Genomic DNA, 49,053 nt, shown 5'->3' on the forward strand with positions numbered 1-49,053 from the left:
CTGGGCTGCATCCCGCACGCCCAGGTACGCATCTTTCAGCCTTCCAGCCTCGACGCGCGCCTTTTGCAGCTCGGCCACCTGGGCCTTCGTCGGCGGGCCAGCCTGGCCCAACGACTCAGCCAGGCCCTTTACCCGCGCCTGCGCCTCACCCCATGCCGCCTTCGCCCCCTCCACGCCCTCGCGCATGGCACCGTACGTGCGCAGCATGGCCGCCCGGCTGAGCGCCAGGCTGGCCAACAAGCTGGCCGGGTCACCGGTCAGCCGAAACGAGAGCTCAGAATTACGTGTGGCCATGGCGTGGGCGGGGGTGGTTATTTCTTCTTGGCGGCCTCTTGCATTGCTTGCTCAAAAGTCCGCCACGGGTAACGCCAGGCATCGGTATGCCCAGCCAGGCGGATCAAGCTGGAGACTGCGCGCTCGAGGGCTCCGACTGGATCGCCGGAATCACGCTCAGCAGCCCGGCGCGCAGCGCGAAAAAATCCTCGTTGAGCTCCCGGGCGGCAGCAACAACTTCACGCAGCTGGCTCGGCGCCAGCCCCTCCACCTGCTCGGCAGCCAGGCTGCTCATGCGCTGCACGTCCTGCAAGCTCACGTCGCGCAGCAACATCACGTCGATTACATCCACCGAATCAGAGGCCTTCTGCACATCCGCCAGCCAGGCCCGGATCTCACCCACAGTCAGCTCGCGCACAGTCACAGCGAGGGGGGCCTCGCCCCCCTCACCGATCACCACTGTGCGGGTCACGGCCAGGCCGCTCACGCCGGCACGCCCAGGTACGTCATCCGGCCAAACTGGCCGAACTCCCCGTCCTCGGTCTTGCTCGTGTCAGCCAGCAGGCTGATCGTGACCTTGGGCTTGGCCACCTCATTGCCGATCAGATCCGTCTTGTCTGCGGCACTAAACTTCGCGCGCCAGAACTCATACAAATAGCGCGCGTTGTTGGCCTTCGAGATCCCCTCGAAGCGCAGCACATACTCGTCATCGGCGGCAGTCAGCAGCGTGGCCCGCGACTGGGCGCCATAGCTGTAGTCGGCCTTGATGGGCGCCACAAACGGGCCGCCGGTAGTGACGTTGATCACATCCAGAGAGCCAAATGCGCCCCCGTCGCGCAGGTTGTAATTGACCCCGGCGGCCAGCGTCTTCGGGCTGGCAGTCGAGTCCTTGATCACAACACTGGTCGCCAGGCCACGGCGCAGCGTCAGGATGTCACCCACGGCGGGCAGATCAGCGGCAATCACCTCGGCCGTAGCAGTACTGGCCGCCACCTCGGTCACGCGCGCGCTGAACATCAGCTTGGCATTGGCCTTGTTGATGTCCGACATCTCCGCTTCAATCGTGCCGCTCTTCTTATTGATCCAGGTCGCGTCCAGCAACGAGTTAACCGACTCACTCTCGTTGTGCTCGCCTTTTTCCGTCGCGAGCGCAAACGAAAAGCTCTCCAGGTTCGAGAGGGTCACAAATGCCCCCGGAACACCGTTTGTCAGCTTGGCAACCATGGCCCGGCCACGGCCGGCAATGTAGTCTTTCATCTCTTCGCCTCCTTATTCGGCCGCAGCCGGGGTGTGTTCCTCGGCCTTGCCCAGGCCGATCAGCCAGGCTGCCGAATCCAGATCGAGGCCGTGCAGCTCGAGATCGAGCACGGCACCGGCCGGGTAATCGCGGCCAGCGTGCTCATGGGGCGCCAGCAGTTTGATCGCCTTCAGCGGAGCCTTCGCGGCGGCATCCACGCTGGGCGCGTCAGCCGGGGTGTTCTTCGGGGGCATGTCATCCTCCAGGGGTTATGTCCAGGCTTCGGGCCTGGACGAGTAGAAACTCGTCAAAAAATCGTCCTGCCACCACTGCACCCCCGCCTCAAACTTCAGCAGGCGCCCACGGGCAAAGTGCAAGGGCTCCGCACCGTCGAAGGGCTCCCAGCCCACCAGGCGGTCGAACAGCAGTTTTCGGAACGCAACCAGGTCGGCCGCAGCGGCAGCCCCCGCGGCATCGCGCACATTGCGCACGCACAGAATCACGCCGTACATCCGCGCCACCAACTGCGTGCCAGACGTGAACGGCTCTTTCGTGGCTGAGTCGTCGCCCAGGTGCAGCACAAACGCGCACGGCGCAGGCGGCGCAGAGTCAGCCAGGGCGCCAAACTCAGCAGCCCCGCCCACTTGACGGAATGAGGGGTCGGCCAGGCGAGCAACCAGCGCAGCGGCAGACATCAGTAGTCCCCCAGCAGCTCGTCGCTGAAAAGCCGGTCACGGCTGCGGACTTTTACGGTCCCAGCCGCAGGCGTGACGGATGTCGGGTCGATGCCCAAGGAAAGCCGACCGGCGGCAATGTCCTTGAGCCGGGCAATGGCGTCTTCGTAGCGCTGGCGCACCACCTCCGGCACGGCATCGTCGTAGAGCCGATAGCGCGTGATGTCGCACGCGATGGGCACCAGCACCGGCGGCACTGGCTCAGGCAGAGGGAGGGAATAGCGGGAGCCCACATAACCATCGATCTCGCCCTCGGCGTCCGCGATGGCGCGATCCAGCACGGCATCGACCACCGCGCCGGTGTAGGGGGCGAACTTGTCGGTACGCTGGATCAGCTCGTCCAGTCCGTAGCGCTCTTCGAGAAGGGGGCGGGATGTGTAGGGCATGCCGCCATCTTCGCGCGCGCGCGACAGGCACGCCATGGAGGCACATGCCCCCAGGGCGTGGCGGGAACCAGTTGAACGCAGGCATGTACATGCGTACAGTCCACGCATGAATCTCGTCGTAGATATCTATCTTGTGCGCCGGCTGGGCTGGGTGCTGCCGCGCTTCCGTGGCTGCATGTACCGCCCGAGCCGCGGCGTGCTGCTTGTGCGAGATCAGCACATCGTCGAGATGCGCCGTCACATCCGCGTCGCGACCCTGCAGCCCACCCCCGACTCGACCGAGCCCGCCCCCCCACCGCTGCACGACGTGCAACTGGTATGGGCCGACGGCCACGAGTTGATGCTCAACGGCTTTGAGCGAATCGAAGAAAGCCCCGGCCGCTGGATTGACTACGCGCAGAGCTGGGATGCACTTGTTGTACGCGCCGAGTGAGATACATTAGCGGGCGGCGAAACTCATACAAATCCGATCATGACCAAGCCCACACAGCCCAAGCGCCCCAAGCTCATCATCCGCTCAGGCGATCAGGCTCGAGCGATGCGCAAAAAGCTCGGCTTGAATCAAGCCGAGTTTTGGGGGCGAGTGGGCACCACACAATCCGGTGGATCACGCTATGAGAGCGGAAGAGACATTCCGGACGCGGTGTTGATGTTGCTGCAGATTGCCTATGGGCCTGAACACCATGCATCGCTGCTACAAGAGTGGCTGAGATCGCGTCCCTGAAGGGTCGGGGCTAAAGCCCCAGACCCTTCGGGGATTGCAGTTAAGCGGCTGCGGACACGGCGAGCATCTCTGGGTAAGTGCGAGCCTTACCGACGATCTTGATCCGGCCGACGCGTTTTTGCGTCAGCGGCGTACTGTTGCCGGTCGATCCGAGGTAAAACACAGCCCCATTTGGCATCACATCGACGATGTTCTTGCCATTCGAGTCGACGGCCCCGGCTACGCGACCGACAGACAGTCGCATGTTGCCCGTTCCGCCCTCGACAGCCTCTTTGGCTAGGCTGTATTGCCAGGTCTGCGGCTGGAAAGCGCGCACAGGGTTATCCACGTTTGCAACGCTGAAGACTTCCTGCTTGATAGATCCGTCGCCGTTGTAAATCGTGCGCCCCCAGTAGAAGTCGCTCGTGACTCCTGCAATGACATCCTCGACAACTCCACCGCCAAACGGGCCCGGCCTGCGGCACATGCCAAAACGATGGTCATTGTCAATTTTGCAGTAGAGCACTCCGTCCCAACCCTTGAGTGTCATGCAGACGGACTTTCCGTTGAACGTCACAACGCATTGCTGCGTGATGCCGTTTCCGACCACTAGGTCGGTCTGAGAAAACCAAGATTTCGCATCGCCTGCGCTCGGTGCTGTCTGTCCTCCGGTCACTCCGTCCCCGACGTCCCCGACGTAGAGAATACGCTGCTGCGCACGCTGGAAAGAGCGTGCAGCAACCCACAATCCACGGGAGGTATCGCCCGCAAAACTGGGCGTATTGGCCGCCGCGCAGACGCCAATCCCTCCCCTCAGGGTTGATGCTCCTGACGCAGTCGGGACAGTCAGGGAGACCCAAATCAAATCAGTTCCGGGCAGGTAGTCGCACTCCGCCATGTAGGCGTTGTAGTTCTGCCCATCCACGGGATTAAGCGCTACCGGAGCATTGACGATGGACGTCATGACCAGCTTTTTCAAATCAAAATAGGCGCGCCGCTCGGTCCCTGACTTGTCGAAGATATAGAGGTAGCAGTAATCACGATCCCGTTTGACGAACATGCAGTACGTAATTGAATCGTTGTCGGACGGGATCGTGCCAAACCAGGGTTCATCGATCTTGTGCTCCGCATTGACCGCGGTCTCCACCAGCTTCTGAAGCGCCCCGCCGCCGAGGTACGGCGAATCGGCATAGGCTCCCGCCGTGACGTTTGTAGCCGTGATTGCGCCAGCTGTAATGCCTGCACCTGGATCTGCGGTATAGCGCAGGCGATTGATGTGCGACGGGTGCGTATCGATGCATTGCAGCTGCTCGGACGGAATCTGCACTTTCGGAAATCCCTCGACGCACAAGCCCGTCGTCGCATCGATGGTCCAACTGTTGTAGGTGTCGAAACACTGAGTGCCATCGACGTTGCATCCCTGATAAGGCCAGACGTCACCAGCATATCCGCGGGAAACATAGTCGTTCGGTGCCCCGCTTTGGTTCTGCGTTTTTTCGAGTTGCGGATCGGCGCACCAATAGCTGAACGAATTGATCGGACCGTGCAGCTCGAATCGGAACGTTGATGTTGTGTTTGTGGGCGTTCCGAAAACACCGAAACGGAAAAACTTCCCTGCCGGAGGGGTAAAAGTCCGGCTTTCGAGAACGGCCGAATCAGACCCTCTCACAAATTTGAGAATGAACTCGGTTGATCCGTCGCCCATGTACCACTCGGAGAACGTGAGCTGACGTCGATCGTATGTCGCGGAGTTTGTGCGCCATAGTTCCGTGGTGCCGGTGTTCGTGCAGTCGCACCGATAGACGCTCTTGCGCTGGCCGTTTGGGCTGAGCATTTCCGCCTCCAGCACCTGCGTCACCCGCGCGGTCTTGGACATCCCGATGGATCGGTCGGGCGCCTGGATCAGGTTCTCGACGCGGCGCGCCCCCCAGAACCCAGGATCATTGCTGCGATTGATATACCTGATCACGCCGTAGCAGTCGATCATTGAGCTGACGCCGGTGCGGGTGTAGTTATGCACCGATCCGTCTGGGTTGATGAGGCTGTGTGTAAGGGGTATCTCTTGCAGCACAACATCCCCAGATTGCACCCCGACTACCGCACCGCCCGACAAAAGTCCAATCCCCGACCCCGAGGGGCTTGCCATTACAGGCACGGCAGGCCCCGGCGGCATTGAGGGGAGCGCGCCAGCTTGCTCCGCCAAGGTACCCACTGCAACGAGCTTTGTCCCTTCGGCCTCAGGCAGCGCAACCGGGGTACCGGTAGCAAACTTGTTGCCGTCCCGGCGGAGCGGAGACAGTGTCACGTAGCGGCGATCAGCCATATTGGTCTCCCGCTCAGTCGGTCAGCGCAACAGCGCCCGCGGCCTGCAGCACTGCAACCTCGGCTGCATCCAGCTCCAGCGACTCCCCTTCCGGCTGGCCCGGGCCGTACAGCTTGCGGTTGCGGCGCAGGCGATGCAGCACACGCACATTCACACGCGCTGGGGCAGTGGGCGCATCAATCGCGGCCTGGGCATCAACAGCACCAGGCGCATCATCAAGCACCGGATACGTCGCCGGAGGCGCCTCGGCGGCGATGGCTGCAGCGGCGGCTGCCAGGGCAGCATCCTGCTCGGCGTGGAGGGTGGCAGTGGCTTCAGTGCGCACCTGGTCAGCAGCGTTCTTATCCGCAACCACCTGGTGCTGCTGCTCATCACCCGGCGGCACGGCCGGGGCTTTCTGGGTCTTCGGGGGCATCTGTGTCTCTCCTTCGCACCCCGCCAGGCAACCCTGGCGGGGCGGAGCGTGCTACATCGCGGGGGGGGTATTAAGCGGCGGACTTGATCAGGAAGCCCGCACTGGCGCCGGCAATCACGGGCATCAGCTCGTCCGTCACGGGGTAGATCCAGCTCTTGCTGGAGCGGTCGTAGTACGGCTGCTCCACGATGGGGTAGTTGGAGAGGCGGTAGGTGTAGCCGTAGCTCGGCTTGCCGCGCTCGGCGACCGAGCCCACCTCGGTGTACGCCACCACCACGTCACCGCCCCAGCAGTCCTGCATCACGCCGGATGCGTCCTCGTAGATCGACTCACCCACCGCCACACGCTGCACACCCCACAGGGCGGCCAGCAGATCGGTGGTCACGGTGTCGCGGCCCGTGTACTTGATGCGGTCGATGATCGAGGGGTTTTCCTGGGCGGCGTCGAAGGCCTTGGCGCTGAGCACCACGGTGTTCGGCCGGCGACCAATGGCTGCGCGCACCGCGGCCTTGGCTTCCTGGATGTCCTGGGTCGGCTTGCTGGCCGGGTCGGTCCACTTGTCGGTGCCGCCCAGCGTCACCTTGTTGGTCGCGGGGTAGTTGGCCAGGTTGGTGGCCAGGCCGGCGGCAAACTGCTCGGTGCGCAGCTCGATGATGTCCTGCACCGTGCTCGCGGTGGCGCTGCCCATGTCCACGCCCGGCAGGCTGGCCGTGGCCTCTTCATTGATCTCCATCGGCAGCATGCCTTCCAGCGCATGCTGCTCAAGCACGTAGGGCGCCCCGTCGTGGCCGAGCTGAATGCGACGGGTGTTCTGGCCCGGCGAGCGTGCGGTGTTGTAGATCCGGAAGCTCTCACGGCCAAAGGTCAGGATCTTGCCGCCGCGCTGCGACACCGGCACGAGCGGAAACAGCACCTGATACACCATCGCAGCATTGCGATAGCCCTGGGCAGCGGTGGAGAGGACGGCATCGACTACGCGAGCCTGGGCGGGGTTCATTTGCGGCATGGATTACTCCTGGTGATCGGGGTAGAGCGCCCCGCAGGGCGCAATGGGGGGCGTGGCGGGGGCCGCGTCAGGCGGTAGCCGGCAGCAGCAGCACTTCCACAAACTGTCCGGCGGCGGTGGCCACCTCGCCCGGGGCCAGCCGGCCCAGGGTTACGCCGGCCGCCTTGGTGATCGCCCGGCCGCTCGCGTCCGTCTGCACGAAGGCGCCTTCGGCAATCGCGGCACCGGCCTCGACCACGGCAGTGCCCAGCACATCAACGGTCTGCCGGGCACCGATGGCCACGGTGCTGCGGCCCACACCGTAGGCCGAGGCCCCGGCGGCCGGCACAGCGCCGGCAATGGTCACAAAGCGGTCGGCCGTGAGCGCCGCAGTGGCGATCACAGACTGGGTGAGGATGGGGGTGGATTGACGGCCCATGGCGGAGGAGTCCTATAGAGATAGAGAGGGGAAGGTCAGGCGTTCGAGACAGCAGTCACCGCCGTCACAAAATCCACACCCGGGTGGGTGGCCTGGTAATCCAGGGCGCGGGCACGCAGCGCGGCGGATTCGCCGTCCACGTGATAGCCGCGAGGGGCCGCAAAACTCACAGTGCCGGAGTCACCCCCGGCCGCCCGGGCGTTGGTGGCCACCTCCTCGGCAAACTCCGGCGCCACCGGCGCAGCCTGCAAGTAGCCGCGCACAGCATCAAGCAGCGGCGCCCTGGCATCGCCCTCGCCAAACTCCACGGGCTCAGCCTGGCTGGCGATGCAATCCAGCGTGGCCACCACCACATCACGATGGGCGGGCGGCAGCCGGCCGGCCGTCACCAGGCCATCGGCAAACGCCACGTTGGCGGCATGGCGCTCGGCAGCGGCACGGGTGCGCGCCTCGGCGTCAGACGCAGCTACACGAGCACGCAGCGCAGCGTTCTCCGCCTCAAGGGCGGCTTTTTCTTCAGGGGTCACAGGGGTCTCCGGAGAGGACGGGTCAGAGAAGGCCGCCGCCGTGGGCGTGGCCGTGGGGGAATCTTCAGCAAGCTCTTCGTCGATCTCGCGCTGAGCCGCCCGCTCCAGGCCCTCGACGAGATACGAGGGCACAACCTGGTCGGCTTCATCCACGCCAAACTTGCCCAGCACCCACTCACGCAGCCGGCGCCACAGGCCGGCGTTGTCGGCATCGTCCCAGGCCGAGAACTCGACAATGCCCGCATCGTCGGCAGCAAACTCCGGCGTGCGCAGGCCCTTCAGGGCCGGGGGCTGGGCACCCAGAAAGCCGACATGGCGCAGGTAATAGGCGCCGGGGACGGGGTTGGCAGGAGCATCCGGCGCCCAGAAGCTGGCGCTGATGTGCGCGAAGCGCTTGTTGTTTACGAGCTCGGCAAACTCGGGCTCCACATCAGCCGGGGTGGCCTCAATACCGATGGCCGAAAACGTGATGCCATCCACCCAGCCGTAGGCCGGGGCATCGACGCGGGGGTGCCCCACAACGAGCGGTGCTCGCCACTTGGCCGGGTCGTACGCCAGGCAGGTGGCCTGCAGGTCGGATTCAGAAAACGAGATCGCCGCGCCCGACATCGCCGTGTGGCGGCCGGGGCGGAAGATGTGGAGGGGTTTGGCGGTGGAGTGCATGCCCGCAGTTTCGCGGGCGCGCGGGGCGATTCGGAGGGGGGAGGGTGCCCCCAGTGCCGGGGGGGGGGAACTAGAGGGGGACGAGCGGGGCGGAAAGGCTCGGCGAGCGGTTTATAAACCGCGTGGCGGGCCCGTAGCAGGCTCGCCCAGGGAAGCGCGGGCGTCAGTGGTGGAAAAACGCGCCCCGGGCGTCAGTTACTTGATCACACTCCTTAGCATGATGTGATGGGGAATCAACTTCACTCCATCCTTGTCAAGGGCATAGTAAATAGATATGTCAGCTCGGACCTTGAGTTTTCCCGCCACGTCGATAGGGCTTACTCCATCCGCCAACTCAAGCTTGATACGGCGGTCGATCTTTCCCGGCAACAGCGCTGCCCAGCCGCTTCTTGCGCTATCAAGGTTTGTCGCCCGAATTTCCAAGTCGACATCCAGCATGTGCTCAACCTTCTGCTGAACCTCGATCTCCACAGTCTTTGGCGTGGCCTTGACGACATCTGGTGGAAACACGAGCCCACTGCTTTCATCGAATGTAATGCTGGCTTGACTATCCAACCGGGCTGGTTTCAACACTTTCACAGCACTATTTGCCAGCGCTTTCTTATCAACTACCGCAGCCTCGACGATCGCCTTGAAAGCCTCTGGCGTCAAATCCACCTGTCCAGCCCCAAGGTTGATGATCACGTTATTGTTCGCAGTGATCGTTGTTGTGGCAGCCCCTTTCTGAGCCGTTGCAGCCAAATAGGCACCGTAACCTACCAAGGCAGTCAAGACCGATCCGATCAAAATATTGCGCGCCATAGGCTTCTCCAACTTGCCTCGTACCTTGTCCAGAAAGGCGTTCAAATCATCTTCGGACTTGAAAAACAGCTTGATCAGCACGGTCTCCATCAAGCTACCGGTCTCTAGGTGCTCGACAAAGATCTCCACGCGATCAATCTCGACTCCCGTGAGCCCATGCAATACCCGTGGGCTCATCCGGATCACCTGTTCAAGGCCCAATAGGGAATCTACGATCTCCCGGATAGGGACAGGCTCGCGGTTCGAATAATAGACTTGGTGAGTAGTCGAAAAAACAAAACTGGTCATGCGGATCTAGGCTTTCACTTGATTTCTGGAGAACGGGCGGCATAACAGCGCTCGCCCAGGGTAGATACACTCACTTCGAGAAGCACTCTGAAAAGTGCTGCGCCTCGTACTCCTTCTTGCGCCTGTCGGCATCGTCGCGGTAGCGCTGCGTCACGTACAGCTCGCGCTCATGATCTGCCGCCTTGGCCCGGGCCTGGTAGCCCGAGCACTTCGACTCGTGGCGGGCTTCTGCCGCCGCCCGCTGCGATCGCTCGACCCGTCGTTCCATTTCCAACTGGGCGTGCTCCCGGTCAATCTCGGCCACGCCGCGGCGATCTGCCTGCGCGCGCCGTTGGGCTTCCAGCCGATCACGGCGGCTGGGCTGATGCACGTTGAGCTCAACGACCCTGGTCTTGTCCCCGCACGGCACTTCCGAATAGGTGGTCACACCGCCGGTTATGCACTTGAACACCTGGGCGCCGGCAGGCGTGGCGCTGGCCAGCAGGATCATCGACAACAGCACGCGCATCAGCGCCCTCCCAGGATCACATTCACAACCCTGGGGTTTGGCATCAGTGCCACCCCCAGGATCAGGGCAATCACGCTCCATATGACCACGGTGATCGCCACCACGCCGCCGGCCATCACTATTACAGCGATCAGCCTGCCAAGCCATCCGTAGTACCCGGCCCAAGCCCATGCGCGGTCGAGCAGCCCTGTCCAGGTTGAGTGAAGGCGCCGCTCCAGGTGCAGCCGACTTTCGGCCACTACCCGCAGCTCTTCGCGCCGGGCCCGAACGGACGGGTCAAATTTGTCATAGATCAGATGGCACCTGGGGCATACCCCGGCGGGGCCGGCATCCCGGGCTTGCCGGGTGTAGCTGCATTGCGGGCACTGCATCTACTCCCCCCTCCATGGCACATCCACGGTAACCCTATCGGCGCTCACAGACAGCCCCTCGAAGCGAAACCGCAAAACAGGACCAGCATCCCCCTCAGCAAGCAAGGCGTCGTCAAGGCCCTTGAGCGCATCAGCAAGTACGCGAACCAGCACCTCAGACACATCATCCCGCTTCATAGCATCCTCCGTGAGCTGCGCCTGATGCTATGCAAATTTCAGAAAAATCGAAGTGAATCAGTTCACTTGACCTGACGCAACTGGTCCTGGACTGCGGAATTCGTCACACCTATGCCCGCCCGCTGCCAGGCCATGACGGCCTCGACAACGGCAAACACCTTTGCCGCCGGCAGCGTGCGCCCTGCTGTGTGCAGCGCATCCAGCACGATGGCAAGCACCTCTTGCTGAGTCAGCCCCGCATGCTCGTTTGTGGGCAGGGGCACCACCGTGCCTTGAGAGTACCGGATCTGCCCCTGGGAAGATGTCATCGCTGACTGAGCACTCTCGGCACGCCAAGACTGCTGGAGTGCATCTGCAAGCACTTTGGCATCCACCACTGGATCACCCATCAAGCACAGCTTCACCCCCTCACGCTCCTGCTCGGGCAGCGGGAGCGCATCGACCAGGCGTGCGGTGGCAGTGATGGCCTGCATGCGGGCAGCGAACTGATCCTGGGACTCTGCCTGGTGCAGATCACGCACGCCGGTCAGCACGTAGACCACGTCAATCTCAGGCCTCTCAGCAGCCAACGCTCGCAGCTCCTTCTCGGGAAAGGAGCCCCTTTTCTTGCGCTCCGAGAACGCCGTCTTGCTCATTCCAAGCGCGACAGCGACCTCTCCGTCCTTGCTGACCCGAAGCTCATGCTTAAGACGGTCGAGCGAATCTGAAAAAAAATCCATACATCCCTTGCCTGTTCATATAAATGTGGACTAAAGTTCACATCACACAACGCACCTTGCGTTGCGATCACAGCGATTCACAAACCGGAGCCCTTCCCATGAGCACCCCCAATGCCAACCAGATCAAGCATGCCCTGCGTCAGCAGGGCCACACGCTCAAGTCGTGGTCCGAAGCCAACGGCTTCAAGTATCGCGACGTGTCCGAAACCATCCGCGGCATCCGCCGTGGCCACTACGGCGTTGGCCGCGAGATCCGCATGAAGCTCGGCCTGCCCCTCGACGAACAACTCGCCGCCTGAGGCCCGCCATGCAAACCCTCCGCCAGCAAACCAGCATCGACCTGGACGACCTCAGCATCGGATTTCGCCTTGAGGCCATCAGCGTTTGGTACGAGTTCGACATCGATGCCGCGGACTGTTACGCACTGGGGGCCTGAACCCTCACGCCCCGAAGTTTAGCCACACAAAACGCCATTTAGCCCAATCGAAACGGGAATTTGTTCAGAAACCCACCACACCACGCCCTTCCAATGACCACCCGCCATTCACCCCCCGTGCCAACCAGCCTGCGCCAGGCCTTCGATATGGACAAGGCGCATGCCAACAAGCGCTACCGCCTGACCATTGAGCGCCTGGCCGAGCTGATGAACACCACCCCGGCCACGCTCTACAAGTGGATCGAAACCGACAGCATGCCCGCCCGCGCCTTGCTGGCCTGGCAGCACCTTACCGGCGCCAACAACGTGGCCCGCTACCTGGCCTCGGCCGAGGGCGGTGTGCTCATCAAGATCCCGACCGGCAAGGCGCCGACTGCCGACGACGTGCACATCCTGCAAGCCACGCTCAACGGTGCCATCGGCGCACTGCTGGGCTTCATCAGCGGCGAGACGGACCAGGCCACCACCCTCGGCAAGCTGGGCGCAGGGCTCGAATCCCTGGCCTGGCACCGGGCCAACGTCGCCAAGGCCGAACAGCCCGAACTGGAGTTCTGAGCCATGGCCAACCCCGCCTACGACAACGCCAGCCAGCAACGAATCCTGCGCCTGCTGCTGATCCTCTCGGGCCACGAACAGCACGGCCTGGCCCCGAAAGACCTCTCCGAATCGCTCGACGTCTCTGCCGGAACCATCACCCGGGATCTGCACAACCTGCGCGAGATGGGCCTGGCGGAAGTGATCCAGGAGACCGGCCGCGTGCGCCTGGGCCCCAAGGTTGTCCAGGTGGCCATTGCCCACATGACCGCCATGGATAGGGCCACCTCGCAGCTCAACGACATCAAGAACCGCTACTCCAGGGAGCCCTGACATGGGACGCACACCCACACCTCGCACCAACACTGAACCCGCCGTCATCGTGAATGATGAGGCCGTGGCCGAGGGCCATGCTGCACTGACAGAGCTGGCTACCATCGAACGGGATCACGAGGCCGCTGTGCGCCAACTGGCCCTCCGGGTTGGCTACATGCTGCCCGCAGACTGTACCGATCCGGATCTGATTCAGCGCGATATCGCGGCAAACATGCGCCGGTCTGTGGAGTCGTGCTTCGAAGTCGGCCGCGGCTTGGCAGTACTCAAGCAAGCCTGCGAGCACGGCCAGTTCCTTCCCCGCCTTGAGGATCTTGGAATAGATCACAGCGTTGCGAAGCGCTTCATGCAGGCTGCTTTCAAGTTCTCAAATGGTGCGACGTCGCACCATTTGACCAAGGCAATAGGCTCCCAATCCAAGCTCTTCGAGCTGCTCGTCCTCGACGATGACCAAACCGAAGAGCTTGAACAGACGGGCCAGACCGGCAGCCTGACCCTTGACGATGTGGCCAGCATGTCGGTGAAGGAGCTCCGTGCCGCCCTGCGTAAGGAACGCGACACCCGCAAGGCCGAGAAAGACAAGCTCGACGCCACCCACAAAGCCGACCTGCAGGCCAAGGACCGCTTGATGGCCAGCGTGCGCGAACGTGCCAACAAGGCCGAGGAGAAGCTCGCCCAGCTCGAAACCCACGGCGTCCCCGCTGACGCGCGCCTCAACGAACTCACCGGTGACATCCACAGCCTGGGCAAGAAGGCCGATGACGCCCTGATCCTGGTCGAACGCATTCTCGAAGCCATCGACCAGGTGGTCACCGACATCTTCGACCGGCCGGAGCACGACCGCCCCGACACCAAAGGTGCGGTCGCCCTGGTGCAGCGCGCCCGTGACCAAGGCTTCCGCCTGGCCTCCACGGTGGGCCGCATCCAGGCCATCGTCGATAACTGCCTGCTGCCGCAGATCGAAGCGCGGGAGATGTACCAGCCCTACACGGCCGAAGACGGCCGCGTGCTGGGCGATGAGGTTGTGGGCTGAGGAGCGCGCCATGGGATCCCTGCAACCCTGCTCCATGGAAGCCATGCGCGACCTGGCCCGCCGCCTGGAGGACGCCGGCCACGGCGACCGCACGGCGCTGATCTCCGACGCGGCCGGCCACTACGGCATCAGCCGTCAAACCCTCTACCGCAAGCTCAGCGAAGTGGGCTGGACGAGCGGCCGCAAGGCCCGCGCCGACAAGGGCACCACCAGCGTGAGCGAGAGCGCCCTGGTGGCCCTGGCTGGCATGCAGAAGGTGGCCGTGCGCGACAACGCCAAGCAGACCCTGCATACCCCGCTGGCCGTGAGCCTGGCAGACACCAGCGGCATCGAAGTCCCCGTGGGCGCGACTCAGGTCAACCGGCTGCTGCGCGCCCGGCGGATGGATGTGAAGAGCCAACGCATGGAGCGGCCGGTTACCGATCTGCGGGCTCCGCACCCCAACCACACGCACCAGGTAGATCCGAGCCTGTGCCTGGTGTACTACCTGCGTGGCCACCAATACATCATGGACGAGCGCAAGTTCTACAAGAACAAGCTCGAGAACTTTGCCAAGGTGAAGCTCAAGGTGTGGCGCTACACCGGCTACGAGAAGGCCAGCGGCATCATCGGTGCGCGTTACTACGAGGCCGCCGGGGAGAACCAGCGCAACCTCTTCGACTTTCTCACCTGGTTGTGGAGCAAGAAGCCCGGCATCAGCTGGTGGGGCGTACCCAAGGTGTTGCTGTGGGACAAGGGCAGCGCCAACTCTGCCGGCGCCATCCAGAACTTTCTGCAGGCCCTGGAAGTAACTGCCATTGCCCACGAGGCCGGCAATGCGCGCGCCAAGGGTGGCGTGGAGAACGCCAACAACCTGGTGGAAACCCAGTTTGAAAGCCGGCTGCGCTTCTCGCCCGTCGATACCGTTGAGGAACTCAATGCCGCAGCGGAGCTGTGGCAAGAGGCCTACAACGCCAACAGCCTGCCCAAGCTGGATACCCGCATCCGGCGGGATGGCATCCCGCCCTCAGTGCGGTACGCCCTGTGGCAAAAGATCCGCGCCGAGCAGCTCCGCGAGCTGCCAGACATCGAGCTCTGCCGGGCCTACCTGCTGGGCAAGGAAGACACGCGCAAGGTCCGCCCGAACCTCACCATCAGCTACCGCCACCCGCAGGCGGACGCGGTGCACAAGTACGACGTGGATGCCCTGCCTGGCGTAGTGGCGGGCTGCGAAGTGGAGGTGCGCCCCCTGGTGTTCGGCCACCTGGCCATCCAGATCACCGTGCCCCGGTACGACGGCGAGGCGCTGCACTACCGCCTGGAGCCCACCCGCGAATACGACGAGTTCGGGCAAGTGCTCACCGCCCCGATCCCCGGCGAGTCCTACGCCAGCAAAGCCCACACCGACATCGAACGCGCCGCGCGCGCCATCGACCTTGCCACCTGGGGCACTGCCAACCGGGAAGAGGCCAAAAAAGCCAAGGACAGGGGCGACACGCCCTTTGCCACCACCACGCCCATCAACAGCCTGGCGCACCTGGCAGACATCCCCCGCGCCAACTGGATGCCGCGCAAGGGCACACCCATCGAGCTGGCTCACCGGCTGGTGGAGGAGCAGCCCCTGGGCGTGGCCGAGGCCTGCAAGGCGCTGATTGCCCGGGGCGTGGCCGGTGACGGCCTTTACCCCCGCATTGCCCAACGCTACCCGGAAGGTGTGCCCCCGGGCGACCTGGATGCCCTGGTGGCCGAGCTGCTTGGAAAGACTGCCACACCGCTACGCGCTGTAGCGGGTGGCTGAAGAAGGTGGGCCGCCCGGCTGGCACCGGACGGCCCGATTGGAGGGTTACCCCTCCGGTACATGCAAGGAGAAGTCTACATGAACCGCAATCACGGGAACACGGCCTTGGCTTGTGACGCCCCCCACGACCCCAGAAGGACCACGTACATGCCGCTGCGTTTGAAATCGATCCTGGTGGAACACGACCTGCGCCAGACCGACATGTGCGAGGCCGTCAGCCAGTTCAACGGCCGGCCGCTCAGCAAAGCCGCTGCCGGCCTGCTGGCCAACTGGGGCACCTGGCCCAAGCAGACCCCGCGCCACTCGATCGTGGAGCAGACCGTTGCGTGGCTGATCCGCCAGGGCGTGCCCCCGGCCAAGGCCGCCATGGCGTTTGAGATTGATGACGAGCAGGCCGAGCGCGGCAGCCCCGTTATCGGCGCCCCCCACCGCACCACCGAAGTGCCCGAAGAAAAAGACCCCACCCATATCGAGCCCGAAATGCTGACCGCCCAAGCCAAACGCGCCTTCTCCCTGTTCCGCGACCCCTTCATCGACGACGTGCAGGGCCCGGATGACCTCTACCTCTCCGCCGACCAGCGCTATGTGCGTGAGGCCATGTTTCAGGCGGCACGCCAGGGTGGGTGGCTGATGGCGGTGGTGGGCGAGTCGGGCAGCGGCAAGAGCACCCTGCGCCGCGAGACGCTGGACCGCATCAACCGGGAGAGCCAGCCGGTGGTGGTCATCCAGCCCCGCAACTTCGACAAGACCACGCTCAACGCACGCCACATCTGCGAGGCCATCCTGAGTGACCTCAACCCCTCGGCCAAGTCCGCCCGCAGCCTGGAAGGCATCGCCCGCCAGGTGGAGCGCAGCCTGATCGACAGCGGCCGTGCCGGCCAAAGCCATGTGCTCATCATCGAAGAGGCCCACGACCTCTCCATCCAGACCTTGAAGTACTTAAAGCGCTTCTGGGAGCTGGAGGACGGCTTCAAGCGCCTGCTCTCCATCGTGCTGATCGGCCAGCCCGAGCTCCGCAACAAGCTGGACGAACGCCGCTACCCAGACGCCCGCGAGCTGATCCGCCGCTGCGAAGTCGTCGAGCTGCTGCCCCTCGACAGCAACCTGGGCGAATACCTGACCCTCAAGTTCAAGCGCATCGGCCGCGACGTGTCCGAGCTGCTCGAGCAGGACGCCATTGACGCCATGCGCGAACGCTTGCGCATCGTCGGCCAGGGCTCCCACCGGGGCGAGTCCATCTCGACGTGCTACCCACTGGTTGTGAACAACCTGATGACGCGCTGCCTCAACGTGGCCGCACGCATGGGCGCCACGAGCGTCAACGCCGACATCGTCAAAGGGGCCTGACCATGCAACTCACCACCCACCGCCCCACCCGTGCCGGCTGGTACTGGGCCCAGATCCCCGGAAACCGGCCCCTGCAGCCCGTGCTGGTGTTTGAAGGGGGAGAAGGCTTCGGCCTGCTCTACACCTGGGACGCCATCGACCAGGACCACAGCGACGCCGACCGCGACGGCCTGCCCGTCGATCTCTCGGCCCCGTCCATGCTCTGGAGCGAGGCCCCCATCCCCGCACCCACCAGCCGGGCCGGCATGGCCCCGGCGCAGCGCGCCGTGCTGGGCATCGTCATGGCCTTTGGCCTGGGCGTGCTCGTCACCCTCGACCGGGCCGAGGCCGACACCGCCGCCCGCGTCACCGCTGTCATGCAGTCCTGCGCCGACCCGCTCCCTGCGGGCCGGGCCCTCATCGCCGCCCAAGGAGCCGAGCAATGAACGCCCCGCACCCCACGCCCCTGCGCCGCGACCGCAACGCCGACCGCGCCGAGGCCGAACGCCTGGTGGGCGAGCTGTACAAGCAGGTCACCCTTGTGAATGAGGCCGCCGAGCGCGAGACGAGCACCCTCGCCCTGGCAGAGCTCGTGCGCCTGAGCACCGATCTGCGCTTTGCCGCCGACCTGCTGTATGCCTACCAGGCCGGCCTGGCCGTGGCCGAGCCCGACCCGGTGACGGGCTGCTACCTCGTCGAGCGCATCGCCGTGGCCACTGCCCTGCCGGAGGTTTTCGAATGGGTGCTCGTCTGGTCAGATTGCGACCCCCACTCGCCGGCCTGGCTGGGCCTCTTTGACGGTCTGCAGTGGTGGTACGTAGATTCGGAGCCCGCCCTGGGCGTCACGCACTGGGCCTGGCGGCCGGGGGTGGAAGCATGAGCACCGACTTCCTGCCGCACTACACGCCGGACGAAATCCGCGCTGCGAAGGACATCGCAGTCTGGGCCGCGGCCACGTGCCGTAGCACCAATGCGCTGGCCCGCATGATCGGGGGCAGCCAGGGCACCCTGCGCGCTGTGCTCCGCGGCGCCTATAAGTACCCGCCCCGCCCCATCCTGGCGCGGCTGCTGCACGCCGCCGGGCAGCGCCTTCCCAAAGGCTGGGATGCGCTGCTGCCCGACTCGGCTGCACCGGATACCGCCGTGCCGGACACACAGATTTATGTGCCCGACACACAGAAATCTGTACCCGCACCAAAGCAGATCTGCTCGCGGGGTGCCGCAGATCGTCCGGCAATGACTTCCTGGGAGCCCGGCGCGAGCATTGCCTCGGCATCAGCGGAGCGCGTGGCCATCCTCAAGGCACTCAGCAAGAGCTGCAGCCAGGCGCCCATGCCCGAAGCAGATCTGCTTACCCGGGTGGGCAACACCCAGCGGGTCAAGGGCGCCCTTGAAGCACTGATTGCAGAGCGCGAAGTCATGGATGCAGTTGTGATCGTGGGTGGTAAGCGCACAACAGTGCTTTACCCCGTGGGGCGCCTGCCCGTTGCGCGCCCGGGGCCGAAAGTCGGCGCCAAGAAGAAGGGCCGGGGCGCAGCCATCAGCATCCCGCCCAGCACCCGGGCCGGCGGCGGCAAAGGGAGCCCGCAACCATGAGCCGCCTCCGCAATATCGAGTCCGACATCGACGCCCTGCGCACCGCCGTGGCCGAATTGCGCGCAGCCGGCGCCGAGATCCTCTCAGCACGGGTGGTGCACGACGGCCCGCCCGAGATCCATCTCTACCGCGCCCCCACGCTCTTCAATTCCGGCGGCCCGATCTACGTCAAATCCGAATCCGGCGACTGCACCCACCGCGCCATGCAGTACCGCGGCTGTGAGCTCGTCTGGATCACCCCCATCCCCATGCCCGGCCAGGCGCCGCGGCAGTTTCCTCCTCTCAACAACATCAGGACGCCCCACCATGGCTGACACCGCAATCCCCGAAGGCTACCTCCTCAACCCCGCCGGTCACCTCGTGCCCCGCGAGCAAGTGCGCGAGCAGGATCTGCTGCGCGACCAGGTTGCCACCGAGCTGGCCGACCGCGCCCTCAACATCCACCATCAGCTCAAAGCCTTCAAGGCCCGCGCCCTGGCCGACATTGCCGACCTGGTGTCGGTGTCCGCTGAAAAGTACAAGGTGGCGATCGGCGGCGAGAAGGGCAACGTCACCATCACCACCTTTGACGGCAAGTACAAAGTGGTACGGGCCTACGCCGAGCGCATCACTTTCACCGAAGAGATCGAGGCCGCCAAGGCCCTGATCAACGCCTGCATCATCCGCTGGAGCGAGGGCGCCAACGACAACATCCGGGCCCTTGTCGACAGAGCTTTTCGCACAGACAGCAAGGGCCAGATCAAAACAGCCGCCGTGCTCGAGCTGCTGCGCCTGGAGATCACCGACGACGAGTGGGAGCGGGCCATGGACGCCATCCGCGACAGCATCCAGAGCACCGGCACTTCGGTGTATGTGCGCGTGTATCAGCGTATCGATGGCACCGACCAATACCGCGCCATCTCCCTCGACCTGGCAACCGCGTGAGGCCCGACATGGATACCAACTGGAAATCCGTACCCACAAAGATGACGCCAGAGATGCGCGCGGCCGCTGCGGCTGCAGGCCGGGAGTACATGGAGGAAACCGGGGGCAACAACATCGATGTGATGTGGGCCGCAGCCCTCGAAGCCGCTCCGGCGCAGAGCGTTTCCCATGAAGTCGAAGTCATTGTGCGAGACGCAAACGCTACGTACCGTGCCGCGCCCAAAGCCACCCCCGCCGCCGAAGCCGCGGGCCTCAGGGGCATATCCACGACCTGCACCATGGGCTCCAGGCAGGCAGTCATAGCCCTGCTCAAAAAATCCACTCGACCGCTCGACGTCACCGGCGCCCAGATCACGGCCATGCTGCCCGAGGCCGGCGACCGGTACGGTGTCAGCCGCTTCCACGTCATCGTCAACGAGGAGCCCCGCAAATGACTCCTACCCATCTCAAGCTCGCCATCCTCAATCGCGGTCGCGTGATGATCATCGATGAGCCCATCCCCAACCAGCCGCAAGCCATCGCCGACGTCGCATCGGGGTGCGCGCTGCTCCACAACAGCTCCCGCCGCGCCATCCACTTCCAGCTCCGCCACCCCGACGATGGCCGCGTGGTGATGGTCATGGAGCACGGCGCAAAAACGTTTCAGACAGCCCAGGGGTATCGCCATGGCTGACGACAAAGACATGAACATCGGGGATCACCTTTCCGTCGGCCATGCACTACACCAGGAGACCGGCGAGCACGCTGTATTCATCCATATACGTGATGGCGAGGAGACGATTGCGAAGTCCATGATGTCCCCCACCACCGCCAGAGCCATCGCCGAAGATCTGCTTTACTTTGCTGCCGCCGTTGATGCTGCCCAGGAGGCTGACAATGCCATCCATCGCCACTGAACACATCCGCGCCAGCAAGATCCGCATGATCCAGGTCGCCAAGCGCCAACTGGCCATTGAGGATGCCGACTACCGCGCCGCAATCGGCCGGGCCGTGAAGGGCAAGTCGAGCTGCTCAGACTGCACCACACTGCAGCTCGACCGGGTGATTGACGAGCTCAAGCGCCTGGGCTTCAGGCCCCGCAAGCCGGCCAACGCAAAGCCCAAGCCAGAGCGCCGGCCCCTCGACACCTCGGCCGATGCGTCGAAAGCGCGGGCCGTTTGGCTACTGCTTGCCGAACTCGGCGCCTTGCGCGACCCATCCGAAGCAGCTCTCAATGCTTACGTGTGCCGCCAGACCGGGGTAGATGACCTGGCCTGGGTGCGCGACATGGCCCCCGTGACAGAAGGCCTCAAGGCGTGGGCTGCCCGCTTGCTGCCCGCGGCCCTGCAAATCCGGCTGGATGCGCTCAAGGCGGCAAAACTGTTGGTGCCCGGCGATACGGTGGCTGACGTCATCCAACGCGCGGCCCCAACCCGCCGGCCCGACACCTTCGATGCGCTGTGGTCCGCTTGGGAGCGCCTGGCCATTATCGCCAGCGCACAGGTGGGCGAAAAATGAACCTGCCCCCGGTGATCCGCGATCTGGCGGCCCTGATTGGCATCGAGAACGTCATGGTGCTGCTGGACCACCACATGCTCGGCTGCGACTGGCGCATTAGCAAGACTCGCGACAGCGAGTGGTACAGGGAGTGGTCAGACGTGCTGGGCGAGGGCCCGACCGACGTGGTGATGCGGGCTTGGGGTGGAGAGGTGGTCTACTTCGCGAACTGCGCAAAAGTCATCCAGCAAGAGCGCGATCGCGCGATGGTCGCCCAGTACGACGCCCTGATTGCCGATGGCCTCTCTACCCGCGCCGCCCGGCGGACCCTGTGCCGCAAGTTTCGGCTGTCGGACAAACGGGTACGCCTCATCGTCAACGGCGCACCGCCACCGGTTACTCAAGGCCCGTCGATCCTGACGAACGAGCAGTTGGACATGTTTGGATTTTGATGGAGGCAACGATGGGACAAGCAAAAAGAAGAGGCAACTACGAGCAACGAGTCGCGTCAGCGCTTGAACGTATCACCGCCGAACGCCATGCAGCTCGAGAGCGACATGAAGCCAAAAGGAAGCAGATGACGGTCGTGATTGATCAACGACAACAGCAACATCAAGAGCAACGCTCGAAGCATCACCGGATGATCACTGTTCAAATGATCGGGCTGATGCTTGGGATGAATATGAAATAAGCGAAGAGCGAGGATTGAATCATGAGAATCAACGTTTATAGCCAAGAGCTGACCCACGAAGTACTGCTGGTCGAGAAGCCCAGCAATACCGGTGTGACCTACCACGCGGCCCAACTGATTTTGCACTCATCTGAGAGGCTACATCACCCCCCGGCTGACGATGATCGTAGTGCCGTGACCTTCTGGCTGCCTAAATCTCCAGGACGAAGAGAAGAAATGGCGCGGGCCTTCGAGCGCATTGCTGAGATTTTTAGGACCGCCCCGTCCGAAACCGGCCTGGATTGAAATGAAAATGAAGCAAATCATGAGCGAGTTTTTCGACTCAGCCATTCGAATCGAACAGATCATCCATATCGGAACAATGTGCATGGATGATGCATGGCCCGACATCGCGAGCGAGGCGTTTGAATCTGACGCCGAAGACGTCTTTAAAGCCATAGGAATCTGTTGCCCCGATCAGGACGATACCGAAGAGTGGAGTCAGGCGCTGCGCGATGCGTGCAAGATGGGCTGGCTCGTTCAGTTCGCGACACCGGTACCAAGCAGGATTCTAAAAGACAGCTACTCCTTCTCCTGGGGCTACTATGCCACTTGCTGGATCTACGACGACGACTTTGGTAACGCGTGCACGAAGGCCCTAAAGTGGCATGAGGAATTCATCGCAGAGAAGAAGGCGAAAGCCAAGTCCATCCCGAACGACGAACAGTAAAGCAATCCTTGTCAGTTCCCCCCAAAGCCCCGCCCTTGAGCGGGGCTTTGTCATTCTGGGGGCGCCTTCCCCCAGGGCAAGCCCTCCGCGCGCACGCGAAGATGGGGCACAACGCAATCAACACCCATCAGGAGCCGCCCAGAATGAGCATCCGTTTTACCCTCAAGTTCACCGACGCTGGCCCGTGCGACGACGATCTGATCGTCAGCGCGCACCACGTTGACACCACGGGCGGCTGGTTCGAGCACCCCATCCGCGATCACAAGCTGCGCGTCGACCATCCCGAGCACTTGCTCGCCCACGTCGCCCTGGGGTTTGTTGTGCATCGGGGCAATCGCAACATGCTCACGCTGTTGATATCCCACGACGATCCGGGCATGGCCCACGGCCTTGAGGTGGTTTGCATCAGCCCCGAGCCCGGTGAAGCCCTGCTGCCCGGCGCCGACGCCCCGGCCCCCGCAGCAGTTGTCGACCGCTTTGTGATCAAACCGGGTCGCCGGGACGTGCTCCCCGTGTTTTGCAGCCACGTGCGCATCCGCGAAGTGCTCATGAGCGAGGTGCCCCATGCCGAGGGCAACTAAACAGGCCAGCAAGATCTGGTGGCGCAGCCGAACGCTCCAGGTCAATGCGCTGGCGGCAGGGCTGGTGGCCCTCGAAGCCGGCACGGGGCTGCTCCAGCCCCTGGTGGGTGATCGCTTTTATATGGCGGTTGCGGTGGGGTTGCCCGTCATTAACGCAATGCTGCGCGTGGTGACACGGCAGGCGCTCACCCGGCGGAGGGGCTGATGTGCGCTACACCTGGCGCGCCGCCCTGGTTGCCGCTGCCCTTGTTCTGGCCCTGGCTGTGGGCCGGGGCTTGTACGACGGCATATATGAGAGCGGCCGGCGTGCGTGCGCCAATCAACACACCCAACTGGCGGACGCCGCTGCTCGCAGAGCATGTGCGGCGGCTGAAGCTCAGGCAACCCGAAACCTTGCGACCGCAAAAGCGCAAACAGCGGCGTGCCTCGCCCGCCTGACTCACCTCGATATCGCACCATGACCGACACCGCCGACCGCGCCGCCCAGCGCGAAGCCGAATTCACCGGAGACGCCCTCGAGGCGCATCACAGACACAACCCCACCGCGGGCAAGACGGTGGCAGACAGCGCACGCGAGTGCGACGGCTGCGGCTGCCAGATCCCCGAAGCGCGCCGCGCCGCGGTGCCGGGCGTGCGCCTGTGCACCGAGTGCCAGGAAGACGCCAACTGGATTGCCGATGCGGCACGGCGGAATGGGAGGCGGGGATGAACGTTGTGCAGCTGGATCTCTGGCACCTCATCACGCTGCTGCTGGCTTTTTTCGGGGCAGTCGCGGGCTTCGGAAAGCTCTTGCTCGGCCAGGTCGAGAAACGCCTGGTTGAACGCTTTGCAGCCCAGGACGCGGCGCGAGAGGTGACGCAGAAACACTGGGACGACCAGTTCGACAAACTTGAACGGGCTTCCAAGGAAGAGTCGGGCCACTGGCTTCAGATCGAACGGGATCTGATGAGCCTGAAAGCAGACCTGCCCGTGCAGTACGTGCGCCGCGAAGACTACGTGCGCAACCAGACCGTCCTCGAAGCCAAGCTCGACGCCGTGGCCGTCCGCATCGAAAACATCCAGCTCAGGAGCAACAACGCATGACGATTGATCAAGCCAAGGTCCGGCGCGAAGGCATGCGCTGGAACATCCTCAACACGCTGGACAAGGCCCGGCCCTACACCACCAACGAGCAGTTTCTCGGCGACGTACTGCGCGCGATCTACCCGGACGTGACGCCCGACGAGACGCGCAAGCAGCTCGACTACCTGGCCGACCGCAAGCTGGTTGACCTGCGCAAGGAGCCCAGCGGAACCTGGTTCGCCGACCTGACACGCTACGGCGTGGACATCGTGGAATACACGGTGGATTGCCAGCCGGGCATTGCCCGCCCGGTCAAGTACTGGGCCGGCTGACATGGCTCCCCGCGCCAAGATCGAGGGCCTGCCCGAAGACGTGCGCCGCTGGCTGGAGCGCGCGCTCACCGGCGGCGGCTTCTCCGGCTACGAAGCCCTGGAGGGCATGCTCCGCGACAAGGGCTACCAGATCAGCAAGAGCGCCATTCATCGCTACGGGCAGAAAATCGAACGGCGTTTTGCGGCCATCAAGGCCAGCACCGAGGCCGCCCGGATGCTCACCGAGGGCGCGGCAGATGACCAGGATGCACGCTCGGAGGCAGTGATTGCCCTGGTGCAGACCGAGCTGTTCGACAGCATCATCAATCTGCAGGAGGCCAGCGAAGAAGATCTGCCCGCAGAGGATCGCATCGGCCTGCTCTCCGCTGCTGCGAAGAACATCGCCACGCTCACCCGGGCGTCGGTCAATCTCAAGAAATTCCAGTCCGAGATGCGCGCGCAGATCGCGAAGGAAGAGCGCGAGCGGCTGCTCGAAGAGCAGAAGGCCAAGCTCGACGCCATGGGCAGTAAGGGCGGCGTGACGGAAGAGACCAAGCGGGCGATCCGCGAGGCACTGGGGATCGTGTAATGGCCAAGCTCAAGGGCCGCGCCAAGATCATCCCGGCCAACCCCGATGCCATCTTTCTGCCGTTTCAGTCCAAGTGGATCAAGGACACGTCGCGCATCAAGCTCATGGAGAAGTCGCGCCAGATCGGTATCAGCTGGTCTACGGCCTATGGATCCGACGAGCGCACGGCCGCACAAGGGGCCCGCCACGATGAGTGGGTGAGCAGCCGTGACGACATTCAGGCGCGGCTCTTCATCGAGGACTGCAAGCTGTGGGCCGGCATCATGAACATGGCCGCCAAGGATCTCGGCGAAGTCGTCATTGATGCGGAGAAGAAGCTGAGTGCGTACGTGCTCCAGTTTGCGTCCGGCAAGCGCATCCACAGCATGTCAAGCAACCCCGACGCCCAGGCCGGCAAGCGCGGCAGCCGGATTCTGGACGAATTTGCCCTGCATGCTGATCAGCGAAAAATGTGGGCAATTGCCTACCCGGGTATCACCTGGGGTGGCTGCATGGAGCTGGTGAGCACGCACCGCGGATCGAACAGCTTCTTCAACGGGCTGATCCGGGAGGTGCGCGAGAAGGGCAACCCCAAGCGCATCAGCCTGCACCGCGTGACCCTGCAGGACGCCCTCGACCAGGGTTTCCTCTACAAGCTCCAGCAAGCTCTCCCGGAGGATGCGGAGCAGCAGGAGATGGACGAAGCCGCCTACTTCGACTTCACCAGGTCCGGCGCCGCCGACGAAGAATCGTTTGATCAGGAATACATGTGCATTCCGGCGGACGACGATAGCAAGTTCATCGAGTACGAGCTGATCACAGGCTGCGAGTACTTGGCCGGAATGCCTTGGGAGCGGGATGTTTCCGACACCTTTGCCGGGCCGCTGTATTGCGGCGTGGACATCGGCCGAAAAAAGGATCTGACCGTTCTCTGGGTGGTGGAACGCCTGGGCGACGTGCTCCACACCCGCGCTGTCATCCCGATGGAGAAGATGCGCAAGAGCGCACAGGAGGCGATCCTCTACCCCTGGTTTGCCCGCTGCGAGCGGATCTGCATTGACGCCACCGGCCTGGGCATCGGATGGGCGGATGACGCCCAGGACAAGTTCGGCACCAGCCGCGTTGAGGCGGTAACCTTCTCCGCCCAGGTGAAGGAAGCACTCGCTTACCCGCTCAAGGGCGCGATGGAAGACCGCAAGCTCCGCATCCCTGACGACCCCCTGATCCGTGCTGATTTGCGCAAGGTCCAGAAGGTCACCACTGGCGCCGGGAACATCCGCTTCGTCGCAGAGAGCACGCCCGATGGCCACGCCGACCGCTTCTGGGCGTTGGCCCTGGCCATTGAAGCCGCCTCCACGGCATCCGGCCCCGTCCATGTCGGCAGCCATGCCACAAGCCACCCCCGCCACGCCTCCCACTCCCGCACCGACCTCTCGGGCTACTGACAATGGCACGCCTACTCTCCGACGAAATCGCAACCCGCGCCCGGTCGCTGGACTTCACCTTCGGCAACATGCTGCTGCCCAACCCTGACCCGGTGCTGCGCGCCCGTGGCCAGCACATCCGCGTGTATCGCGATCTGCGTGTCGACGCCCACGTCGGCGGCTGCGTCCGGCGCCGCAAGAGCGCCGTCAAAGCGCTCCAGTGGGGGCTGGACCGCGGCCAGTCGCCGGCCCGCGTGCACAAGAGCATCGAGAGCCTGCTGGCCGACCTGCCCATGGACCAGATCATCGGCGAGGCGCTCAACGCCGTTTTGTACGGCTACCAGCCCATGGAGATCATGTGGCAGTCCCGCGGCGCCATGTGGGTGCCCGAGAACGTAGTGGGCAAGCCCCCGGAATGGTTCGGTTTCGACACAGACAACCAGCTGCGCTTCAAGACCCGCGACAACCAGCTGCAGGGCGAGCTGCTGCCCGATAGAAAGTTTTTGCTGCCCCGGCAGGACGCGACCTACGACAACCCCTACGGGTTTGCCGACCTATCCATGTGCTACTGGCCCATCGTGTTTAAGAAGGGCGGGCAGAAGTTCTGGCTGCGCTTCTCTGAAAAGTACGGCGGCACATTCATGGTCGGCAAGCTCCCCCGCACGGCCGAACAGTCCGACCACGACAAGCTGCTCGAGCAGCTCGACGCGCTGATCCAGGACGGCGTGGGCACCATCCCCGACGACGGCAGCGTCGAGCCCCTGGAGTCCGGCTCCAAGGCCGCAAGCGCCGATCTGTACGAGCGCCTGGTGATGTTCTGCCGCAGCGAAGTATCCATCGCGCTCACCGGCACAAACCAGACCACCGAGGCCAACAGCAACAAGGCCAGCGCCAGCGCCGGGCTGGAAGTGGCCGATGACCTCCGCGACGGCGACGCCGAGGTGATCACCGAGGCGGTGAACACCCTGATCAAGTGGGTGGTGGAGCGCAACTGGGCCAGCGCCCAGGCTCCGCGCTTCGAGATGTGGGATCAGGAAGCCAAGGACAAGCTGCAAGCCGACCGCGACGCCAGCAACGCCAAGGCCGGGGCCAAGTTCACAAACAAGTACTGGATGCGCGCCTACGGCTACGAAGAGGGCGACCTCGCCGAGTCCGCTCCGCCCGCAACCGCGCTTGCAGCACCGCCCCTCGCGCCGGTGTCATTCGCCGAATCCGGTACCGCAGACCCCACCCCGGTCACCCGCCTGGCGACCCAGCTCGCCGAGCAAGCCGGCCCCGCGTGGAATGCAGTACTCGACCAGGTGCGCACCCTGGTCGCCAGCGCCGACAGCCTGGCCGCGCTCGACCAGGCCCTGCTCAACGCGTTTTCCGAACTGCCCGGCGACCAGCTGGCGAGCGTGATGCAGACGGCCTACCAGGTGGCGGAGTTGGCGGGGCGGTTTGATGTGCAGAGCGAGGGTTGAATCATGGCTGAACTTATCTTGACCGAAGAAGAGAAGGCCGCAGCGCTTTGGAGTGATCTGTCTGACGAAGCGCTGGGCAAACTGGTGAAGAAGAAAATTGCATTTCTTACTGCGGCGGCCGATCAGCTTGACCGCACAACCACCTTCGCTGCGGCGCTCCTGCTCTGCTGCAGCGCCGCCGAGAACAACAGTAAGTCGATGATGTTTGATATCGAGGGCGTGACGCAGGGGCATCGCGAATTTGGCGACTGGACGGTCAAGGTCGAAAAGCGAACTCACCCCCCAGAAATCAAGCCTGGTTCGTTAGTTGTGTACATGGGCGCCACCTATGAAGCCGTGGGCTACGGCGACATGCCCGGCACGTTCGACATCGTCCTGTACCCCGACTGTATGGCTGGAGACCGGTTTCGCAACGTGCCCGCCAGCGCCCTGAAACTCACATCGAAGAGCGGGGAATGATGAACACACAGATCGTCGGTGGCCACGTGGCCATCGTTCTCGCAATCGCCTTGCTGATCACGCTCGTAGCACTGCTGATCCATCGCTTCCGCGCCCGCCGCAAGGCCCGCCAAGCCCCCGCACCCGCGCCAGCGCGCCACAGCCGAAGCGGCCCCGTGGGGTCGAATTCATTCGACCACTCCGCCGGCCGCAGCACCTACCCGGCGTCATCGTCACCCGACGACAGCTTCCCAACACCGGCCATGCTCTGGTCCCGCACAAGCGCCCCGGAGCTCACCGGTGGCGGGGGCGAGTTCTCGGGCGCTGGCGCAAGCGGAAGCTGGGACAGCCCATCGTGCAGCAGCAGCTCCGACAGCAGCTCGTCGAGCAGCTGCAGCTCTTCATCGTCCGACTGATCCATGACCCCCTCCGCCCGCATCGGCTTCAACCAGCCTTTCCCCGAGCAGCTCGCTTTCTTTTCCAAGAAGGTCAGCCTGCCCACGGATGCCTTGGACGCCATCACCAAGGCCCAGCACGATCACGCCTTCGTCGTGGCCGGCGCCATGCGGGCAGATCTGCTCAACGACCTGCATGAGGCCGTCACCCAGGCCATCGCCGAGGGCGGCACAATCGCTCAGTTCCGCACCCAGTTCGATGAGATCGTTTCCCGCCACGGCTGGGAAGGCTGGGTCGGGTCCGACAGCAAAGCCGGCCGCACCTGGCGCACCCGCGTCATCTACCAAACCAACATGGCCACCAGCTACAGCGCCGGCCGCTGGGCCCAGCTCAACGATCCGGATCTGCTCGCCGAGCGCCCCTACTGGCGCTACGTCCACGCCGATGGCGTCGCAAGCCCGCGGCCGCTGCACCTGGCCTGGGGCCAATCCCGCCTCACGCTGCCCCACGACCACCCCTGGTGGAAAACCCACTACCCGCCCAACGGCTTCGGCTGCCACTGCTACGTGATCGCCGTCCGCGGCCCCAAGCCCGGCGATGCCACCCTACCGCCCATCGGCTGGGACGCACTCAACAGCCGCACCGGCGAGCTGCCCGGCATCGACAAGGGCTGGGGCTACGCCCCCGGCGCCACCGCCGCCGATCCGCTCGGCCTGGCGCGCGTCGTCGCAGACAAGTCCCGCAGCCTGCCCTTCGAGCTGGCCGCCGACTTTCTCGCCGAGGTGAAGGGTGGAGTAGAGCCAGGCCTGTGGGCCGAAGTCGAACGCTACTTGGCCAGCACCCGATGACCGCCTTTGACGTCACCATCCGCGACTCGGCCGCCCAGGCCGTCCTCGATCAGCTTGCACAGCGCGCAACCAACTTGCGCCCGGCGCTGCTCGAGATCGGCGAAGACATCCTGGCGATCACAAAGGGCGCCTTCGCCGCCAGCACAAGCCCCTGGGGCGAGCGCTGGGCCCCCAACACCGAGGCCACCATCCTGGCCCACCTGGCAAAGTTTTCGGGCAGCTACAGCAAGCGCACCGGCCGCATCACCGCCGCCGGCTCCCGCCGCACGATCAACAAAAAGCCCCTGATCGGCGAGACCCGCTCGCTCGTCGGCGAGATCTACAGCCGAGTAGACGGCAACACGCTCACGGTTGGCAGTCCCATGGTCTATGCCGCCATCCATCAATTCGGCGGCCGCGCCGGCAAGGGCAAAAAGGTCGAGATCCCCGCACGCCCCTTCCTGCCCGCCGAAGACACCGGCGGCCTCGCCCCGGTGGCTCAGGCGGCAGTGATGGACGTGCTGGAGCGCTGGCTGACATGAGATTTGCGGCGTCAACGTCGCATAGACAATGGAGAAAACATGGCTGACAAGAGCAAGATCGAATGGACTGATGCCACCTGGAACCCTGTTACTGGATGCGCAAAGGTCAGCCAGGGCTGCAAGCACTGCTACGCCGAGAGGGAGTGGCCACGCATGACGAAACTGGTGCCTGCCTATGCTGGCCGCGATTTCACAGACGTTCGGACCCATGGCGACCGGCTTGATCAGCCTATTCGCTGGGCGAAGCGTCGCATGATCTTCGTCAATAGCATGTCCGACCTATTCCACCCGGCGGTGTCGGATGACTTCATTGACTGCGTAGTAGGTGTCATGTGGGCATGCCTGTATGGTCGCAACGAGCAGCCCGGCCACGTGTTCCAGGTACTGACGAAGCGCGCTGACCGCATGCGCGCCTACTTCAACTCCGACCGACGTGAAGCATGGGCACGTGCAGCAGTTAATTACGGCGGCGGGATCGATCCGGACAGCCTGTGGGATCAGATCATGGACTTTGACGGGCCGCACCCGCGCATCTGGCTCGGTGTCAGCGTCGAAGACCAAGCGGCGGCAAACGAGCGCATTCCGCTGCTTTTGGACACCCCAGCCGCTGTGCGCTGGATCAGTGCTGAGCCACTTCTGGGTTCGGTCGATATTTTCTCGACAATGACCGGAGAGCTTCTACACACCAGCGGAAACGAGTTTGACCCTGGGTGGCTGAACTGGATCGTCGTCGGCGGCGAGTCCGGCCCGAAAGCCCGGCCGATGCACCCTGCGTGGGCTCGCAGCTTGCGCGACCAGTGTGCTACTGCTGGAGTGCCCATGCTGTTTAAGCAGTGGGGTGAGTGGGTTCCTCGGAGCGACTGCTATCACACGTTCGATGACGGGAAATCCCTGGCCGACATTGACCCCGGCGCAACGCGCTGGCCGTGCATCCGACTGAATGAAAACGGCGGCGACGGGAATCGATTGGAGGATGAAGATGGGGGAGACAGCGCCTATATGCAGCGTGTTGGCAAGAAACTCGCTGGCCGCCTCCTCGACGGCGTGCAGCACGACGGATATCCCTTCGACCACTCAGGCTCCCGGATTCGAAACCCCGAGAGCGCATCCCCCGAAACTAGTGAGAATTTGCTCTGAATCTAGATCGGCCCGCCGTTTAGCCCCGCTAAACATCGTTTCATGTTCGGTCCCTCGACGTCCCGCCTGATCCCGCCTCATCCCGGGTTTATCTCAGGATTCCCCGGTGACTTATCTCGTTCCCCTTCATACCCCGCTGTCGCGCCCCCTGCGGGGGTGCCCTCTTTCCGGGTCCGTCAGGCGGGGTCTGCGCAAACTCGCCCTGCGGGCTCAGACATGCGCAGCCCTTTTTCCGCCTGCCGAACCCTCCAGTCGGCGCGCCAGAGGGGAAAGAAGATGCAGGTGATCAACGGTCAGTGCCCGACTCAATTTCCGCAGGGGCTCGGTGTATCCGAAAAGCCCGTTCCGACCCGCCGAGCAGCGCACCAGCGGGCGGGGAAGTCCGGCGCGGCTGTCTGAGCCCGAAGGGCGAGTTCCGCGCCGGCCGCCTGCTGGGAGCAGCGCAGGGGAGTCATTCGCGCAGCGAATGACCGGGGTGGCCGGGTCGCCTTCTTTGCTGACTTTCTTGGCGACGCAAGAAAGTCAGTCGCCCGCCGGGGGCGGAGGCGGGGTTTCGCGGAGCATGCTCCGCGCCGCCGTAGCCGGCCGGGTGTGCAAACCCGGCCGTGGGAAGATCCCGGCCAACGATACGCCAAACACGGGAAATCCACGCAGCACAGGCCCATTGAATGCACTCGCCCCCACGGGGTGGGTCCATCCTCACCCCCGCAGTGCGGCCAGTCCCGCCTCGGCGCACTTTTCATCTTCCTCCACGCTGCCCCCCGACACACCGATGGCGCCGATCACTTCGCCGTCCACGTCCACCGGAAACCCGCCGCCGAACACCACCAGGCGGGGGCGCTGGAGGATGTTGTGTTGGACGAGGGGCGGGTGGGGGGCGAGGGCGTCGGTCCATTGGGAGGTGGGCATGCGGGCGCTGGCGGCGGAGTAGGCCTTGTCCAAGGCCGTCTGGCTGGAGAACAGGGAGGCCTCGGGCATGCGCAGGAAGGCCATCAGGGTGCCGTGGCGGTCCACCACGGCAGCGTTCACGTGGATGCCCAGGCGCTCGGCTTCGTCGAGGGCGGCGGTGGCCAGGCGCAGGGCGGCGTGGCGGCTGATGTTGCGTTGGATGACGTGGGTTGGCGCGCTTTCCATGGGGATGTCTCCGGTGGCGGCAGCCGGCTGCCGCAGACAAAAAAACGGGGCGCCTTCCGCTGAGGGATGGCGCCCCGGTCAATGCAGACGGGTGGGAGGGATCAGCGACCGGCGCCCTGCAGGGTCTGCAGCGAGACGTCGGACTCCTTCACCCCCGGCGGGTTGGTCTTCCAGGTGGCGGTGTCGATCAGGGACACCGTGGCGTGATTGCGCTGGAAGTCGATGATCGCGCCGGCGGCGGTGCGGATGTCCAGGAAGCCGTCCTCGGCCTTGCCCGGGAAGGAGTGCCATTCCATGAACTTCCAGAACTCGCCCTTGCGGTTGTAGGCCTCACCGTAGTGGATGCGCGGGAACTGGGTGTCGATGTAGAGGATCTTCTTGCTGTAGGGGTGCTCGGACGGAGTGGTGGCCTCCACCACGTACACTTCCCGCGGCTCGAAGTTGTTGTTGTTCATGTTCCAGTAGGGTGGCTTGTTCTCAAGCACCGGGTACTTCTTCTCGAAGCCGTCGCCCTTGGAATTCCACAGGGGGTACTTGCTGTGCATCACCGCCAGCACGTGGCGCTTGCCCAGCAGTTTGTAGCCCTTGTACCAGCAGGGGCGGGCGTTGAAGATCTCCAGATCATCCTGGAGCTGGTCGGAGGAGCCCACCGGGTCCATCCAGGCGCCGCCGGACAGGCGGCGCACGCGGCGTACGGCCGGCACGTAGGCCCACACGTCGTTCACCTTCACCGAGTCGTACTGGATGGTGAAGGTGCCGATGCCCTTCATGTCCGACGGGGCCTTGAAATACAGCAGCTGGCGCCCGCGCTGGGTGCCGTCGCCCTGGGTGGCTTCGCCGGACAGGCGGCCCTTCATGGCGTAGCGGGTGAATTCGGCGATGGGCTCGGCGTGCACACCCTTCTGACCGTCGATCAGCACCTGGGTGTAGAAGGGCACGATGGCCACGTCACCGACCAGCTGGCCCAGATGCCAGTTCCAGACGATCTTCTCGGCGGCCTGGGGGTCTTTCATGTCGATATTGGGGAAGGGCTGGCCGGCGCTCCAGCCGTCGATCTGGCAGCTTTCCGCATTGATCTTGGTCTTGCCCGCATTGGCTTCCGAGGCCTTCAGCCACTTGGGGTCGAGCTTGACCTTCTGGGACTTGGCGAGCGGCAGCTTCCAGCCGTTGTTGCGGATGCGCCATTCCATCTTTTCCGTCAGCAGGCTGGCGATGGTGTGGCCTTCGAAGGTGTCGTTCTTGACCTTGTCGATGTTCTCGGCCGAGATGATGGTGCCCGGCGGGAGTTCTGCGGCAAAGGCGCTGCTGATGGAAAGGGCGAGCACCGTTGCGCAGGCGCCGAGCAGGGGATGTTTGCGTGTTGCCATGGTCATAGCTCCGAATGGGGGTCAGAAGAGGTAGGTCAGGCTGGTGTAAAGCTGGTCGCGCTTGTGGAAGTAGCCGAAGAGGCTGGCGCTGTCGCAGACGGCCACGTTGCCCGCCGGGCACTTGTTCAGATCACGGTGTTCGTCGTTCCAGAACTTGTCGTACTCCACTTTCCAGCGCCAGTTCTTGTTCAGTTCCATGGTCACCGAGGGCACGATGAAGCCGCCGGCATAGGTCAGGTCGGTGCCCACCACCAGGTTGGGCTTGAGCCGGCCGCTGTCGTAGGAGAGGTCGAAGATCGCGGTCAGCAGCAGGGAGTGCTCCTTGGTGAGCTGGCCGGCACCCACCGCGTTGAGCAGGCGCTCGCCCTTGTCGTAGTCCATCAGCCACTTGTCGAACAACTGGACGGAGAAGAACATGGGTTTCTCCGTGCCCAGCCATTCCTGGGTGGCGGCGATGTTCTTGTCCATGCGCACCATCCAGGCCACCAGATCCTTGCGCTTGATGCCGTCAAAGCCCGGCGCCACGGCCTGGGACAGGGGGCCGGCCAGCGCGCCGTTCTGGAACTGGTAGGGGGCGTCCTTGATGAAGGCCACTTCGGTGCTGAACACGGCATCGGCCCAGGCGGCATAGCCGCTGGCGGTGGCGCCGAAGACATCCACGGTGGGGTAGATCAGGTCGCCGGCTACGCCCAGGCTGTCGGGCCGCCCGACGGTGGTCACGCCCGACGATACGCCCGGCAGGCCGAACAGCTTGAGGGTGCTGGCCGCGTTGAGCAGGGGGTTGTTCCAGTAGGTCTTCAGGTAGGAGACGGAGTAGTTGACGTCCTTGGCCAGGCCGGTCCAGCGCACGCCGCCGGTCACCTTCCGGGAGTCGCCCTTGGGGTTGCGGAAGTCGTAGGGGTCGATGTTGCGGAAGTCCACGCCCACCACCGACTGGCTGGACCAGCGCCCGCCATACACGTCGAGCTCGTTGCCGATATCCGACTTGCGGTCCCAGCCGGGGCGCACGAACATCTCCACGCCGCCATCCAGCTCGGGCACATCCACATTCATCTTGGCGATGATGCTGGCCTTGCGCAGCTCCTCGTTGGCGGGCTCCAGGAAGGAGCGCCAGGTGTAGTCAAAGCCGTGCACCAGGTCGTTGGCGGCGAAGAAGTCGGTCTCGCCCCACACCACCTGCTGCTTGCCCAGGCGCAGGCGGACGCGCTCGCTCACCGGGAAATCCACGTACATCTCGCGGATCACGTCGCTGATGTCGTTCTTGTTGTAGAGGGCCATGATGTCGCCACGCCCGCTGGTCGAGCCGTAGTTGTAGGCGCCCATCTTCTCCAGGTGGTTCAGGAAGGACGTCTTTGCTTCACCCACCGCCCGCAGCTTGGTGACCACCGACACGTCCCGCACCGGCGTCCAGTCGATGTTGATGCGGGCCGTCGAGCGGGCCATGGAGAGCTTGCCCCGGTCGTTGTAGTTGGGGGTGTCCTTCCAGTTGGCGGTGTTCCACGAGAACTCCTGGCGCAGGAAGCCATCGAGTTTGACCTCGCCCGGCTCCCCGGCATTGGCGGTCTGGACGGCCGCTGCGAGCAACAGGCTTGCCGCCACGCATTGAGGCCTGCAGACATGCTGCTTGTTGCCTGTGTTTCCAATTGTCATGCTCTTCTCCTGGGTTGCTGGGGGTGGCGCCGGAGATCCGGCGGATTGGGGGGGCGGCGGGCGCACGCTGGCGGCCCGCCGGGAACCGGGCTCAGTGCGCTTGGCTGAGGACCTTGGCCAGGACGGGCTTGTCCTTGCGTCCGAAGATGAAATCGGGACGGAACACGTAGATCACCGAGGGCATCACGAACAGCGCCGACATCGCCGAGATGCCGAGCCAGATGGCCATCAGCAGGCCCATCTCGGCCTGGAAGCGCAGGGACGAGGCCCACCACAGCAGGGTGCTGAGGATCAGCACGCTGGCGGTGACCAGCACGCCCATGCCGGCCGAGTGGAGGGCGGTGCGGATGGCGTTCTCGGGGCTGGTGCCGATGGCGATCTCTTCCTTGATGCGGTCGGCGATGTAGAAGGCGTAATCCACCCCCAGCCCGATGCCCAGGGCGGCCACCGGCACGGTGTTGATGCTCATGCCGATGTCCTTCCAGGCCATGAAGGCGAAGGTGAGGGTGTTGGAGATGATCACCGGCACCATGAAGAGCATGCCGGCCACGGTGGAGCGATAGACCACGGTGCAGATGATCATCAGCACCAGCAGGGCCAGGGCCACACCCTCGATCTGGCTGGCCAGGATCACCTCGTTCATGGCCGCGGTGATGCCGATCAGCCCGCCCGCAAGTTGCCATTCGCCGGCCTGCAGCGGATTGCGCTCGATGAACTCCTTGATGCGGGCCATGGCCGTGCGGATCGTCTCGCCCTGGCGGTCCCGGAACATCAGGGTGATGGCGCCGTTGGCGGCCGGCCCATCCACGAAGCGGTCCATGTCGCCCGGCTCCGAGACGGATTCGAGAATGGCCAGCAGGCTGCCGTTGATGGCTGCCGTGGCCCCCAGCTCCTCGTAGCGGGGGTTGCCTTCGCGCAGGGTGCTGTTGAGCACCGGCACCACGTCGGCGATGGAAATGGAGCCGCCGATCTCGGGCTGCACTTCCATGAAGCGCTGGAAGCGGTTCATGGCCTGCAGGATCTCATTGCTCTTGACCAGCCCGTCCTTGCCGTCTTCACCGACCACCACGAACATCCGGTCCACCCCATCAAAGCGCTGATTGATGGCGGTGGAGTCCTGGTTGTAGGTGGCTTCGGGCCACAGGATCGGCGAGCCCGGGTTGGCATCGCCGACCTTGAGCTTGAGGGCGTAGAAGCCGGAGCTGAGCAGCACCACCACGCTGCAGCCGATGACCACATAGCGGAAGCGCGACAGGGCCATCCACAGGCCGAAGTCCAGCACCTTGCGCAGCAGCGGGGCCAGATCGACACCGTGGGCCGTGCCCTGGGGCTTGCGGATCCACGACAGCAGCACGGGGGTCAGGATCACCGCGCTGATGGTCAGGGTCATCACCCACACCACCGACAGCAGGGTCAGCTTCTGCAGCATGGGGATCGGGCTGAGGGCAACCACCGCCATGCACGCCGCGTCGGCAATCACCCCCACCATGCCGGGGCGGAACAGATCCACCAGGGCGATGTGGGCCGCCTGGCGCGAGGTTTCGCTGCCGTCGGCGATGTGCTCCAGCTCGTCATCGAAGCGATTGACGATCTGCACCGAGTGGGACACCGCCCGGGAGGTGATGAGCATGGCCACCACGATGACCAGGGGTTCGAAGTGGATGCCCAGCAGATTGCAGATGCCCAGGGCCCAGGTGGCGCTCACCGCGCCGGCCAGCAGGGGCAGGATCACCCCGCGCCAGGTGCGCAGCAGCAGGAAGAGCATGGCCAGGGTCAGGGCCAGGGCGGTGGCCACCAGCTTCAGCGTCTCGGGCAGGTAGTGCTCCACCCAGCCGTAGAGGATGGGCGCGCCCACCACCCGCACGCCGACCCGGTCGCTCTCCACCTTCTTCACCAGGGCGCCGATCTCCTCGAAGACCTTGGTGTAGTCCACCTCCCGGTCGATGAAGTCCACGGTGATCAGCGTGGCCTGGAGATCCTTGGAGACGAAGGGGCCATACACCAGCGGATTGCGCAGCACCGCCTGCTTGAGGGCGGCCAACTCTTCGGCGTTGGCCGGCAGCTCGGGCCACATCAGCGGCCGTGTCTCGATGCCGTCGGTGGAGGCGCGGACTTCCTTGAGCTTCTTCGACGCCAGGGAGGTGATCTGGAAGGGATTGACCGCCGAGACTTCCCGCAGCCCCAGGGTCAGGGTGCGGACCTTCTCCAGCACCTCCATGTCGAAGATGTCGCCCTTGTCCACCTCGAGCATGATCGTGACCATGTTCGAGCCGCCGAAGGTGTCCTTGAACTTCTGGTGGGTCTGCACGTACTCGTGGCGGGACGGGAGCATGTCCTCGAACACGGTGCGCACTTCGATGCGCAGGGCAAACCAGCTCAGCGCAACGGTCAGGAAGGCAATCACGCCTGCCACCAGTGCGCGCCGACGCATGCAGAATGCGGCGATTCTTTCAATCATGATGGTGTATCCCGGACAGGTGATGAAAGGTGGGGGAAGGGGGCGGCGTCGCGGGGCTCAGCGGCCGATGGGCTGCCAGCGCTGGCCATCCCAGCGGCCGATGTTGGCGCCGGCGAGCCAGGCCTCCCCGCCGACGGGCAGGATGCGGGTGTGCCAGGCCAGATCCCGCTCGTCCAGACGGCCACCCTGCCAGTCAATGGCGGGCGCAGCGGCCTTTACCCAGGCGCCGAGGGCACCCACCCCCAGCCAGCGCTGCGTGGGCTCATCCCAGGCGATGTCAAAGAGGTGGGAATGGCTGTCCTGTTTCTGCCGTTGCCAGGTCCGGCCGCCGTCGGCGGTGCTCAGCACCACACCTTCCAGGCCCACGGCCACGCCGTCCCTGCCATTGCGGAAGGCAACGGCCATCAGGGAACTCGATACGGGAACCTCGGGCGTCAGCCAGGTGCTGCCCCCATCCGGGCTGACGAGGATGCGGCCGAATTCGCCCACCACCACCAGGCCACCGCCGGGCAGCAGCGCCGCGTCGTTCCAGGCCACGTCCTCCTCGTCACGCAGGCGGGTCCAGCTCGCCCCGTAGTCCTTGCTGTGGAGCAGGGCGCCCATCTCACCGGTGGCGACGGCCTTGCCCTCCGCCGAGACCCGGATGCGGGTGAGCTTGTTGGCCACCGTTGAACGGGGCACGCCCTCCACGCTCTTCCAGTGCTGGCCCCCATCGGCCGTGGTCAGGATCACCCCGTCGTTGCCCACCGCCACGCCATGGCGCTCATCCCAGACCGCAATGTCCTGCAGCGTCTGGTCGGTCGGGATGGCCAGCACCCGGGCGTGTCCCTGGTCGTCGATGGCGACGATCTTGCCGCCCGTGCCGGCGACCCACACGCCGCCGCCGGGGGCTGGCGCAATGCCGTAGTAGTGATCGCGCCGTTCGAGGACGGGTGGCTGCACCGTGCCACCCACCGGTTGGGGCTTGATGAACAGGCCCGCCCACAGCAGCCCGCTGATGATCAGCCACGGCACACTCGATACCACGACCTTCACGGTGCCGCTCCGCAGGCGGGAGGGCCGGGTGTCCGGGGCTGCGAGCGCCGGCTCCACAGTTGATGAAATGCGATCCATAGGTCGTCTATCCAGTTTGGCGAAGGAAGCCCGCGGAATCGGGCCACCAGAACATGGCGTCAATCTAAGGATCGGAGGGGGGGGTGACTATCCAGCAAGCGCAGGGACTGTCCACTGGACGCAGGGGATTTTCGGGGGAGGGTGCGAGGATGGGGCGCCGCTGAGCACGGCGGAATGCCGGGGGTGTGCCCACCACCGGGGGAAGGCTCACCCGGTGGCGGTAAATGCCAGGTTCAGAACAGCGTCGTCAGATTCACCCAGCTATCGGGCAATACGCTCACCACCCGGGCCTCCAGCCACTTGTCGGCACCGCTTAGGATGGCGATGCCGGTGAGGCCGATGAGGATGCCGAAGGCCTGCTTGACCGCTTCGACGCGCGCCATCACCCAGCCCCGGGCCTTGTTGAAGCCGCTGCGTGAGGCGTAGGCCACGGCCACCAGGGGGATCGCCGCGCCGGTGCCGAACAGGCCCAGGATCAGGGCACCGCGGCCGGCACCGCCGTCGCTGGCCACCAGGGTCAGGGCCGAGGCCAGCAGGGGGCCGGAGCAGGGGCTCCATACCAGGCCGAGGAGGCCGCCGAGCAGGAAGGCGCCGCCTAGGGAGCCGCTGTCCAGACGGCTGGAGGCGTTGTTGGCCGAGCTGGCGATGGGCAGCATCAGTTCGGTGAAGCGCCGGCTCAGGGCGGGAATCAGCATGACCGCGGCAAAGGCCACCAGCATGATGCCGCCGAAGCTGCGCACGCTGTCCCCATCGATGCCCAGGGCCGGGCCGGCGGCACCCAGCAGCAGGCCGATCAGGGCGAAGGACGCGGCCATGCCGACGCCCATCGCCGTCGGGGCCAGGCGGTTGGTCTGCACCGCACCGCCGACGACCAGGGGCAGGATGGGAAACACGCAGGGTGACAGGGTGGTGAGGCTGCCGGCCAGCAGGCTGAGGCCCAGGTGCGAGAGGGAGAGGGAGGCGCTGAGAGGGTCGCTCATGGCGGCGGCGCTCAGAGAGCGCTCTTGAGGGCGGCGCGCAGGCTGGTTTCGTCGGTGTCGCCGGCGAGGCGGGCGGTTTCTTTTTCACCCCGATAGACGATCAGCGTGGACTGGGTGCGCACCTTGAGGCTTTGCTTGAGGGCGCGTTCCTTGTCGTAGTCCACCACCAGCAGGGACAGATCCAGGCTGGTGTCGGGCTTGAGGCGGTTGAAGACCTTCTCTTGGGCACGGCAGGTGGGGCACCAGTCTGCATGGAAGTGCAGGGCGACGGGTTTGCCGGCCTTCTGGGCAGTGGCGAGGGCCTGGGCGCTGTAGGGCTGGATGTCGAGGGCGCTGGCGGCAGTGGCGGCGAGGCCCAGGGCGAGGCCGGCAAGCAGGCGGGTCAGGGTGGTCATGGGGGGCTCCCGGTTGAGGTGGCAGGGGGTGGGGCCCCGGCGGGGGCCAGGGCTGCGACGCTCCAATGGCATCTGCTCCTTTGTCGGGCGGGGGGCGCCTTTCTTACACCGAAGGGAAAAATGCTGTTCGCTGGTGGGGGTACGCGGGTGTGAGGTCAGGGCTGCGCCGGTGTCGGTGCCCGCGCGGTGGGTGGGGGAAACAGGGCTTCGCCGCGCCAGTGCAGGCTGCCATCGGCGAGATGAAAATCGGCAAGGATGGCCAGCGGGCCGCCGATCTCGGCGGCGGCGTAGCTCATCAGGCTGACCCGCTCGATCCGGCAGCGTAGCGGGGGAGCGTCCGCCAGGCTGTCGAGACGTGCCAGCACTTCGGTTGTAGGCCACTCGCCCCCGTACAGGCCCACGGTGACATGGGGTGTGTAGGGGCCGCCCGGGTGCATGCCGCCCAGGGCCTGATGCAGGCGCCGGATGCCGCCTTCTTCATCGCCAACGGTGAGGAAGGGGGCCGAGGTGAAGCTGGCCATGCCGCCGATATCGATCTCGAAGGGGGCGGGTGCCAGGGCGCGCAGTGCCGCCAGGTGGGTGTCGAATGCCGCGGGGCCGTAGTCGTCCGGGTGGGTGGGTGCTGGGGAAGGAAAACCGCCCAGGGCCAGGGTGATGTGGGGCTGGCGGGCGTAGCCGTCGAGCAGCAGGCCATTCAGGTGGTGGGCTGCGCGGGCCACGGCCCGGTCAACCGGTGGCGTCGCCACGTCCATCGCCCACAGGGCATAGCGGGGGCGCCCCAGGTGCCATTCGGGAAAGTCGCGGCGCAGGTTCTGCAGGGTGCGGTCGGCCTGGCGGAAGGCGGCCCGGGCCAGATCAAGGGCGGTGTCGGGGGGCATCGGGCGATGGGCGTCGGTGCGCCGGGTCCGGTGAGGGGCGAAGGCCGCATTTTGCCGGCAATGGGGGGCGCGTGGTGCCCGTGGGGTTGGGGGGCGTCCATGCCGCGGCATAGTGTCGCAGGGGGCGGTTTCCAGGCCTGGATCAAGCTTCTTTGCCCGAGGCCCTTGCTACAGTCCGGCCCCATTGCCGACGACAAGGAACTGCCATGAACCTGCTTCTTCCCGCGCTCCGCCCAACCCCCGTGGCCCTCGCCCTGGCCATGGCCCTGGGTGCATCCGCCTTTGCCCGGGCATCCGATGGGGACACCGCCCTGACCCTTGGCCAGGTGGTGGTCAGCGGTACGGCGGGTGGGCCGCTGGAGGCGCGCCGGGTGCTCACCTCGGTGGACATCCTGCCCACCGAACGTATCGAGAGCCAGGTGGTGAACAACAACTGGGAGCTCTTCGGCCAGGTGCCCGGGGTCATGCTGACCCAGTTCGGCCAGGGGACCACCTCCGGCAAGTTCTCCATGCGCGCCTTCAACGGCGAAGGCGAGATCAATGCGGTCAAGCTGCTGATCGACGGCTTGCCGTCCAACAGCAACGACGGCAACATGCCCTACATCGACCTGGCGCCGCGCCTGGACATCGAATCCATCGAAGTGGTGCGGGGCACCAACGATCCGCGCTACGGCCTGCACAACATCGCCGGCAATGCCAACATCAGCACCAAGAGCGGTGGCAACTACCTGCTTGGGCGGGCCACCGTGGGCAGCTTTGCCACCCGCGAACTTCAGGCCGCCGCCGGGATCGAGAAGGATGGCCTGGCCCAGAACTATGCGATTTCGCTCAACCGCACCGATGGCTACCGGGACCACGCCAACGCCGAGAGCGGCAGCTTCTCCGGCAAGTGGTTTTTCACGCCCACCGGCGGCACCAGCCGGTTTGGCGTGATCGCCCGCCACTACACGGCCACGGCGGACGAGGCCGGCTACCTGACCCGCGCCCAGGCCCGCGCCAACCCGGACCAGTCGCCGGCCCACAACGCCACCGACGAGGACCGCCGCCAGGTGAGCCAGTTCGCCCTGCAAGGCGAGTCCGAGCTGGCCGAGCGCCTGTTTTGGACCGGGCAGGTGTACCTCAACAACCTGGATGACCGGCGTTTCGTCAAGTTCTCGGCCGGCGCCTCCCAGCAGGAGCGTCTGGTGGCCGAGACCCACACCGGCGCCTCCACCACCCTGACCTGGAGGGCCGGCAAGACCGTGATCGGCGATGTGTCGGTGATGGGCGGTGTGGACATGGAGCGCCAGGACAACCGCAGCCAGCGCTTCAATACCATCGCCCAGGTGCGCCAGAGCCAGACCCGCAACCAGCAGTTCGACTTCGACACCACCGGCGCCTTCGTGCAGGCCGTCATCAAGCCTCTTGCCGGCCTGACCCTGACCCCGGCCTTCCGTGCCGACCGGGTGACCGGCAGCTACACCAATCAGCTCAACGGCCGCGTCTATGACGTGAACGACTACGGCACCATCAAGCAGCCCAAGTTCTCGGCGGTGTATGCGGTGTCGGAGGCCCTGTCGGTGTATGGCAACTGGGGGCGCAGCTTCCAGGTGGGCGTGGGCACGGCCTCCTACAAGGTGAACCAGACGGCCGACCTGTCGCCCTCCATCAATGAGGGCTGGGAGGCGGGCGTCAAGTTCCGCCCCCTGAGCTGGCTCGACGGGCGGCTCTCCGCCTGGCGTCAGACGGCCTCCAACGAGGCCCGTCGCAAGCTCAACGACCCGGCCAACGACGCCGAGAACATCGGCCAGACCCGCCGTCAGGGCATCGACCTGCAGCTCAATGCCCGGCCCACCCGCCAGCTCGGGCTGTGGATGTCCACCGCCATCCAGCGCTCGAAGATCCTGCAGGCCGATGCCTCGTCAGCCGCCAGCATGGGCAAGGAGATCGACCACGTACCGCACCTGCTGTACACCGCCGGTGCCGACTACCAGGCCAGCGACGCCCTGCGCCTGTCCGCCTGGGTCAATGGACAGACCAGCTACTACCTGGAGCGCACCAACGCCACCGGCAAGTTCGGCGGCTATACCCACGCCAACCTGTCCGCCGCCTACCGGGTGACGCCGGCGGTAAGCGTGGAGCTGCAGGTGCGCAACCTCTTCGACCGCTACAGCGAGTACGTGTGGTGGGACGGCGCCCAGTCCCTGCATGCGCCCGGCACCCCGCGCAGCGTGTATGGCAGCGTGGCCGTGAAGTTCTGAGCCATCGCCCCGGGCGGGGAAGGTGATCGATGCGCCCCCCGCCCACCGCCCCAGATGCCGCCACTCATTCGCTGGTCAAGCCCGTGACCGCTTGGCCCTTGCGTTCGCGTTTGGCGGCATACATGGCCTGGTCGGCCACCTCCAGCAGGCCATTGATGTCCCTGGCGTCGTCCGGGTACAGGGCTGCGCCGAAGCTGCCACCGAGATGGACCCGTTGCCCGTCCACCACGAGGGGGCCCTGGACCTGTCGGATCAGCCGCTCGGTGCTGGCGCGCAGTCCATCCGTGCTGGCGGTCGGGCGGAGTACCACGCCGAACTCGTCTCCACCCAGACGTGCCACGGTGTCCGAGCGTCGCGCCCCGCTGGACAGGCGCTGGGCGAACTCGCGGATTGCCATGTCGCCCACCCGATGGCCGTGGCTGTCGTTGATCCGCTTCAGTTCGTCCATGTCCACCATCAGCACTCCCGCCTGACTGTGCTCCCGATCCGCCTGCAACAAGGCGTTGCGCAGGCGATCCAGAAAGAGGGCGCGGTTGGCCAGGCCGGTGAGCAGATCATGGGTTGCCTGGTGGAAGAGCGCATCCCGGCCGCAACGGGTGGCGAAGTACATGGACGCGGCAAGCAGATCCGCCATGAGTTTGATGATCTCGACCTGACGGGGGCCGAAAGCCGCTTGCCTGGACGACAATACCTTGAGGACGCCCACGTTCTCGACGTCATGACACAAGGGCACCACGGCCATGGACCGCAGGCCGATCTGATGGCAGGAGGTCAAGTCGACCCGCGGGTCGCCTTCGACATTGTCACTGGTCAGGGCTGTCCCGCTGCGCAGGCACAGGCCGGAAAGGCTGTGTTCCGCATCAATGCTCCGGCCGACCTGCGCAGCGGCCAATCCCGCTGTGGCCCGATAGACCAGTAGCGGCCCTTCGGCAATCTCCACTGCAGCGCCGTCGGCGCCGGTGAGCTTCATGCTGGCCTCCGCAGCCAGCGCCATGACGGCATCCAGGTCGAGCCCCAGGCGGGCGATCTCGGTTTGCACGCGAATGATGGACAGCAGATCGTCGGTGCCGGGAAGCTGGGGGCCGGATGGATGTGTCATGGGGGCTCCAGTGTGTGATCCGTTTCGCGTGTTCAGTGTGATTCAATTCACATAGGCTGGGGTGTGTCAGATGTTTAAAAAGTGTTACGTAAGCGGCTTTCCTTATTGGGGCGGGCTGATGCGTGTGAATGTCGGGATCGATTCCCGGTCTGCCGGGTCTATTGGGCAGTCTTCAAGTTTCATCGTGTAGCATTCGAGTCCTTCCCATCCGGCCGACGTGCCGGCGCTTCCGTGAAAGTCCATCCATGTCCAGCCCGTCTTCCGCTGTGTCGCCGCAACGCTCCAAACGCTCCTATCTGCCCTGGATTCTCGGTCTCGCCGTGCTGGCCGGCGGCGGCGCCTGGTACGCGTACCGGGGGGGCGCGGAGGAGGGGCGCGGCACGGAGGCCGCCGGTCCGCGCGGGGGCGGTCCGCGTGGTGATCGGCCGGTACCGGTCACCCTTGCCACCATCGGGACCGGGGAGGTCCGCGTCACCGTGCCGGCGCTCGGCAGCGTGGTGCCGCGCAACCTGGTCACGGTGCGCAGCCGGGTGGATGGCCCGCTGCTGGCGGTGAAGTTTGTCGAGGGCCAGCCGGTGAAGGCCGGCGAGGTGCTGGCGCTGATCGACCCCGAACCCTTCCGTGCGGCCCTGGAGCAGGCCCGCGGCCAGCTCGCCCGCGACCAGGCTCTGCTGAAGAACGCCCGCATCGACCTGGAGCGCTACCGCGGCCTGCTGGCCCAGGACTCCATCGCGAAGCAGCAGGTGGATACCCAGGAGGCGCTGGTGCGCCAGTACCAGGGTACCGTGCAGACCGACGAAGGCAACCTGCGCAGCGCCGAGCTGCAACTCTCCTACACCACCATCAAGGCGCCCATCAGCGGTCGGGTCGGCCTGCGGGCGGTGGACCCGGGCAACATCGTCAAGGCCTCCGATGCGGCCGGGCTGGTGACGATTGCCCAGGTGAGCCCGATCACCGCGGTTTTCCCGGTGCCCGAGGAGCGCCTGCCGGCGATCATGAAGCGGGTACGCGAAGGGCGCGGGCTGAAGGTGGAGGCCTGGGACCGGGAGATGAAGACCCGCCTCGCCGAAGGCAGCCTGCTGGCGGTGGACGCCCAGATCGATTCGACCACCGGCACCGTTAAGCTCAAGGCCGACTTTGCCAACAAGGACGGCAGCCTGTTCCCCAATCAGTTCGTCAACGTGCGTCTGCTGCTGGACACCCTCCGCGGCGTGGTCACCGTGCCCACGGCGGCGCTGCAGCAGGGCAGCAAGGGCAGCTTTGTTTATCGCCTGACCGCCGACGGCAAGGTCGCCGCCGTGTCGGTGCGCCTGGGCCCCGTCGATGGAGGCAAGGCCGCGGTGGAGGAGGGCCTGGCGGCGGGCGACCGGGTGGTGGTGGACGGGCTTGACAAGCTCAAGGACGGGGCGAAGGTGGAGGCCATCGACCCGAAGGCCGTGGATGCCCCCGGCCGGGAGAGCCGGCGCAGTGGCGCAGGCCGGCCGGGGCATTGACCGTGGCCGCAGCCTTCGCTGAAAGAGCCCGCGGGCATCGGTTTGCCACCGGGGGGCCGGCATGAACCCGTCCCGCCTGTTCATCCTGCGGCCGGTGGCCACCTCGCTGCTGATGGTGGCCATCCTGCTGGTGGGCTTCGTGGCCTACCGTCTGCTGCCCATCTCGGCCCTGCCCGAGGTGGATTACCCCACCATCCAGGTCAAAACCCTCTACCCCGGCGCCAGCCCGGACGTGATGACCTCCGCCGTCACCGCGCCCCTGGAGCGCCAGTTCGGGCAGATGCCCGGGCTGGACGAGATGTCGTCCACCAGTTCCGGCGGGGCCTCGGTGGTCACCCTGCGCTTCAGTCTGGCGATGGGGCTGGACGTGGCCGAGCAACAGGTCCAGGCGGCCATCAACGCCGCCTCCAGCCTGCTCCCCAGCGATCTGCCGGCGCCGCCCACCTACAGCAAGGTGAACCCGGCCGACGCGCCCATTCTGACGTTGGCCATCTCGTCCCCCAGCCTGCCCATCACCCGCATCCACGACCTGGTGGAGAGCCGCCTGGCCATGAAGATCTCCCAGGTGGCCGGCGTCGGGCTGGTGAGCATTGCCGGCGGGCGCCGCCCGGCGGTGCGGGTGCAGGTCAACCCCACCACGGCGGCGGCCTATGGGCTGGGCCTGGAAGACCTGCGCACCGCCATCGCCAATGCCAACGTGACCCAGGCCAAGGGCAGCTTCGACGGCCCCCAGCGCGCCTCCACCCTCGACGCCAACGACCAGCTGCGTTCCGCCGACGAATACCGCGGCCTCATCGTGGCCTATCGCAACGGCAGCCCGGTGCGCCTGTCCGACCTGGCCACCCTGGTGGATGACGCCGAGAACATTCGCCTCGCCGCCTGGGCCGACCGGGAGTCGGCGGTGATCATCAACGTGCAGCGCCAGCCCGGCGCCAACGTGATCGAGGTGGCCGACCGGGTGACGGCCCTGCTGCCCCAGATGACCGCCAGCCTGCCGGCCTCGGTGGACGTCCGGGTGCTCTCGGATCGCACCACCACCATCCGCGCCTCGGTGCGCGACGTGCAGGTGGAGCTGATGCTGGCCGTGGCCCTGGTGGTGATGGTGATCTTCCTGTTCCTGCGCAGCGTGCCGGCCACGATCATTCCCAGCGTGGCGGTGCCCCTGTCCCTGGTGGGCACCTTCGGGGTCATGTATCTGGCCGGCTTCAGCCTCAACAACCTCACCCTGATGGCCCTCACCATCTCCACCGGCTTCGTGGTGGACGACGCCATCGTGATGATCGAGAACATCGCCCGCTACGTGGAGGAGGGCGAGTCGCCCATGCAGGCGGCGCTGAAGGGGGCGAAGCAGATCGGCTTCACCATCATCTCCCTTACCGTCTCCCTGATCGCGGTGCTGATTCCGCTGCTGTTCATGGGGGACGTGGTGGGGCGCCTGTTCCGCGAGTTCGCCATCACCCTGGCCATCGCCATCCTGATCTCCGCCTTCGTCTCCCTGACCCTCACCCCGATGATGTGCGCGCGTCTGCTCAAGCACGTGCCGGAGGCGGAGCAGGGCCCCTTCTACCGGGTGACCGGCGACTTCTTCGACCGGGTCATCGCCCGCTACGGGGTGATGCTGGAGTGGGTGCTGCAGCGCCAGGGCCTGACCCTGCTGGTGGCGACAGGCACCCTGGCCCTCACCGTGCTGCTCTACATTCTGGTGCCCAAGGGCTTCTTCCCGGTGCAGGACACGGGCGCCATCCAGGGCGTCACCGAGGCCGGCCAGTCCATCTCCTTCCCGGCCATGTCCGAGCGCCAGCAGGCGGTGGCCGAGGTGGTGCTGAAAGACCCGGCGGTGGCCAGCCTGTCGTCCTTCATCGGGGTGGATGGCACCAATGCCACCCTCAACAGCGGGCGCATGATGATCAGCCTGAAGCCCCTGGCCGAGCGCGACGCCAGCGCCAGCGAGGTGATCCGCCGCCTCGGCCCCGAGCTGCAGAAGGTGGCCGGCATCACCCTCTACATGCAGCCGGTGCAGGACCTCTCCATCGAAGACCGGGTGGCCCGCACCCAGTACCAGTTCTCCCTGCAGTCGCCCGATGGCGAGGCCCTGGCCGAATGGGTGCCGCGCCTGGTGGAGCGCCTCCAGGCGCTGCCGGAGCTGGCCGACGTGGCCAGCGACCTGCAGGACAAGGGTCTGCAGGCCTGGGTGGAAATCGACCGCAATGCCGCCAGCCGCCTGGGGGTGAGCACTGCCGCCATCGACAACGCGCTTTACAACGCCTACGGCCAGCGTCTGATCTCCACCATCTTCACCCAGGCCACCCAGTACCGGGTGGTGTTGGAGGTGCAGCCCCAGTTCCGCAGCGGCCCGGCGGCCATGGCCAACCTGTATGTGCCCGGCACCGGCGGGGTGCAGGTGCCCCTGTCGGCGGTGGCCCGGGTGGTAGAGCGGCCGGCCATGCTGGCGGTCAATCACATCGGTCAGTTTCCGGCGGTCACGGTGTCCTTCAACCTTGCTCCCGGGGTGGCCCTGGGCAACGCGGTGGAGGCGATCCATGCCGTGGAGGCCGACCTGGGCCTGCCGGCCAGCATCGAGACCCGCTTCCGCGGCGCGGCCCTGGCCTTCCAGGCCTCCCTCACCAACACCCTGCTGCTCATCCTGGCGGCGGTGGTGACCATGTACATCGTGCTCGGCGTGCTCTACGAGAGCTACATCCACCCGGTCACCATCCTGTCCACCCTGCCGTCCGCCGGGGTGGGGGCGCTGCTGGCCCTGCTGCTGGCGCGTACCGAACTGGGCATTGTCGGCATCATCGGCATCGTGCTGCTGATCGGCATCGTCAAGAAGAACGCCATCATGATGATCGACTTCGCCCTGGACGCCGAGCGCAACCAGGGTCTGGCGCCCCGGGAGGCCATCTTCCAGGCCTGCCTGCTGCGCTTCCGGCCCATCCTGATGACCACCCTGGCCGCCCTGCTGGGGGCGCTGCCCCTGATGCTGGGCAGCGGTGTCGGCTCCGAGCTGCGCCAGCCCCTGGGCATCACCATGGTGGGTGGCCTGCTGGTGAGCCAGGTGCTGACGCTGTTCACCACCCCGGTGATCTACCTGGCCTTCGACCGCCTGCCCG

The 49,053-nt window shown here is 65.2% G+C and carries 62 protein-coding genes; 37 read left to right on the top strand and 25 right to left on the bottom strand.

The genetic code is table 11. The features are described 5' to 3' along the window. The 6 genes from J0L98_RS09360 to J0L98_RS09385 form a co-directional block, all read right to left on the bottom strand. Positions 1–294 (bottom strand): hypothetical protein (locus J0L98_RS09360; protein WP_296411460.1); only part of this gene is annotated, 294 nt, incomplete at its 3' end. Positions 295–397: 103 nt separating this feature from the next. Further along, positions 398–760, bottom strand: a complete 363-nt coding sequence (locus J0L98_RS09365) for a hypothetical protein (RefSeq protein ID WP_296411461.1) — start codon at positions 758–760, stop codon at positions 398–400. Next, a complete protein-coding gene (locus J0L98_RS09370) occupies positions 757–1,530 on the bottom strand; it encodes a hypothetical protein (RefSeq protein ID WP_296411462.1) in 774 nt (257 codons plus the stop codon). Before J0L98_RS09370 ends, J0L98_RS09365 begins: the two co-directional genes overlap by 4 nt. Before the next feature lie 12 nt (positions 1,531–1,542). After that, positions 1,543–1,764 (bottom strand): hypothetical protein, encoded by a 222-nt coding sequence (locus J0L98_RS09375; RefSeq protein WP_296411463.1) that lies wholly within the window; start codon positions 1,762–1,764, stop codon positions 1,543–1,545. A gap of 15 nt (positions 1,765–1,779) precedes the next feature. Then, entirely contained in the window at positions 1,780–2,205 is a 426-nt protein-coding gene (locus tag J0L98_RS09380) for a hypothetical protein (protein WP_296411464.1), read from the bottom strand. Then, positions 2,205–2,630, bottom strand: a complete 426-nt coding sequence (locus J0L98_RS09385) for a DUF1320 domain-containing protein (RefSeq protein ID WP_296411465.1) — start codon at positions 2,628–2,630, stop codon at positions 2,205–2,207. Before J0L98_RS09385 ends, J0L98_RS09380 begins: the two co-directional genes overlap by 1 nt. Before the next feature lie 106 nt (positions 2,631–2,736). On the opposite strand from J0L98_RS09385, the gene J0L98_RS09390 reads away from it, so the two are divergent. Together J0L98_RS09390 and J0L98_RS09395 are read left to right on the top strand one after the other, a co-directional pair. After that, positions 2,737–3,063 (top strand): hypothetical protein, encoded by a 327-nt coding sequence (locus tag J0L98_RS09390; RefSeq protein ID WP_296411466.1) that lies wholly within the window; start codon positions 2,737–2,739, stop codon positions 3,061–3,063. A 39-nt stretch (positions 3,064–3,102) separates the two neighbouring features. After that, on the top strand, positions 3,103–3,354 hold the full coding sequence (locus J0L98_RS09395) for an XRE family transcriptional regulator (RefSeq protein WP_296411467.1): 252 nt from the start codon (positions 3,103–3,105) through the stop codon (positions 3,352–3,354). Positions 3,355–3,394: 40 nt separating this feature from the next. Here the strand turns inward: J0L98_RS09395 and J0L98_RS09400 are convergent, their stop codons facing one another. From J0L98_RS09400 to J0L98_RS09440, 9 genes are all read right to left on the bottom strand, one after another. Beyond that, entirely contained in the window at positions 3,395–5,656 is a 2,262-nt protein-coding gene (locus J0L98_RS09400; protein ID WP_296411468.1) for a hypothetical protein, read from the bottom strand. Between the two features lie 13 nt (positions 5,657–5,669). Next, positions 5,670–6,071 carry a hypothetical protein gene (locus J0L98_RS09405; protein WP_296411469.1) on the bottom strand — a complete coding sequence of 134 codons (402 nt, stop codon included), beginning with the start codon at positions 6,069–6,071 and terminating at the stop codon, positions 5,670–5,672. Positions 6,072–6,141: 70 nt separating this feature from the next. Further along, positions 6,142–7,077, bottom strand: a complete 936-nt coding sequence (locus J0L98_RS09410; protein WP_296411471.1) for a major capsid protein — start codon at positions 7,075–7,077, stop codon at positions 6,142–6,144. Positions 7,078–7,144: 67 nt separating this feature from the next. Continuing rightward, complete coding sequence (locus J0L98_RS09415) at positions 7,145–7,495, bottom strand: capsid cement protein (protein ID WP_296411472.1); 351 nt, start codon at positions 7,493–7,495, stop codon at positions 7,145–7,147. A gap of 35 nt (positions 7,496–7,530) precedes the next feature. Next, positions 7,531–8,685, bottom strand: a complete 1,155-nt coding sequence (locus tag J0L98_RS09420; protein ID WP_296411474.1) for a hypothetical protein — start codon at positions 8,683–8,685, stop codon at positions 7,531–7,533. Positions 8,686–8,880: 195 nt separating this feature from the next. Then, entirely contained in the window at positions 8,881–9,774 is an 894-nt protein-coding gene (locus J0L98_RS09425; RefSeq protein ID WP_296411477.1) for a hypothetical protein, read from the bottom strand. A gap of 70 nt (positions 9,775–9,844) precedes the next feature. Further along, complete coding sequence (locus tag J0L98_RS09430; protein ID WP_296411479.1) at positions 9,845–10,282, bottom strand: DUF4124 domain-containing protein; 438 nt, start codon at positions 10,280–10,282, stop codon at positions 9,845–9,847. Further along, the gene (locus tag J0L98_RS09435) at positions 10,282–10,653 is read right to left on the bottom strand and encodes a hypothetical protein (RefSeq protein WP_296411480.1); all 372 of its coding nucleotides are present in this window, start codon (positions 10,651–10,653) and stop codon (positions 10,282–10,284) included. Before J0L98_RS09435 ends, J0L98_RS09430 begins: the two co-directional genes overlap by 1 nt. A 239-nt stretch (positions 10,654–10,892) precedes the next feature. Continuing rightward, the gene (locus J0L98_RS09440; RefSeq protein ID WP_296411481.1) at positions 10,893–11,549 is read right to left on the bottom strand and encodes a helix-turn-helix domain-containing protein; all 657 of its coding nucleotides are present in this window, start codon (positions 11,547–11,549) and stop codon (positions 10,893–10,895) included. 98 nt (positions 11,550–11,647) lie between these two features. Here J0L98_RS09440 and J0L98_RS09445 point away from each other — a divergent pair, with 98 nt between their 5' ends. The 29 genes from J0L98_RS09445 to J0L98_RS09585 all read left to right on the top strand — a co-directional run bounded on the left by J0L98_RS09445 (position 11,648) and on the right by J0L98_RS09585 (position 28,252). Further along, positions 11,648–11,848 (top strand): hypothetical protein, encoded by a 201-nt coding sequence (locus J0L98_RS09445; RefSeq protein ID WP_296411482.1) that lies wholly within the window; start codon positions 11,648–11,650, stop codon positions 11,846–11,848. Positions 11,849–11,856: 8 nt separating this feature from the next. Continuing rightward, positions 11,857–11,985: a hypothetical protein gene (locus J0L98_RS09450; protein ID WP_296411483.1), complete on the top strand. Its 129-nt coding sequence runs from the start codon at positions 11,857–11,859 to the stop codon at positions 11,983–11,985. A gap of 93 nt (positions 11,986–12,078) precedes the next feature. Continuing rightward, a complete protein-coding gene (locus J0L98_RS09455) occupies positions 12,079–12,540 on the top strand; it encodes a hypothetical protein (RefSeq protein WP_296411485.1) in 462 nt (153 codons plus the stop codon). A gap of 3 nt (positions 12,541–12,543) precedes the next feature. Then, entirely contained in the window at positions 12,544–12,852 is a 309-nt protein-coding gene (locus tag J0L98_RS09460) for an HTH domain-containing protein (protein WP_296411486.1), read from the top strand. Between the two features lies 1 nt (position 12,853). Further along, a complete protein-coding gene (locus J0L98_RS09465) occupies positions 12,854–13,885 on the top strand; it encodes a hypothetical protein (RefSeq protein WP_296411487.1) in 1,032 nt (343 codons plus the stop codon). A 10-nt stretch (positions 13,886–13,895) separates the two neighbouring features. Next, complete coding sequence (locus J0L98_RS09470; protein ID WP_296411489.1) at positions 13,896–15,662, top strand: hypothetical protein; 1,767 nt, start codon at positions 13,896–13,898, stop codon at positions 15,660–15,662. 147 nt (positions 15,663–15,809) lie between these two features. Then, a complete protein-coding gene (locus J0L98_RS09475; RefSeq protein WP_296411490.1) occupies positions 15,810–17,009 on the top strand; it encodes an AAA family ATPase in 1,200 nt (399 codons plus the stop codon). Between the two features lie 2 nt (positions 17,010–17,011). Further along, a complete protein-coding gene (locus J0L98_RS09480; RefSeq protein WP_296411491.1) occupies positions 17,012–17,434 on the top strand; it encodes a hypothetical protein in 423 nt (140 codons plus the stop codon). After that, positions 17,431–17,868: a hypothetical protein gene (locus J0L98_RS09485; RefSeq protein WP_296411493.1), complete on the top strand. Its 438-nt coding sequence runs from the start codon at positions 17,431–17,433 to the stop codon at positions 17,866–17,868. The genes J0L98_RS09480 and J0L98_RS09485 overlap by 4 nt, the downstream gene beginning before the upstream one ends. Then, positions 17,865–18,584 (top strand): hypothetical protein, encoded by a 720-nt coding sequence (locus J0L98_RS09490; RefSeq protein WP_296411494.1) that lies wholly within the window; start codon positions 17,865–17,867, stop codon positions 18,582–18,584. The genes J0L98_RS09485 and J0L98_RS09490 overlap by 4 nt, the downstream gene beginning before the upstream one ends. Further along, positions 18,581–18,898: a hypothetical protein gene (locus tag J0L98_RS09495; protein ID WP_296411495.1), complete on the top strand. Its 318-nt coding sequence runs from the start codon at positions 18,581–18,583 to the stop codon at positions 18,896–18,898. The genes J0L98_RS09490 and J0L98_RS09495 overlap by 4 nt, the downstream gene beginning before the upstream one ends. After that, on the top strand, positions 18,891–19,508 hold the full coding sequence (locus tag J0L98_RS09500; protein ID WP_296411496.1) for a DUF3164 family protein: 618 nt from the start codon (positions 18,891–18,893) through the stop codon (positions 19,506–19,508). The genes J0L98_RS09495 and J0L98_RS09500 overlap by 8 nt, the downstream gene beginning before the upstream one ends. 8 nt (positions 19,509–19,516) lie before the next feature. Continuing rightward, positions 19,517–19,942, top strand: a complete 426-nt coding sequence (locus tag J0L98_RS09505) for a hypothetical protein (protein ID WP_296411498.1) — start codon at positions 19,517–19,519, stop codon at positions 19,940–19,942. Beyond that, positions 19,939–20,181, top strand: coding sequence for a hypothetical protein (locus J0L98_RS09510; RefSeq protein WP_296411499.1), 243 nt, complete (start codon positions 19,939–19,941; stop codon positions 20,179–20,181). Before J0L98_RS09505 ends, J0L98_RS09510 begins: the two co-directional genes overlap by 4 nt. Further along, a complete protein-coding gene (locus J0L98_RS09515) occupies positions 20,174–20,404 on the top strand; it encodes a hypothetical protein (RefSeq protein ID WP_296411500.1) in 231 nt (76 codons plus the stop codon). Before J0L98_RS09510 ends, J0L98_RS09515 begins: the two co-directional genes overlap by 8 nt. Beyond that, entirely contained in the window at positions 20,385–21,005 is a 621-nt protein-coding gene (locus J0L98_RS09520; RefSeq protein ID WP_296411501.1) for a regulatory protein GemA, read from the top strand. The genes J0L98_RS09515 and J0L98_RS09520 overlap by 20 nt, the downstream gene beginning before the upstream one ends. Then, positions 21,002–21,436 (top strand): Mor transcription activator family protein, encoded by a 435-nt coding sequence (locus J0L98_RS09525; RefSeq protein WP_296411502.1) that lies wholly within the window; start codon positions 21,002–21,004, stop codon positions 21,434–21,436. The genes J0L98_RS09520 and J0L98_RS09525 overlap by 4 nt, the downstream gene beginning before the upstream one ends. A gap of 11 nt (positions 21,437–21,447) precedes the next feature. After that, positions 21,448–21,675 carry a hypothetical protein gene (locus tag J0L98_RS09530; protein ID WP_296411503.1) on the top strand — a complete coding sequence of 76 codons (228 nt, stop codon included), beginning with the start codon at positions 21,448–21,450 and terminating at the stop codon, positions 21,673–21,675. A 21-nt stretch (positions 21,676–21,696) separates the two neighbouring features. Next, positions 21,697–21,960: a hypothetical protein gene (locus J0L98_RS09535; protein ID WP_296411504.1), complete on the top strand. Its 264-nt coding sequence runs from the start codon at positions 21,697–21,699 to the stop codon at positions 21,958–21,960. 19 nt (positions 21,961–21,979) lie between these two features. Continuing rightward, entirely contained in the window at positions 21,980–22,384 is a 405-nt protein-coding gene (locus J0L98_RS09540) for a hypothetical protein (protein WP_296411505.1), read from the top strand. Between the two features lie 143 nt (positions 22,385–22,527). After that, positions 22,528–22,965 (top strand): hypothetical protein, encoded by a 438-nt coding sequence (locus J0L98_RS09545; RefSeq protein ID WP_296411506.1) that lies wholly within the window; start codon positions 22,528–22,530, stop codon positions 22,963–22,965. After that, positions 22,949–23,170, top strand: a complete 222-nt coding sequence (locus J0L98_RS09550; protein WP_296411507.1) for a hypothetical protein — start codon at positions 22,949–22,951, stop codon at positions 23,168–23,170. The genes J0L98_RS09545 and J0L98_RS09550 overlap by 17 nt, the downstream gene beginning before the upstream one ends. A gap of 252 nt (positions 23,171–23,422) precedes the next feature. Then, positions 23,423–23,674: a TraR/DksA C4-type zinc finger protein gene (locus tag J0L98_RS09555; protein WP_296411508.1), complete on the top strand. Its 252-nt coding sequence runs from the start codon at positions 23,423–23,425 to the stop codon at positions 23,672–23,674. Further along, complete coding sequence (locus J0L98_RS09560; protein WP_296411510.1) at positions 23,671–24,048, top strand: hypothetical protein; 378 nt, start codon at positions 23,671–23,673, stop codon at positions 24,046–24,048. Before J0L98_RS09555 ends, J0L98_RS09560 begins: the two co-directional genes overlap by 4 nt. Next, on the top strand, positions 24,045–24,359 hold the full coding sequence (locus J0L98_RS09565; protein WP_296411511.1) for a hypothetical protein: 315 nt from the start codon (positions 24,045–24,047) through the stop codon (positions 24,357–24,359). The genes J0L98_RS09560 and J0L98_RS09565 overlap by 4 nt, the downstream gene beginning before the upstream one ends. A gap of 1 nt (position 24,360) precedes the next feature. Further along, entirely contained in the window at positions 24,361–24,927 is a 567-nt protein-coding gene (locus tag J0L98_RS09570; RefSeq protein ID WP_296411513.1) for a DUF3486 family protein, read from the top strand. Then, entirely contained in the window at positions 24,927–26,351 is a 1,425-nt protein-coding gene (locus J0L98_RS09575; RefSeq protein ID WP_296411514.1) for a terminase family protein, read from the top strand. The genes J0L98_RS09570 and J0L98_RS09575 overlap by 1 nt, the downstream gene beginning before the upstream one ends. Positions 26,352–26,353: 2 nt before the next feature. Beyond that, positions 26,354–27,793, top strand: a complete 1,440-nt coding sequence (locus J0L98_RS09580) for a DUF935 family protein (RefSeq protein WP_296411515.1) — start codon at positions 26,354–26,356, stop codon at positions 27,791–27,793. 3 nt (positions 27,794–27,796) lie between these two features. Continuing rightward, positions 27,797–28,252 (top strand): hypothetical protein, encoded by a 456-nt coding sequence (locus tag J0L98_RS09585; RefSeq protein ID WP_296411517.1) that lies wholly within the window; start codon positions 27,797–27,799, stop codon positions 28,250–28,252. A 196-nt stretch (positions 28,253–28,448) separates the two neighbouring features. Here J0L98_RS09585 and J0L98_RS09590 read toward each other — a convergent pair whose 3' ends face one another. After that, positions 28,449–28,652, bottom strand: coding sequence for a hypothetical protein (locus J0L98_RS09590; RefSeq protein ID WP_296411518.1), 204 nt, complete (start codon positions 28,650–28,652; stop codon positions 28,449–28,451). Between J0L98_RS09590 and J0L98_RS09595 the strand changes: the two genes are divergently transcribed. Genes J0L98_RS09595 through J0L98_RS09605 form a run of 3 tightly spaced genes read left to right on the top strand, consistent with a single transcriptional unit; the run spans position 28,651 to position 31,133 of the window. Further along, a complete protein-coding gene (locus tag J0L98_RS09595) occupies positions 28,651–29,475 on the top strand; it encodes a phage minor head protein (RefSeq protein ID WP_296411519.1) in 825 nt (274 codons plus the stop codon). The two genes, J0L98_RS09590 and J0L98_RS09595, sit on opposite strands and share 2 nt — an antisense overlap. Continuing rightward, positions 29,472–29,996 (top strand): phage virion morphogenesis protein, encoded by a 525-nt coding sequence (locus J0L98_RS09600; protein WP_296411521.1) that lies wholly within the window; start codon positions 29,472–29,474, stop codon positions 29,994–29,996. Before J0L98_RS09595 ends, J0L98_RS09600 begins: the two co-directional genes overlap by 4 nt. Before the next feature lie 39 nt (positions 29,997–30,035). Beyond that, complete coding sequence (locus J0L98_RS09605) at positions 30,036–31,133, top strand: phage Gp37/Gp68 family protein (RefSeq protein ID WP_296411523.1); 1,098 nt, start codon at positions 30,036–30,038, stop codon at positions 31,131–31,133. A 699-nt stretch (positions 31,134–31,832) separates the two neighbouring features. Here J0L98_RS09605 and J0L98_RS09610 read toward each other — a convergent pair. The 8 genes from J0L98_RS09610 to J0L98_RS09645 all read right to left on the bottom strand — a co-directional run bounded on the left by J0L98_RS09610 (position 31,833) and on the right by J0L98_RS09645 (position 41,108). Beyond that, positions 31,833–32,267, bottom strand: a complete 435-nt coding sequence (locus J0L98_RS09610) for a heme-binding protein (RefSeq protein WP_296411524.1) — start codon at positions 32,265–32,267, stop codon at positions 31,833–31,835. A gap of 101 nt (positions 32,268–32,368) precedes the next feature. Continuing rightward, entirely contained in the window at positions 32,369–33,634 is a 1,266-nt protein-coding gene (locus tag J0L98_RS09615; protein WP_296411526.1) for a DUF1329 domain-containing protein, read from the bottom strand. A 21-nt stretch (positions 33,635–33,655) separates the two neighbouring features. Continuing rightward, positions 33,656–35,284: a DUF1302 family protein gene (locus J0L98_RS09620; protein ID WP_296411528.1), complete on the bottom strand. Its 1,629-nt coding sequence runs from the start codon at positions 35,282–35,284 to the stop codon at positions 33,656–33,658. Positions 35,285–35,375: 91 nt separating this feature from the next. Further along, a complete protein-coding gene (locus tag J0L98_RS09625; RefSeq protein ID WP_296411529.1) occupies positions 35,376–37,742 on the bottom strand; it encodes an MMPL family transporter in 2,367 nt (788 codons plus the stop codon). A 57-nt stretch (positions 37,743–37,799) separates the two neighbouring features. Beyond that, on the bottom strand, positions 37,800–38,855 hold the full coding sequence (locus tag J0L98_RS09630) for a YCF48-related protein (protein WP_296411530.1): 1,056 nt from the start codon (positions 38,853–38,855) through the stop codon (positions 37,800–37,802). A gap of 233 nt (positions 38,856–39,088) precedes the next feature. Then, entirely contained in the window at positions 39,089–39,835 is a 747-nt protein-coding gene (locus J0L98_RS09635; RefSeq protein ID WP_296411531.1) for a cytochrome c biogenesis protein CcdA, read from the bottom strand. Positions 39,836–39,846: 11 nt separating this feature from the next. Then, positions 39,847–40,230 (bottom strand): thioredoxin family protein, encoded by a 384-nt coding sequence (locus J0L98_RS09640; protein ID WP_296411533.1) that lies wholly within the window; start codon positions 40,228–40,230, stop codon positions 39,847–39,849. Positions 40,231–40,385: 155 nt separating this feature from the next. Then, positions 40,386–41,108, bottom strand: a complete 723-nt coding sequence (locus J0L98_RS09645; RefSeq protein ID WP_296411534.1) for a 2'-5' RNA ligase family protein — start codon at positions 41,106–41,108, stop codon at positions 40,386–40,388. A 206-nt stretch (positions 41,109–41,314) separates the two neighbouring features. Between J0L98_RS09645 and J0L98_RS09650 the strand changes: the two genes are divergently transcribed. Next, positions 41,315–43,348: a TonB-dependent receptor gene (locus J0L98_RS09650; protein ID WP_296411535.1), complete on the top strand. Its 2,034-nt coding sequence runs from the start codon at positions 41,315–41,317 to the stop codon at positions 43,346–43,348. Positions 43,349–43,412: 64 nt separating this feature from the next. Here the strand turns inward: J0L98_RS09650 and J0L98_RS09655 are convergent, their stop codons facing one another. Continuing rightward, a complete protein-coding gene (locus J0L98_RS09655; RefSeq protein WP_296411537.1) occupies positions 43,413–44,447 on the bottom strand; it encodes a sensor domain-containing diguanylate cyclase in 1,035 nt (344 codons plus the stop codon). A 245-nt stretch (positions 44,448–44,692) separates the two neighbouring features. On the opposite strand from J0L98_RS09655, the gene J0L98_RS09660 reads away from it, so the two are divergent. After that, positions 44,693–45,940: an MdtA/MuxA family multidrug efflux RND transporter periplasmic adaptor subunit gene (locus J0L98_RS09660; RefSeq protein ID WP_296411539.1), complete on the top strand. Its 1,248-nt coding sequence runs from the start codon at positions 44,693–44,695 to the stop codon at positions 45,938–45,940. Between the two features lie 61 nt (positions 45,941–46,001). After that, positions 46,002–49,053 (top strand): MdtB/MuxB family multidrug efflux RND transporter permease subunit (locus J0L98_RS09665; RefSeq protein WP_296411540.1); only part of this gene is annotated, 3,052 nt, incomplete at its 3' end.

The sequence above is a fragment of the Zoogloea sp. genome, assembly GCF_017302315.1.
GTDB lineage: Bacteria > Pseudomonadota > Gammaproteobacteria > Burkholderiales > Rhodocyclaceae > Zoogloea.

Bases quoted from the DNA above. Each gene is read 5' to 3' on its own strand.
- J0L98_RS09395 (WP_296411467.1), top strand. From the start codon at position 3,103: ATGACCAAGCCCACACAGCCCAAGCGCCCCAAGCTCATCATCCGCTCA.
- J0L98_RS09575 (WP_296411514.1), top strand. From the start codon at position 24,927: ATGGCCAAGCTCAAGGGCCGCGCCAAGATCATCCCGGCCAACCCCGAT.
- J0L98_RS09540 (WP_296411505.1), top strand. From the start codon at position 21,980: ATGAGCGAGTTTTTCGACTCAGCCATTCGAATCGAACAGATCATCCAT.
- J0L98_RS09380 (WP_296411464.1), bottom strand. From the start codon at position 2,205: ATGTCTGCCGCTGCGCTGGTTGCTCGCCTGGCCGACCCCTCATTCCGT.
- J0L98_RS09620 (WP_296411528.1), bottom strand. From the start codon at position 35,284: ATGACAATTGGAAACACAGGCAACAAGCAGCATGTCTGCAGGCCTCAA.
- J0L98_RS09550 (WP_296411507.1), top strand. From the start codon at position 22,949: ATGCCGAGGGCAACTAAACAGGCCAGCAAGATCTGGTGGCGCAGCCGA.
- J0L98_RS09560 (WP_296411510.1), top strand. From the start codon at position 23,671: ATGAACGTTGTGCAGCTGGATCTCTGGCACCTCATCACGCTGCTGCTG.
- J0L98_RS09465 (WP_296411487.1), top strand. From the start codon at position 12,854: ATGGGACGCACACCCACACCTCGCACCAACACTGAACCCGCCGTCATC.
- J0L98_RS09545 (WP_296411506.1), top strand. From the start codon at position 22,528: ATGAGCATCCGTTTTACCCTCAAGTTCACCGACGCTGGCCCGTGCGAC.
- J0L98_RS09645 (WP_296411534.1), bottom strand. From the start codon at position 41,108: ATGCCCCCCGACACCGCCCTTGATCTGGCCCGGGCCGCCTTCCGCCAG.
- J0L98_RS09445 (WP_296411482.1), top strand. From the start codon at position 11,648: ATGAGCACCCCCAATGCCAACCAGATCAAGCATGCCCTGCGTCAGCAG.
- J0L98_RS09625 (WP_296411529.1), bottom strand. From the start codon at position 37,742: ATGATTGAAAGAATCGCCGCATTCTGCATGCGTCGGCGCGCACTGGTG.
- J0L98_RS09435 (WP_296411480.1), bottom strand. From the start codon at position 10,653: ATGCAGTGCCCGCAATGCAGCTACACCCGGCAAGCCCGGGATGCCGGC.
- J0L98_RS09455 (WP_296411485.1), top strand. From the start codon at position 12,079: ATGACCACCCGCCATTCACCCCCCGTGCCAACCAGCCTGCGCCAGGCC.
- J0L98_RS09415 (WP_296411472.1), bottom strand. From the start codon at position 7,495: ATGGGCCGTCAATCCACCCCCATCCTCACCCAGTCTGTGATCGCCACT.
- J0L98_RS09570 (WP_296411513.1), top strand. From the start codon at position 24,361: ATGGCTCCCCGCGCCAAGATCGAGGGCCTGCCCGAAGACGTGCGCCGC.
- J0L98_RS09505 (WP_296411498.1), top strand. From the start codon at position 19,517: ATGGATACCAACTGGAAATCCGTACCCACAAAGATGACGCCAGAGATG.
- J0L98_RS09520 (WP_296411501.1), top strand. From the start codon at position 20,385: ATGCCATCCATCGCCACTGAACACATCCGCGCCAGCAAGATCCGCATG.
- J0L98_RS09410 (WP_296411471.1), bottom strand. From the start codon at position 7,077: ATGCCGCAAATGAACCCCGCCCAGGCTCGCGTAGTCGATGCCGTCCTC.
- J0L98_RS09440 (WP_296411481.1), bottom strand. From the start codon at position 11,549: ATGGATTTTTTTTCAGATTCGCTCGACCGTCTTAAGCATGAGCTTCGG.
- J0L98_RS09655 (WP_296411537.1), bottom strand. From the start codon at position 44,447: ATGACACATCCATCCGGCCCCCAGCTTCCCGGCACCGACGATCTGCTG.
- J0L98_RS09495 (WP_296411495.1), top strand. From the start codon at position 18,581: ATGAGCCGCCTCCGCAATATCGAGTCCGACATCGACGCCCTGCGCACC.
- J0L98_RS09650 (WP_296411535.1), top strand. From the start codon at position 41,315: ATGAACCTGCTTCTTCCCGCGCTCCGCCCAACCCCCGTGGCCCTCGCC.
- J0L98_RS09630 (WP_296411530.1), bottom strand. From the start codon at position 38,855: ATGGATCGCATTTCATCAACTGTGGAGCCGGCGCTCGCAGCCCCGGAC.
- J0L98_RS09450 (WP_296411483.1), top strand. From the start codon at position 11,857: ATGCAAACCCTCCGCCAGCAAACCAGCATCGACCTGGACGACCTCAGC.
- J0L98_RS09530 (WP_296411503.1), top strand. From the start codon at position 21,448: ATGGGACAAGCAAAAAGAAGAGGCAACTACGAGCAACGAGTCGCGTCA.
- J0L98_RS09400 (WP_296411468.1), bottom strand. From the start codon at position 5,656: ATGGCTGATCGCCGCTACGTGACACTGTCTCCGCTCCGCCGGGACGGC.
- J0L98_RS09470 (WP_296411489.1), top strand. From the start codon at position 13,896: ATGGGATCCCTGCAACCCTGCTCCATGGAAGCCATGCGCGACCTGGCC.
- J0L98_RS09485 (WP_296411493.1), top strand. From the start codon at position 17,431: ATGAACGCCCCGCACCCCACGCCCCTGCGCCGCGACCGCAACGCCGAC.
- J0L98_RS09420 (WP_296411474.1), bottom strand. From the start codon at position 8,685: ATGCACTCCACCGCCAAACCCCTCCACATCTTCCGCCCCGGCCGCCAC.
- J0L98_RS09580 (WP_296411515.1), top strand. From the start codon at position 26,354: ATGGCACGCCTACTCTCCGACGAAATCGCAACCCGCGCCCGGTCGCTG.
- J0L98_RS09405 (WP_296411469.1), bottom strand. From the start codon at position 6,071: ATGCCCCCGAAGACCCAGAAAGCCCCGGCCGTGCCGCCGGGTGATGAG.
- J0L98_RS09500 (WP_296411496.1), top strand. From the start codon at position 18,891: ATGGCTGACACCGCAATCCCCGAAGGCTACCTCCTCAACCCCGCCGGT.
- J0L98_RS09535 (WP_296411504.1), top strand. From the start codon at position 21,697: ATGAGAATCAACGTTTATAGCCAAGAGCTGACCCACGAAGTACTGCTG.
- J0L98_RS09565 (WP_296411511.1), top strand. From the start codon at position 24,045: ATGACGATTGATCAAGCCAAGGTCCGGCGCGAAGGCATGCGCTGGAAC.
- J0L98_RS09475 (WP_296411490.1), top strand. From the start codon at position 15,810: ATGCCGCTGCGTTTGAAATCGATCCTGGTGGAACACGACCTGCGCCAG.
- J0L98_RS09390 (WP_296411466.1), top strand. From the start codon at position 2,737: ATGAATCTCGTCGTAGATATCTATCTTGTGCGCCGGCTGGGCTGGGTG.
- J0L98_RS09660 (WP_296411539.1), top strand. From the start codon at position 44,693: ATGTCCAGCCCGTCTTCCGCTGTGTCGCCGCAACGCTCCAAACGCTCC.
- J0L98_RS09590 (WP_296411518.1), bottom strand. From the start codon at position 28,652: ATGGATCAGTCGGACGATGAAGAGCTGCAGCTGCTCGACGAGCTGCTG.
- J0L98_RS09610 (WP_296411524.1), bottom strand. From the start codon at position 32,267: ATGGAAAGCGCGCCAACCCACGTCATCCAACGCAACATCAGCCGCCAC.
- J0L98_RS09605 (WP_296411523.1), top strand. From the start codon at position 30,036: ATGGCTGACAAGAGCAAGATCGAATGGACTGATGCCACCTGGAACCCT.
- J0L98_RS09525 (WP_296411502.1), top strand. From the start codon at position 21,002: ATGAACCTGCCCCCGGTGATCCGCGATCTGGCGGCCCTGATTGGCATC.
- J0L98_RS09615 (WP_296411526.1), bottom strand. From the start codon at position 33,634: ATGGCAACACGCAAACATCCCCTGCTCGGCGCCTGCGCAACGGTGCTC.
- J0L98_RS09370 (WP_296411462.1), bottom strand. From the start codon at position 1,530: ATGAAAGACTACATTGCCGGCCGTGGCCGGGCCATGGTTGCCAAGCTG.
- J0L98_RS09600 (WP_296411521.1), top strand. From the start codon at position 29,472: ATGACCGCCTTTGACGTCACCATCCGCGACTCGGCCGCCCAGGCCGTC.
- J0L98_RS09515 (WP_296411500.1), top strand. From the start codon at position 20,174: ATGGCTGACGACAAAGACATGAACATCGGGGATCACCTTTCCGTCGGC.
- J0L98_RS09585 (WP_296411517.1), top strand. From the start codon at position 27,797: ATGGCTGAACTTATCTTGACCGAAGAAGAGAAGGCCGCAGCGCTTTGG.
- J0L98_RS09635 (WP_296411531.1), bottom strand. From the start codon at position 39,835: ATGAGCGACCCTCTCAGCGCCTCCCTCTCCCTCTCGCACCTGGGCCTC.
- J0L98_RS09510 (WP_296411499.1), top strand. From the start codon at position 19,939: ATGACTCCTACCCATCTCAAGCTCGCCATCCTCAATCGCGGTCGCGTG.
- J0L98_RS09480 (WP_296411491.1), top strand. From the start codon at position 17,012: ATGCAACTCACCACCCACCGCCCCACCCGTGCCGGCTGGTACTGGGCC.
- J0L98_RS09460 (WP_296411486.1), top strand. From the start codon at position 12,544: ATGGCCAACCCCGCCTACGACAACGCCAGCCAGCAACGAATCCTGCGC.
- J0L98_RS09385 (WP_296411465.1), bottom strand. From the start codon at position 2,630: ATGCCCTACACATCCCGCCCCCTTCTCGAAGAGCGCTACGGACTGGAC.
- J0L98_RS09425 (WP_296411477.1), bottom strand. From the start codon at position 9,774: ATGACCAGTTTTGTTTTTTCGACTACTCACCAAGTCTATTATTCGAAC.
- J0L98_RS09375 (WP_296411463.1), bottom strand. From the start codon at position 1,764: ATGCCCCCGAAGAACACCCCGGCTGACGCGCCCAGCGTGGATGCCGCC.
- J0L98_RS09555 (WP_296411508.1), top strand. From the start codon at position 23,423: ATGACCGACACCGCCGACCGCGCCGCCCAGCGCGAAGCCGAATTCACC.
- J0L98_RS09430 (WP_296411479.1), bottom strand. From the start codon at position 10,282: ATGCGCGTGCTGTTGTCGATGATCCTGCTGGCCAGCGCCACGCCTGCC.
- J0L98_RS09595 (WP_296411519.1), top strand. From the start codon at position 28,651: ATGACCCCCTCCGCCCGCATCGGCTTCAACCAGCCTTTCCCCGAGCAG.
- J0L98_RS09490 (WP_296411494.1), top strand. From the start codon at position 17,865: ATGAGCACCGACTTCCTGCCGCACTACACGCCGGACGAAATCCGCGCT.
- J0L98_RS09640 (WP_296411533.1), bottom strand. From the start codon at position 40,230: ATGACCACCCTGACCCGCCTGCTTGCCGGCCTCGCCCTGGGCCTCGCC.